Origin of the sequence: Neobacillus drentensis, assembly GCF_036965245.1 — a bacterium.
Taxonomy (GTDB): Bacteria; Bacillota; Bacilli; order Bacillales; family Cytobacillaceae; genus Neobacillus; species Neobacillus drentensis_G.
The window spans coordinates 19,466-64,707 of record NZ_JBALPG010000051.1 but is presented as its reverse complement, the minus strand read 5'-3'; the positions used below and the strand labels follow the sequence as shown (position 1 = coordinate 64,707).

54 protein-coding genes are annotated in these 45,242 nt (G+C 37.7%); 13 read left to right on the top strand and 41 right to left on the bottom strand.

The genetic code is table 11. The features are described from left to right. The 4 genes from V7150_RS13180 to V7150_RS13165 all read right to left on the bottom strand — a co-directional run. A partial coding sequence (locus V7150_RS13180) for a 4Fe-4S binding protein (RefSeq protein WP_335518757.1) occupies nt 1-615 on the bottom strand: 615 nt, incomplete at its 3' end. A gap of 60 nt (nt 616-675) precedes the next feature. Then, on the bottom strand, nt 676-1,263 hold the full coding sequence (locus V7150_RS13175; RefSeq protein ID WP_335518755.1) for a DMSO/selenate family reductase complex B subunit: 588 nt from the start codon (nt 1,261-1,263) through the stop codon (nt 676-678). Nucleotides 1,264-1,268: 5 nt separating this feature from the next. Continuing rightward, complete coding sequence (locus V7150_RS13170; RefSeq protein WP_335518752.1) at nt 1,269-3,668, bottom strand: DMSO/selenate family reductase complex A subunit; 2,400 nt, start codon at nt 3,666-3,668, stop codon at nt 1,269-1,271. Continuing rightward, nucleotides 3,661-4,236 (bottom strand): TorD/DmsD family molecular chaperone, encoded by a 576-nt coding sequence (locus V7150_RS13165; RefSeq protein ID WP_335518750.1) that lies wholly within the window; start codon nt 4,234-4,236, stop codon nt 3,661-3,663. The genes V7150_RS13170 and V7150_RS13165 overlap by 8 nt, the downstream gene beginning before the upstream one ends. Nucleotides 4,237-4,662: 426 nt before the next feature. Between V7150_RS13165 and V7150_RS13160 the strand changes: the two genes are divergently transcribed. After that, entirely contained in the window at nt 4,663-4,956 is a 294-nt protein-coding gene (locus V7150_RS13160; protein ID WP_335518748.1) for a DUF6509 family protein, read from the top strand. A 43-nt stretch (nt 4,957-4,999) separates the two neighbouring features. On the opposite strand, the gene V7150_RS13155 is transcribed toward V7150_RS13160, so the two are convergent. The 3 genes from V7150_RS13155 to V7150_RS13145 form a co-directional block, all read right to left on the bottom strand. After that, on the bottom strand, nt 5,000-5,209 hold the full coding sequence (locus V7150_RS13155; protein ID WP_335518745.1) for a cold-shock protein: 210 nt from the start codon (nt 5,207-5,209) through the stop codon (nt 5,000-5,002). Between the two features lie 245 nt (nt 5,210-5,454). Further along, nucleotides 5,455-6,417 (bottom strand): nucleoside hydrolase, encoded by a 963-nt coding sequence (locus tag V7150_RS13150; RefSeq protein WP_335518742.1) that lies wholly within the window; start codon nt 6,415-6,417, stop codon nt 5,455-5,457. Nucleotides 6,418-6,538: 121 nt separating this feature from the next. Further along, nucleotides 6,539-7,366, bottom strand: a complete 828-nt coding sequence (locus tag V7150_RS13145; RefSeq protein ID WP_335518739.1) for a Ku protein — start codon at nt 7,364-7,366, stop codon at nt 6,539-6,541. A gap of 129 nt (nt 7,367-7,495) precedes the next feature. Between V7150_RS13145 and V7150_RS13140 the strand changes: the two genes are divergently transcribed. Beyond that, nucleotides 7,496-9,334 carry a DNA ligase D gene (locus tag V7150_RS13140; RefSeq protein ID WP_335518736.1) on the top strand — a complete coding sequence of 613 codons (1,839 nt, stop codon included), beginning with the start codon at nt 7,496-7,498 and terminating at the stop codon, nt 9,332-9,334. A gap of 8 nt (nt 9,335-9,342) precedes the next feature. On the opposite strand, the gene dapF is transcribed toward V7150_RS13140, so the two are convergent. The 7 genes from dapF to V7150_RS13105 form a co-directional block, all read right to left on the bottom strand. After that, nucleotides 9,343-10,326 (bottom strand): diaminopimelate epimerase, encoded by a 984-nt coding sequence (dapF, locus tag V7150_RS13135; protein ID WP_335518733.1) that lies wholly within the window; start codon nt 10,324-10,326, stop codon nt 9,343-9,345. Nucleotides 10,327-10,399: 73 nt separating this feature from the next. Next, nucleotides 10,400-11,185 (bottom strand): hypothetical protein, encoded by a 786-nt coding sequence (locus V7150_RS13130; RefSeq protein ID WP_335518730.1) that lies wholly within the window; start codon nt 11,183-11,185, stop codon nt 10,400-10,402. A 117-nt stretch (nt 11,186-11,302) separates the two neighbouring features. Next, complete coding sequence (locus V7150_RS13125) at nt 11,303-12,157, bottom strand: patatin-like phospholipase family protein (protein WP_335518727.1); 855 nt, start codon at nt 12,155-12,157, stop codon at nt 11,303-11,305. Between the two features lie 183 nt (nt 12,158-12,340). Continuing rightward, nucleotides 12,341-13,120: an ABC transporter permease gene (locus V7150_RS13120; protein ID WP_335518724.1), complete on the bottom strand. Its 780-nt coding sequence runs from the start codon at nt 13,118-13,120 to the stop codon at nt 12,341-12,343. Next, on the bottom strand, nt 13,117-14,025 hold the full coding sequence (locus tag V7150_RS13115; protein WP_335518721.1) for an ABC transporter ATP-binding protein: 909 nt from the start codon (nt 14,023-14,025) through the stop codon (nt 13,117-13,119). The genes V7150_RS13120 and V7150_RS13115 overlap by 4 nt, the downstream gene beginning before the upstream one ends. Beyond that, nucleotides 14,025-14,222, bottom strand: coding sequence for a PLD nuclease N-terminal domain-containing protein (locus V7150_RS13110; protein ID WP_335518717.1), 198 nt, complete (start codon nt 14,220-14,222; stop codon nt 14,025-14,027). Before V7150_RS13110 ends, V7150_RS13115 begins: the two co-directional genes overlap by 1 nt. Before the next feature lie 103 nt (nt 14,223-14,325). Continuing rightward, the gene (locus tag V7150_RS13105) at nt 14,326-14,649 is read right to left on the bottom strand and encodes a DUF4870 domain-containing protein (RefSeq protein ID WP_335518714.1); all 324 of its coding nucleotides are present in this window, start codon (nt 14,647-14,649) and stop codon (nt 14,326-14,328) included. A 191-nt stretch (nt 14,650-14,840) separates the two neighbouring features. Here V7150_RS13105 and V7150_RS13100 point away from each other — a divergent pair, with 191 nt between their 5' ends. Both V7150_RS13100 and V7150_RS13095 read left to right on the top strand, forming a co-directional pair. Next, nucleotides 14,841-15,968 (top strand): amidohydrolase, encoded by a 1,128-nt coding sequence (locus tag V7150_RS13100; RefSeq protein WP_335518712.1) that lies wholly within the window; start codon nt 14,841-14,843, stop codon nt 15,966-15,968. 399 nt (nt 15,969-16,367) lie between these two features. After that, nucleotides 16,368-16,928 carry a GNAT family N-acetyltransferase gene (locus V7150_RS13095; protein ID WP_335518709.1) on the top strand — a complete coding sequence of 187 codons (561 nt, stop codon included), beginning with the start codon at nt 16,368-16,370 and terminating at the stop codon, nt 16,926-16,928. Between the two features lie 54 nt (nt 16,929-16,982). Here V7150_RS13095 and V7150_RS13090 read toward each other — a convergent pair whose 3' ends face one another. The 3 genes from V7150_RS13090 to V7150_RS13080 form a co-directional block, all read right to left on the bottom strand. After that, nucleotides 16,983-17,141 carry a hypothetical protein gene (locus V7150_RS13090; RefSeq protein ID WP_335518707.1) on the bottom strand — a complete coding sequence of 53 codons (159 nt, stop codon included), beginning with the start codon at nt 17,139-17,141 and terminating at the stop codon, nt 16,983-16,985. 97 nt (nt 17,142-17,238) lie between these two features. Then, a complete protein-coding gene (locus V7150_RS13085; protein WP_283919032.1) occupies nt 17,239-17,385 on the bottom strand; it encodes a DUF2639 domain-containing protein in 147 nt (48 codons plus the stop codon). A gap of 74 nt (nt 17,386-17,459) precedes the next feature. Further along, on the bottom strand, nt 17,460-18,233 hold the full coding sequence (locus tag V7150_RS13080; RefSeq protein WP_335518703.1) for an SDR family oxidoreductase: 774 nt from the start codon (nt 18,231-18,233) through the stop codon (nt 17,460-17,462). A gap of 183 nt (nt 18,234-18,416) precedes the next feature. Here V7150_RS13080 and V7150_RS13075 point away from each other — a divergent pair, with 183 nt between their 5' ends. The 5 genes from V7150_RS13075 (at nt 18,417) to V7150_RS13055 (ending at nt 20,334) form a co-directional block, all read left to right on the top strand. Continuing rightward, nucleotides 18,417-18,659 (top strand): spore germination protein, encoded by a 243-nt coding sequence (locus tag V7150_RS13075; RefSeq protein WP_335518700.1) that lies wholly within the window; start codon nt 18,417-18,419, stop codon nt 18,657-18,659. Nucleotides 18,660-18,673: 14 nt separating this feature from the next. Beyond that, the gene (locus V7150_RS13070) at nt 18,674-18,916 is read left to right on the top strand and encodes a spore germination protein (RefSeq protein WP_283919035.1); all 243 of its coding nucleotides are present in this window, start codon (nt 18,674-18,676) and stop codon (nt 18,914-18,916) included. A gap of 56 nt (nt 18,917-18,972) precedes the next feature. Next, a complete protein-coding gene (locus V7150_RS13065) occupies nt 18,973-19,410 on the top strand; it encodes an Hsp20/alpha crystallin family protein (RefSeq protein WP_335518694.1) in 438 nt (145 codons plus the stop codon). Between the two features lie 72 nt (nt 19,411-19,482). Then, nucleotides 19,483-19,947 (top strand): Hsp20/alpha crystallin family protein, encoded by a 465-nt coding sequence (locus V7150_RS13060; RefSeq protein ID WP_335518691.1) that lies wholly within the window; start codon nt 19,483-19,485, stop codon nt 19,945-19,947. A 69-nt stretch (nt 19,948-20,016) separates the two neighbouring features. Next, nucleotides 20,017-20,334 carry a hypothetical protein gene (locus V7150_RS13055; protein WP_335518689.1) on the top strand — a complete coding sequence of 106 codons (318 nt, stop codon included), beginning with the start codon at nt 20,017-20,019 and terminating at the stop codon, nt 20,332-20,334. A 36-nt stretch (nt 20,335-20,370) separates the two neighbouring features. Here V7150_RS13055 and V7150_RS13050 read toward each other — a convergent pair whose 3' ends face one another. Both V7150_RS13050 and V7150_RS13045 read right to left on the bottom strand, forming a co-directional pair. Beyond that, the gene (locus V7150_RS13050; RefSeq protein ID WP_335518686.1) at nt 20,371-20,856 is read right to left on the bottom strand and encodes a FixH family protein; all 486 of its coding nucleotides are present in this window, start codon (nt 20,854-20,856) and stop codon (nt 20,371-20,373) included. A gap of 6 nt (nt 20,857-20,862) precedes the next feature. Then, nucleotides 20,863-21,141: a hypothetical protein gene (locus V7150_RS13045; RefSeq protein ID WP_335518683.1), complete on the bottom strand. Its 279-nt coding sequence runs from the start codon at nt 21,139-21,141 to the stop codon at nt 20,863-20,865. Nucleotides 21,142-21,238: 97 nt separating this feature from the next. Between V7150_RS13045 and V7150_RS13040 the strand changes: the two genes are divergently transcribed. Then, nucleotides 21,239-21,481, top strand: a complete 243-nt coding sequence (locus tag V7150_RS13040) for a DNA alkylation repair protein (RefSeq protein ID WP_335518680.1) — start codon at nt 21,239-21,241, stop codon at nt 21,479-21,481. A 58-nt stretch (nt 21,482-21,539) separates the two neighbouring features. Here V7150_RS13040 and V7150_RS13035 read toward each other — a convergent pair whose 3' ends face one another. The 5 genes from V7150_RS13035 to deoD form a co-directional block, all read right to left on the bottom strand. Beyond that, nucleotides 21,540-22,361: a hypothetical protein gene (locus V7150_RS13035; protein ID WP_335518677.1), complete on the bottom strand. Its 822-nt coding sequence runs from the start codon at nt 22,359-22,361 to the stop codon at nt 21,540-21,542. A 64-nt stretch (nt 22,362-22,425) separates the two neighbouring features. Next, entirely contained in the window at nt 22,426-23,349 is a 924-nt protein-coding gene (locus V7150_RS13030; RefSeq protein WP_335518674.1) for a CobW family GTP-binding protein, read from the bottom strand. A gap of 69 nt (nt 23,350-23,418) precedes the next feature. Continuing rightward, entirely contained in the window at nt 23,419-24,897 is a 1,479-nt protein-coding gene (locus V7150_RS13025; RefSeq protein ID WP_335518671.1) for a S41 family peptidase, read from the bottom strand. A 280-nt stretch (nt 24,898-25,177) separates the two neighbouring features. Next, nucleotides 25,178-27,370 carry a heavy metal translocating P-type ATPase gene (locus tag V7150_RS13020; protein ID WP_335518669.1) on the bottom strand — a complete coding sequence of 731 codons (2,193 nt, stop codon included), beginning with the start codon at nt 27,368-27,370 and terminating at the stop codon, nt 25,178-25,180. A gap of 132 nt (nt 27,371-27,502) precedes the next feature. Next, nucleotides 27,503-28,207 (bottom strand): purine-nucleoside phosphorylase, encoded by a 705-nt coding sequence (deoD, locus tag V7150_RS13015; RefSeq protein ID WP_335518666.1) that lies wholly within the window; start codon nt 28,205-28,207, stop codon nt 27,503-27,505. A 152-nt stretch (nt 28,208-28,359) separates the two neighbouring features. Between deoD and V7150_RS13010 the strand changes: the two genes are divergently transcribed. Then, on the top strand, nt 28,360-28,488 hold the full coding sequence (locus V7150_RS13010; RefSeq protein ID WP_335518663.1) for a hypothetical protein: 129 nt from the start codon (nt 28,360-28,362) through the stop codon (nt 28,486-28,488). 55 nt (nt 28,489-28,543) lie between these two features. On the opposite strand, the gene V7150_RS13005 is transcribed toward V7150_RS13010, so the two are convergent. The 13 genes from V7150_RS13005 to V7150_RS12945 all read right to left on the bottom strand — a co-directional run bounded on the left by V7150_RS13005 (nt 28,544) and on the right by V7150_RS12945 (nt 40,006). Then, nucleotides 28,544-28,855, bottom strand: a complete 312-nt coding sequence (locus V7150_RS13005) for a YodL domain-containing protein (RefSeq protein ID WP_335518659.1) — start codon at nt 28,853-28,855, stop codon at nt 28,544-28,546. Between the two features lie 102 nt (nt 28,856-28,957). Continuing rightward, nucleotides 28,958-29,728, bottom strand: coding sequence for a sporulation protein (locus tag V7150_RS13000; protein ID WP_335518657.1), 771 nt, complete (start codon nt 29,726-29,728; stop codon nt 28,958-28,960). A 191-nt stretch (nt 29,729-29,919) separates the two neighbouring features. Further along, nucleotides 29,920-30,093, bottom strand: a complete 174-nt coding sequence (locus V7150_RS12995) for a YozD family protein (protein WP_283919090.1) — start codon at nt 30,091-30,093, stop codon at nt 29,920-29,922. A gap of 359 nt (nt 30,094-30,452) precedes the next feature. Then, complete coding sequence (locus tag V7150_RS12990; protein ID WP_335518652.1) at nt 30,453-31,148, bottom strand: hypothetical protein; 696 nt, start codon at nt 31,146-31,148, stop codon at nt 30,453-30,455. Between the two features lie 136 nt (nt 31,149-31,284). Then, entirely contained in the window at nt 31,285-31,506 is a 222-nt protein-coding gene (locus V7150_RS12985; protein WP_335518649.1) for a YozE family protein, read from the bottom strand. A 107-nt stretch (nt 31,507-31,613) separates the two neighbouring features. Then, nucleotides 31,614-31,898, bottom strand: coding sequence for a YokU family protein (locus V7150_RS12980; RefSeq protein WP_335518646.1), 285 nt, complete (start codon nt 31,896-31,898; stop codon nt 31,614-31,616). Between the two features lie 13 nt (nt 31,899-31,911). Next, nucleotides 31,912-33,351: a lysine 2,3-aminomutase gene (ablA, locus tag V7150_RS12975; RefSeq protein WP_335518642.1), complete on the bottom strand. Its 1,440-nt coding sequence runs from the start codon at nt 33,349-33,351 to the stop codon at nt 31,912-31,914. A gap of 143 nt (nt 33,352-33,494) precedes the next feature. Beyond that, nucleotides 33,495-34,889 (bottom strand): sigma-54 interaction domain-containing protein, encoded by a 1,395-nt coding sequence (locus tag V7150_RS12970; RefSeq protein ID WP_335518639.1) that lies wholly within the window; start codon nt 34,887-34,889, stop codon nt 33,495-33,497. A 64-nt stretch (nt 34,890-34,953) separates the two neighbouring features. After that, nucleotides 34,954-35,808: a putative beta-lysine N-acetyltransferase gene (gene ablB, locus V7150_RS12965; RefSeq protein WP_335518636.1), complete on the bottom strand. Its 855-nt coding sequence runs from the start codon at nt 35,806-35,808 to the stop codon at nt 34,954-34,956. 127 nt (nt 35,809-35,935) lie between these two features. After that, a complete protein-coding gene (locus V7150_RS12960; RefSeq protein ID WP_335518633.1) occupies nt 35,936-37,204 on the bottom strand; it encodes a peptidase in 1,269 nt (422 codons plus the stop codon). A 103-nt stretch (nt 37,205-37,307) separates the two neighbouring features. Continuing rightward, entirely contained in the window at nt 37,308-37,973 is a 666-nt protein-coding gene (locus V7150_RS12955) for a 3-oxoacid CoA-transferase subunit B (RefSeq protein WP_335518631.1), read from the bottom strand. Further along, the gene (locus V7150_RS12950) at nt 37,958-38,650 is read right to left on the bottom strand and encodes a CoA transferase subunit A (RefSeq protein WP_335518628.1); all 693 of its coding nucleotides are present in this window, start codon (nt 38,648-38,650) and stop codon (nt 37,958-37,960) included. Before V7150_RS12950 ends, V7150_RS12955 begins: the two co-directional genes overlap by 16 nt. Continuing rightward, a complete protein-coding gene (locus V7150_RS12945; RefSeq protein WP_335518624.1) occupies nt 38,651-40,006 on the bottom strand; it encodes an aspartate aminotransferase family protein in 1,356 nt (451 codons plus the stop codon). Between the two features lie 186 nt (nt 40,007-40,192). On the opposite strand from V7150_RS12945, the gene V7150_RS12940 reads away from it, so the two are divergent. After that, nucleotides 40,193-41,554: a TrkH family potassium uptake protein gene (locus V7150_RS12940; RefSeq protein WP_335518621.1), complete on the top strand. Its 1,362-nt coding sequence runs from the start codon at nt 40,193-40,195 to the stop codon at nt 41,552-41,554. 153 nt (nt 41,555-41,707) lie between these two features. Here V7150_RS12940 and V7150_RS26610 read toward each other — a convergent pair whose 3' ends face one another. Further along, nucleotides 41,708-41,893 (bottom strand): YjcZ family sporulation protein, encoded by a 186-nt coding sequence (locus V7150_RS26610; protein WP_420490284.1) that lies wholly within the window; start codon nt 41,891-41,893, stop codon nt 41,708-41,710. 118 nt (nt 41,894-42,011) lie between these two features. Between V7150_RS26610 and V7150_RS12930 the strand changes: the two genes are divergently transcribed. Then, on the top strand, nt 42,012-42,608 hold the full coding sequence (locus V7150_RS12930) for a DUF502 domain-containing protein (protein ID WP_335518618.1): 597 nt from the start codon (nt 42,012-42,014) through the stop codon (nt 42,606-42,608). A gap of 23 nt (nt 42,609-42,631) precedes the next feature. Here V7150_RS12930 and msrB read toward each other — a convergent pair whose 3' ends face one another. From msrB to rsgA, 3 genes are all read right to left on the bottom strand, one after another. Then, nucleotides 42,632-43,063 carry a peptide-methionine (R)-S-oxide reductase MsrB gene (msrB, locus tag V7150_RS12925; RefSeq protein WP_335518615.1) on the bottom strand — a complete coding sequence of 144 codons (432 nt, stop codon included), beginning with the start codon at nt 43,061-43,063 and terminating at the stop codon, nt 42,632-42,634. Then, the gene (gene msrA / locus V7150_RS12920) at nt 43,053-43,613 is read right to left on the bottom strand and encodes a peptide-methionine (S)-S-oxide reductase MsrA (RefSeq protein ID WP_420490286.1); all 561 of its coding nucleotides are present in this window, start codon (nt 43,611-43,613) and stop codon (nt 43,053-43,055) included. The genes msrB and msrA overlap by 11 nt, the downstream gene beginning before the upstream one ends. A gap of 96 nt (nt 43,614-43,709) precedes the next feature. Continuing rightward, a complete protein-coding gene (gene rsgA, locus V7150_RS12915) occupies nt 43,710-44,777 on the bottom strand; it encodes a ribosome small subunit-dependent GTPase A (RefSeq protein WP_335518609.1) in 1,068 nt (355 codons plus the stop codon). Nucleotides 44,778-45,242: the final 465 nt, after the last annotated feature.

The window sequence follows — 45,242 nt, the reverse complement described above, 5'->3', positions numbered from 1 at the left end:
AAATACTTTTTCCAAGCAAAATGAAGAACAAGCCTGGCAAAGTGTACATTTGTTTTGATCAATCTCCACTGTATAAAATTGATATTCCGGATAATAGTTTACTAGTTTCCACTCATTTTCATCTTTAATCCATGAAGCAGGTGCCATACTTATTGCTAATTGTTTTCCTCCTTTTTGGATGGAGGTAAAAAAATCTCTTCTAGAAAATGTCTTCTCATTAACTTTTTGTATAACTTTAATTGGATTATGACCTATGATCTTTAATTTACGATTAGCTTGATTAAGAACGATTTCCCACTTTTGATTAAGAGAGTTCCCAGCAATTTTTATCGAGTGTAATCCTCTTTTTTTATAAATTAGCAGTTCTTTTACAGAAGGTGTGTAACCCTCATCATAAATCAGACACCCCTTCTCAAATTCCCTTGAAGAAGTCATTCCTTCAATGGCAGACAGGGGGCAGGATATCATGCAATCCCCGCAGGAAGTGCATCTTTCTAAAATTATCTCAATCTTTTGTTGATTAATGGTTAAAGCTTTATAATTACATCCATCAAAACAAATACTGCAGGTTGAACGTAGATTCCTCTTTCTTGAACATCTGTTCGTAATATTCAAATCGACTTGCAAGCTTTCAAGCCAGTTGACAAACATAGACATATTACCACCTACAATTTTTTAACTACCGGACAATTTTGCATCCTTATGTGGTGTTATCACAATGTTAGGATGTGTAATCGAATCGCTTGGCATCCCTTTAATTTGGCTTACATTTCCATACTTTTTCCGTAGCTCTTTTATTGGGCCGAATTCAATTGCTCTCATTGGACATGTTGAAACACACACAGGTTTCTCGCCCTTTGCTTGAAGATCGATACAAAAATCACATTTATCAGATTTAAATACCTTTTTATTATATTGAGGAGCTCCATAAGGACACGCCTTGACGCATAATTGTGCACCTTGACAAACCTCTTGATCAATCGTAACAACACCATTTTCTTTATTTTTACTTATCGCCCCTACCGGGCAGCTAGATGTACATTTCGGCTGTGTACAATGATTACAAGCAATGGAAAAGTAAAAAGCTTTAAGGTTATGGACAATGCCGCCTGATGGCTGTTGAACGTAGGTGCCATCCTCATAGGTGTACACCCTGCGGAAATTTATACCTACGTCAAGATTATTTTTATCCTTACAAGAAACGGTACAGGCTTTACAACCGATACAAAGACTTTGATTAATATAAAATCCTAACTGGGCCAACTTCCTCACTCCTCAAACTTTTTTACTTCAACAAGGTTTGTTAATTGCGGATTTGCCTTGGCAAGTGGTGTTGGCCGCTGTGATGTTAGAACATTTACTGATCCCCGTTGATCTAGCCCTTCTTTATCAGGTGTGTACCAAGCACCTTGAGGAATCCCTACAACTCCAGGAATAATACGCGGTGTTACTTTTACATCGATATAGAGAGAACCGCGCTCATTATTGACCTGGACACGGTCGCCATTGTTAATACCACGTTTTTCTGCATCCTTTGGATTCATCCACATTTCTTGTTTTGCTGCTTCTTCAAGCCATGGCTGATTATCATAGGTTGAGTGACATCTCCGCTTATAATGCCAACTGATTAACTGTAATGGGAACTTTTCTTTTAATGGGTCTTCCGGTCCTTCCCATGCAGGAATATATTTCGCTATCGCAGGAATTTCATCGCGGTTATTCATATCCCATAAGGTCTTTGAAAACAATTCGATTTGTCCGGTTGGAGTTTCAAACGGGTGATTTTCAAGATCATCAATTTGCTCCTTAAAACCGACTAGTGGTGCATCATATATAAAATGATGTACCCCCTTCCTGCGAAATTCATCATAGGATGGGAAGCTTGGATCGAGCTCTTTTTTCGTCCTTTCTACACTTTCCTTAACCAAGTCAAGAGTTGTCTTTCCCTCAGTGAATTTTTCCTTTAATCCTAATTTCTCAGCCACATCAGCAAACACATCATATTCATCACGGCATTCATAAAGTGGGTCAATTGTTTTATCTCCAAATACAACATAATCTCCAAAACACCATGGGACACCGACATCATATCGTTCAAAGAACGTTGTACCAGGTAATAAAATATCCGCAAATTTGGCACTCGGTGTCATAAAGAGATCGCTTACAACAATAAATTCTACTTTGCTTTCATCCTCAAGCAGCTTTACCGTTTTATTGATATCAGAATGCTGATTTATCAGCATGTTCCCAGCCATATTAAAAATTAATTTAATATTTGCTGATAATTTTTCCGTTCCTTCTAAACCATCTGCTGCTGTCATTTCTGTCCCTTTCTCCACCGCCTTAGTCCAGAGAAAACAAGGGATCGAGGCCTTGACCGGATTTTCATATGAAAATGGATAAACTATATCTGAACGGCTCCAATAACCTGTTCCTGCTGCCCAGCCGCCAATCTTCCCAACATTTCCTGTCAAACATGCAAGCTGTGCACCACCGCGCATGAATTGCTCCCCATATGCCTGTCGTTGTGCAGACCAGCCTTGGATAAGTGCTGCAGGTTTCGTTTTGGCATACTCACGGGCTATTTCACGTATTTTATCAGCTGGAATATGACAAATTTTTTCTGCCCATTCTGGAGTTTTTGCTACCCCATCCTTTTCACCAAGCAAATAACTTTTTAACGACTCTTCCTTTGGAACCCCATCAGGCATATGGTCACCGTCAAATCCAATACAGTATTTATCAAGAAATGCTTGATCATGTAATTTCTCCGTGATGATCACATACCCCATAGCATCCATCAAAGCGTTATCCGTTGTCGGCAAGATAGGAATCCACTCGTCTGCAAAAGTAATTACAGTATCCGTATAACGAGGGTCAATTACAATGATTTTTGCACCATTTTTCTTAGCCTGCATTAAATATTCGCGGTATGGAGTCGAAAAAATCATTTCTGACGGATTTTGCCCCCACAAAATAATATATTTTGAGTGTAAGAGAGTATCAAAGCTGCTTCCGGAATTATTCGTACCGTACGTATAGGGAGTAGCTACATTTCCTGCCCCGGAACTGTAATCATTTCTATAATTTAAAAAGCCTCCTGTAAGTGATAATAGTTTCCTTGCTGCATTTTTACCCCCATGTAACCCCCAGCTTTGTCCTGAAGCATAGTTAACATATCTTGACTCTGGACCGTATTGATCCCCAATTCGTTTTACTTCAGATGCAATAGTTTCGATTGCCTCCTCCCATGAGATTCGTTTAAATTTTCCTTCGCCTCGTTTTCCTACTCGTTTCATCGGGTATTTAAGGCGGTCAGGGTGATAGAGCATACTTCGATAGTTTCTGCCTCTGACACACGCTCTTAGTGGCGGTGTAGATAAGTCACCACTTTCCTTTGTATCTGTACTGACCCTGACAACGACGCCATCTTTCACATGTGCTTTGATTACACAGCGTCCCCCACAATTATTAATGCTGCAGGTTGAAATGATTTTTTCCTTTTCTTTTGCATTCAATACCGTTGGTTCTTCTTTACTGTCAACAAGCATCTTAGTGCCAATTCCTCCAGCTATAACAGGAATCCCAATCGCTCCGGACCATTTTAAAAAGGTTCGCCGCTGCATTTTATTAGTTAATAAGTTCTTTAAATGGTTCTTTTCAGACATCAGTTAGTGCCTCCCCTAACTCCAATAAAGATGTTAAATCAAAGCTTAAAAAGTCTTCGAGCAGCATCGCTGCCCCCAAATATAATTTACTATTGGTATTCTCAATTACTTTTTCGCAAAAAAACGGAATCCAAATGGTTAAATGTTTTTCAAGAAAGTTAACTTGGCTTACGATTAATTCTAAAATTCTTTCAGGCCTTACTTCTTGCATGCTTTTATCCGCAAGAAAGATCATAAATTCCAATTCAAGTAATAAGTGGTCATCTGGTTCTTTATTTTCTTTTATAAATTGAAGACCGAATTGATGATATTGCTCTCTGATTTGATACGTCCACTCCTCAAAAAGCAGCTTCTCCTTACTCCTATAATAAGATTCCCACGGTGGTGCAGCTAATGGTCCCGGTCCTATGAACAGACGTTGATATTCTTCTTTTTCCTTATTGATTTGTTCATTTGATAAGTGTCCAAAAAAGTGCTGAAGGATCTTCCCCCCCTCATGAACCTCTTCTAAACCATGGAAATTAGCACTATTCCGAATTTCTGCCAAGACCTTATTATTTGGTGGCAAAAATAATAGATGCAGCAGCTGATAAAATTTTTTCCTTGATAAAAAAAACTGCTGTAATTGATTATGTAAAGATTCAGTTGTTGTAGTTATTTCTTCTCACCCCTTATTTGTGATTTTTTTCACATGTTTATGTGGTTTTTCTACTGACTTTCCTTTCTGCAAGGGTATATTTTTCTATTTTTATCATACCTCAATCTGCCAAAGATGAAATCAGTTTGTTCAATTATTCACATTAAATTCAAAATCCTTAGGATGAGTATGAAGCAAATGATTTTTTCTCTCTTTTAGAGAAAATGTGTATAATAAGAAGGTTAAAGAAAACTCGCAGATTAGCGAGCCCGTTAGGGTGAAGCCAAAGGCGCAGTTCCGCTTATGCGTTCAGAATTTATGGTAATAAATTCTGATTAGCCTAATAAACAGCAAAGGATGATCCACTTGAATATTACTGGCCACGAAGTTGAAAAACTAGAAGACCCATTTGGTTTATTATCAGGTGACCGCTATGAATTTTTTCTAGAACTTGATGTTGACGTAGAGGATGAACTTTATTCTGATAAAGGTGTTGGCTTAAAAGTGATTTTCGTCAGTGATAATGGCGGTAACAAAATTTCCAGTTATTATTTTTATGAACGGGGAAGCGAGAAGGTCCTTGACTTTGCCCTCGAAGAGGACGAGGAGGAACTAGTTCTTACTTATTGCCGGCAACATCGAGAAGAATAATGAAAAAGCAGGGAGTTTGGATTCTCCCTGCTGACATGTTTCATTACATAAAGTTTTTACTATGATTATGAATAACCTGAAGTTCTTTTGTTGTTTGACTCATTTCACTTTTGCAAATGGGACAATGGGGCACATCATTGCTTTTAAAATTATCACGAACCCAGCACTTACAATTCTCTGAATTACAGACCCAAATTTTAGTCTCTTCTAATTTGATTTCTTCATCATTTTTTCTTCCAAACGCCAAAACCATCACTCCCTTTAATTAGATATGACTGTTTTTGAACACTTTATTTATAAGTTCTGATTCTCCTAATCTGGTAATCATTATATAGAAAAAGGTGATGCCTTCATCTACGCATCACCTTTTATTTAACGACTACTTAATCTAATAAATATAACGAACAATAAAGCCTAACTTTATATTATCGTAATTTTCTAATTTAGTCAATTCAATTTTAATACATAGGAAATACTGAGAATATTTCGCATTATATGTCATACTTTGTGACATTCGCCTTGCAGAAAGATTTCCATAAAATTAACGATGAATTTTTGTATATCCGCTTCCATGCCAATATAATCAATACTTTCTGGTCGTTCTTTATCGGGTTTTGGACGGAAATCAGCAATACTTTTTCCTTTGGAATTTCCAAATTCCTCTACCCTAACACGTCGGGGTACATATTTAACTAGTTCAGGATTGGTTAAGGCCATTAGCGGAACAACATCATGAAGTGGTGCACCTTTAATTCCCGGTACATTTTTTTGATAAGCCTTATAATAATAATCGAAAGCTGGTTTTAATAACGGTTTAAATGGGGTTGAGCTGTTTTCATCAAGATAGTTTATGATTTCAGGTGTAATGATGGCTTTATTCGTTATATTTAACGGATATAAATAAATATTATGTGCTTTTTCCATTACGGTATTTGCTGCAATAGGGTCTACATAGAAGTTCGCCTCCGCTTCGGCTGTAATATTCCCAGGCACCAAAAATGCCCCTCCCATGATAAAAAAAGCTGTTACATCCTTTAAGGCATTATTCCCATATAGGATAAACATCAATGCTAACTCTGTTAATCTCCCAACAGAAACTATCACCAAATTCCCTTTATATTGTTTAACAATTTCTATAATTTTGTTTATATCATAAACATTTACATTTTTTAATATATCCGGCGGCTTAAGTGGACCTAAACCTTCCTTACCATGAATTTCTGGATAATACAGGATGGGTTCGCCTGATAGGGGGCCTGCAGTACCCGCAATAATTGGAATATCCTGTCTATTCCCTAAATATAACAAATAAGCTGTATTTTTAATCGATTGCTCTTTTGGCGTATTTCCATAGCCACTTACAATACCAACTAAATTTATTTTCGGATTAAGTAATGCAAACATAATTGCAAACGAATCATCGATACCTGGGTCCGCTATCATGAGTACATTATAAGCCATTTCCTATCCTCCATTATTATTATAATGTCCTTGTTTAAATTATGATTAAAACATAAATGAAAGAACAGGGACGACAAGGAAAAACCGATTCAAGTGCAATTCGAATCGGTAATGAGCTTTTTTATGCTTCCTTTTTTATTTTTGGAGCTCCCTTTTTTCTTGGTGCTGCTTTTTTTGGTTTGGTACGATCAATCGATGCCTGCAAGGCAGCCATTAAATCAGTGACATTAGATGCAATCTCCTTCGTCTCGGCTGTTACTATTTCTTTTCCGCTACGTTTCGATTCGACGAGTTCAAGGAGTGCGGTCCGGTATTCATCCGTATATTTTTCAGGCTCGAAAACTGAGGTTAATTGATCGATAAGCAAGATTGCCGTATCTAATTCTTTTTTTGTTATCTTGTCCTCGGAAGGGATATTTGGGACATCTCCAGCTTTACGAACCTCGTCAGGATAATGAATGGTTTCCATTACCAATGTATTTTCATACACACGGATGACAGCCATTTGTTCCTTTGAACGGATGATAATTTTGGCTAGGCCAACCTTCTGTGATTCCTGTAACGCCCTGCGTAACAGCGAATAAGCTTTCCCGCCTCCTTCATTAGGAGACATATAATAACTTCGATCAAAGTAAATCGGATCGATTTCCTCTATTTTTACAAAATCAATGATCTCTACAGCCTTTTCTTCATTTTCCTTTCGCAGCTTTTCTAAATCTTCATGATCAAGGACAACAAATTTTCCCTTTGTATATTCGTACGCCTTCACGATATCTTCTGGTTTTACCTCTTCTTCACAAACAGAACAAATTTTTTCATACTTAATTGGCGCATTACACTTGTTATGTAAGGTCCGAAGTTTAATATCTTTGTCTTCTGTAGCAGTGTGGAGCTTGATAGGGATGTTAACAAGTCCGAAACTAATACTTCCTTTCCACATCGTATGCATAGGAATTTCTCCATTCTTTTTGTTTTTATTTTGTGTCTCCACATTCAAGTACATTCCTCAAAACAAATGGAAAAGGATGAACTCGTCTTCCATGAAGCAAAATAAAGAAAAAAGGAAGGAATATAAATAATGAAGCCAATGCTGCCAAGTTTAACCTTTGATTTGCCGGTCCGGCCCAACTGGCTATACGAGGTTAAATATGATGGATTTAGGGCCATATTGGAGTGGAATTCCAGAGGAATTACGTTAACAAGCAGAAATGGAAAAGAGCTTTTTCCACAGTTTCCTGAGATAAAGGATTTTTTATTAAAACATGAAAAACAATTCAAACCCTTTTTGCCGTTACAACTAGATGGAGAGCTTGTATCCCTTGAAAACATATACAAAGCTAATTTCTCCTCCATCCAGGTGAGAGGCCGGTTAAAGTCTGAAAAAAAAATTATTGAGCAGGCAACCCGCTCCCCATGCCGTTTGATGGTTTTTGATTTATTGATGTTAAAAGGGAAACCGCTCCATTCTCTCGTATTTCATAAACGAAAAACCGAACTGTACAAATTATTTCAAACCATTGGATTTAATTTTTCCCCTGACCCTTATGATAACCAGTTGGTTCAATATGTAACAGCACAGGAGGATTTTACTAACATATGGGAAAAAGTGGTTTTATATGATGGTGAAGGCATTATTGCTAAATCGAAAAATAGTCTTTGGGAGGAAGGTAAACGGTCATTACAATGGCTAAAGTATAAAAATTGGAAATATGTCAGTTGCTTTATCATTTCCTTTGAGAAAACGAATGGCTATTTTTACGTTGGGGTTTATAAAGAAAAGGGTATTTTTTCTATTGGTCAGGTTCTATTCGGCTTTAAACCTGAAGAAAAGAATGCACTAAAGCAAACGATTAAACAAAATATGGTGAGTGAGGATGCCCAATTTATTTATGTCAATCCTGCAATCTGCCTCGAAGTGAAATATTTGGAGCTATATGATAACCAGCTGCGTGAGCCCCATTTTGACCGCTTCCGTTTTGATTTGGAGCCAGCAGAATGTACATATGACCGCTTTATATTTGCACAGAAAAACCTGCCCACAGATTTGGAAATTACCCATCCTGACAAACCGTTATGGAAAAAGTTTTCCATACAGAAAGCGGATTATATACTGTACTTACGAGAAACTTCACCGTATATGCTCCCTTTTTTAACGAATCGTTTGTTAACCGTCATTCGTTATCCACATGGAATGTTTGGCGAAGCATTTTATCAAAAAAACTGTCCCGATTATGCACCAGAATTTGTTCAGACACATCTAGCTGACGGGATTGATTATATTATTTGCAATAATTTGAAAACGCTTGTTTGGCTGGGAAATCAACTGGCGATTGAATTTCATGTTCCCTTTCAAACCATTAACAGCAAAGGACCAAGCGAGATTGTTTTTGACTTAGACCCTCCCTCAAGGGATGCATTCCCATTGGCGATTAACGCTGCACTTTTAATAAAAGAAGTTCTTGACCAATTAAATTTAATCGGGTTCATAAAAACTTCCGGCAATAAAGGCTTGCAAATTTATTTACCTCTACCGGAAAATAGTTACTCTTATGATGATACAAGAATTTTTACAAGCTTTATTGCGGAATATTTAATATCCAAGGATCCTGAATCTTATACGATTGAACGAATGAAAAAAAATCGCGGGAACAGGTTATACGTTGATTACGTACAACACAGTGAAGGAAAAACGATTGTTGCCCCTTACTCAATGCGGGGAAATGAATACGCTGGTGTTGCAACGCCGCTTTATTGGGATGAGGTGGATGAAAAATTGGAGCTCGTTTCGTTTAATATGGAAAATGCCCTCAAACGAATTCGCGGGCAGGGAGATCCATTTAGGAATTATTTTCAAACAAAACAAGTCCAACCGTTTGGACCTGTCCTAGAAATTTTAAAAAAAGGTAAAAAAGGATAAGGCACGCCTTATCCTTTTATCGCATTTTCAATTATTTGCTGTGACTCTGACTGAAGCCGTTCATATATTTGCTGTTCGGAAAAATCGTTTCTAGATTCTAGTCTAAATGAAAACTCATCAAGGTTTACCATGATAGAAGCTTTGTATAGGTAGGTAGCATTTCCAATTAGATCAATTGAGTATGTCCCCTCACATTTATGTACAACACATTGAACTCTTCCGCCATTATTATAAACATCAATAACCTTTTCAAATTCATTGAGTCCTGTTAAACAAGTAACAAGTGAAGAAGCTGACATAGCTGTACCACATGCATTTGTAAAACCAACACCACGTTCATAGGTTCTAACATAGATAGAACCAGCCTTTAGTGGTTTTACAAAGCTTACATTTACACCGTCCGGGAATAACTCATTAGGTCTATTTACTTTTTCACTAAGTCGTTGTTGAAGATCGATTTGAAGCTGATCGGTTTCTACCATCGCAATTAAATGCGGATTTGGCACCGCTAGCGCGGTAAACCTTAATTCTTCTGACAGTTTTACAATTCTTTCATTGAATAGTGTTGGTTTATTTAAATTTAATGGTAACGCCTTTAATTCAAACAGTACTGGGGAAATTTCCACTTGATAAGTATGGACATCTTGGAAGATGTCTTGCTGCTTACTAATTTGGAGATTTGCTTTCATTGTTTCAATTACAGCTTTATTTAATCCATGATGTTCACAAACATATCTCGCCACAAGGCGGAGTCCATTTCCACACATTGAAGCCTCTGACCCGTCAGCATTAAATACACGCATTCTTCCATCGGCATGATCGCTCTTCATTACAAAAAGAATCCCGTCCGCACCTAAATCAGAATACCGATTACATAACAACCGGGCAAGATCTGCTCGATCGCTATCAGAAAAAGAATAATCATTCTTTAATTCATCAATGATCAGAAAATCATTTCCTGAACCATGACCTTTAATTAAGTCGATTTGCACAGTAAAACCCCCACAATATCGTTTTACTTATCATCATATCAAACATTAGTATTGAGGGAAACTATACAGATCGCTATCTTTCGATAAAATATTCGTTAATGAGAAATGACATTCGGAGGAGCTTGTCCTCTTCAGATAAAATCTCTCTAAAGGATAGTACAGGCGTATTTGGTTCTGGAAACAGTTGATTCCACTCCAACGGCATCCATCCCCTGCGAAGCCGTCCTACATGCTGATGACATTGATCCAATACTTTCTCATCCATAAAGACTGAGGATCCTTCTATAGCACCAACGTACCTTCCGAAACCATCGAACAATTCCTTTTGCGATTTCCGCAAGCCTAGATTCTTTTTTTCAAGTCTGCCCAAAAGATGGTTATTACGATTGTATACCTCAATCATAATCGATTTTCTACCTTTTACTTTAAAGAATCCAAGTACTTCATTATCAAAATTGTAAAGAGCATATGTTTTTGAAAGCATTAATGGTTTCCAGCTCTTTTCACGGAATTTTTTTATAATACCTGCCAAATGACCGTCCGAAAAATAAAGATGCAACCGTGAAGATTGAGTATTCATATACATCACCAAAAGATGCCGTGCTTCAAATAAAGACTGATTGATCCTCTCTGATTTAGCGATATTTTTGCTAATCGCTATCGATTGTCTCAATCTATAAAGGTAGATTTGAAAACTAACCAAGCTATACATTAGAAATGGAATGGTATATAACATGATTTCCCTATGCTTAACAATAGAAAAATTTATCACAATAATCATGATTGTCGGAACTAATGCTGCAATACTACCATTCAAGTTTATATTAGCTGTATCCCGGTAATATTCATTTATTTTCATCCATAAAACTCCTTATCAATTCCTCTACTATCAGTTTATTTACTAGTAATCAAAAAAATGATAATAGAAGTTTTATTAGTTCAAAAGAAAAGAGAAGATGCAAATTAAGCTCTTCTCTTAAGTGTTGATATAGTTTAAGATGGACGACATTGAATTTTTTGCATCCTTATAGCCTTGATTGTACAGGTCTTCCAACCTTTTTGGGTTTCTTTCCATTCTTCCAACCTTTAATGGCTGTGTCGGTCGAATAATAAGAGCATTTCCGGCTTTTTCTTCGTCTTCCAAGTATGCAACCGTGTCATTATAAATTTGGTATCGTTTCCTTAATGAATGCTGCAAACCTTTATATTCCGGATATTTCCGGTTAACAAGAAAATGAAATTTTGAAGATTTTTTCAAATATCCTTTATTCCTAGTTAAAATAACGATATTTTTCTTAAAACCATCTTTTTGCGCTTTTTTGATTGGAATTGGATCACTTATACCTCCATCAAGTAAAATCTTGTCTTTAAAAAGGATTTCCGGAGCAATAAACGGCAATGAGCTAGATGCTCGTAGAATGGTTAGAAGATCCTTTTCATAATCTTGTTTTTTTAAATAAACGGGCTCTCCAGTTAGACAATCTGTCGTCCCGACGACAAATTCTGAAGGATTATTATAAAACACGTCATAATGGTATGGAACATACTTATTGGGAATTTCATCAAAAATAAAGTCCATTCCAAAAAACTGCCGATTTTTAAAATAGTTTTTCCAGGATATATATCTTGGGTCAGATGCATATTCAATGGTGACAGTTTTATTTCTACCTTTTTGCTTCGACAAATAGGATGCAGCGTTACAAGCACCTGCAGAAACACCAATTACATAGGGGAAATATAAGTCTCGTTCTAAAAAATATTCAAGGATTCCTGCAGTATAAACACCGCGCATTCCGCCGCCTTCCAATACTAAACCGACTTGATCTATCACACTGCCTCGTCCCTTCTATCTAAACCTTTGCAAAATTTCATAATAATCATTATAAAATACCATCCAAAATTTGCAAAACGAAAAGACTTTTTGAGGATCAGTATTTCATTCGTTGAACTTTGATAACTGTCTAGCATTAGCACATAGCAACTAGTGGACTTCCCTCAAAGGGAGCATGCTTTTCTATGACGCTAGCTCTTTTTTCTTAAAAATTATCACACTTAAAGATAGTAATATTACTATGCAGCCCGCTGCTATTAAACTAGCCGGCAGAGTATCATCAGGAATACCCTTATCTAAAAGTATTTCACTTGCATAGCTAGTTAACTGTGACGGGCTCCATTCAAGCAGATTGGAAAGTATACCGCTTACTAGACTAACAACCATAACAACCGCTAGTGAAATAAAGCCAGCTACTCCCGGTGATAAAAGTGACGCACTTAAAAACAAGGTAATCGTTAAAATTACGGTAAGCCATAAACCATAAAAAAAGAACGACTGGAAAAAGTTCTCAACCGGAATCCAATCAAATAAAACACCTGTGTAATACCAAGTCGCAAGATAGCCGATCAAGAAGGAAAACCACATTAACAACAGAGCCCCTGCCCATTTGGCGGTTACAAAGGAACGATAGGATACAGGTTTCACTAAAATCATCGCGGCCACACCGCTTTTTCTTTCTGAAGCTATTATGCCCATGGTTGATAAGACAATAATTAAAACACCTAAAGTAGTATATTGGCCAAGGCCTTGAATCAACACTTCTCCAGCTGTTGGTGTTGGGATATTGATAACCGCTCCTTCAGGCAATCCTCCAGCTAAATCGAGTATTTGCGGCATGTAATACGTTGTAATTGGCTGCTGAACACCAATTAATATAAAGGTAATCGGAACCCAAATCCATTTAAAATTTCTCCACATTTCTACTATCTCTTTTTGCAGCAATGTCATCCATTGGCTCATTTCCCCACCACCTTCATAAACACATCTTCAAGGGTCATACTGCAAATTTCAAATTTCTCAAGCGGCAAGTTTTGTTCGGAAATCCACATTAAGAATGACTGTCTTGCCTTGGCTATATCCTTAACAAAAATACTAATCCGATTTCCTTCATTCCTTAAAGAATGTGTTAACACATGGGATGAGAAGAATGAAATATAGTCATCGGTTTTTCCTCTAAAGTACAAATCAATTTTGGCTTGCTGGTGCCGTTCACGGAGATCAGTCATTGTCCCTGATTCAACAATTTCCCCGTTATGTAGAAACAGAATTTCGTCACATACTTCCTCAGCATCATTTAAGATATGTGTTGAGAATAGAATGGTTGTTTCTTTCTTTAACCCTTCAAGAAGATCTAAAACTTCCCTTCTGCCAATTGGATCCAAGGCAGAAACGGGCTCATCGAGCATTAATAGCTGAGGGCTATGTATAAGGGCTTGGGCAATTCCTAACCTTTGTTTCATCCCACCGGAATATTTACCAACCTTCCTATTTTTTGCCTCTAAAATTCCAACAAGCTGCAGCAGTTCTAGTGATCGTTCTTTTGCTTCCTTAGTAGGTAATCCCGCTAATCTTCCAACATATGTTAAAAATTCAAGACCCGACATCCATTCGTAAAACACAGGAAATTGTGGAAGGTAACCGATTAATTCCCGGATATCCTCACCTTTTTTAGCTTCTGTAAAGATTATCCTTCCACTCGTCGGATTCATTAGTCCAGAGAGCATCCTAAGGGTGGTCGTTTTACCCGAACCATTCGGACCTAATAAAGCAATACATCTTCCTTTTTCTAATGTAAAATCAAGTCCTTTAATTACTTCCGTCCCTTGAAAACTCTTTTTTAAACCTTTTATTTGAATAAGGGACATCAGTTACTTCTCCTTCCAATGACAAAATAAAGGATTGGCCCAATAATATTAATGAATAGAATAATCAGTGCCCATAACCACTTAGGACCATTCGTTCTTTCTATTTTGACGAGATCAATGATTGAAACAATTAATAATATTAGCTGGATAATAAGAATTGGCGCGATAATTGGTAAAAATCTTACTAAAGTATCCATGCTGTTTCCCCCTTTGTATTGTTATTCAATCATATGACGTTTAAACTGAAAAAACGTTCAAAAACCCGACAAATATTTTTGCCGGGTTCCAAAAAGATATATTTTATTTAATTAGCCTAAAAATCCATGGGAATTGATATTCTTTACCCTCGTACGCTCTAACGGCTGCGATAATACTAAAAATAAGTGCTGCAATCCCAATTGCCCACAATAGGAAAATTCCAACTATTACAAGGGTTAAAATCCCCGCGACGATTGAATACACGAAATAAGAAATAAAGAAATTAAAATATTCTTTCCCATGATAATCAATAAAAGATGACTCATCCTTCTTTAATAACCAAATAATTAGTGGAGCTATTATTGGAAAAAACAAGCTTAACACATATATACCAGCCGCCATTAACCTTTCTTCACTTTTTATCATTTTCATTTCCCCCATTGGAAAAAATTCTTTCCTTACCTTACTATTTATGTATTGTCCCCTAAAAAGTTTCATAAATTACCTAAAATTCCGCAAAGAAATTAGAAAAGGAATCAGATTTCCACCTTTTCCTTTAACACATATGTTGTTAAAATAGATAAAATATAATTAACATCAAATAGAAAGGCTTTATCATGACAAAAATACTTTTAAAAAATGCTTTTATTTATCCCGTTACTTTCAATCCGATAAAAAATGCCGATGTTCTTATTGAAAATGGAAAAATAAAAAAAATAGGAAGGAATCTCACGACCGATTTAACCGTTAAAATCATCGATTGCTGGGGATTATATCTATTTCCTGGCTTTATTGATGTTCATACCCATTTAGGTCTATATGATGAAGGCACTGGTTGGGCAGGGAATGATGCCAATGAAACTGCAGAAGCACTCACACCCCACATTCGAGCCATCGACGGGGTTTATCCATTGGATCCGGCCTTCACTGACACAATAAAAAGCGGTATAACAACCGTTCACATTATGCCAGGAAGTGCTAATGTGATTGGGGGAACCACTTCTGTTATCAAAACTACTGGAAAAAATATAAAAAAAATGATTGTCCAAGAAATTGCCGGATTAAAAATAGCCTTAGGGGAAAATCCAAAAAGAATCCACAGCAATGGTAATAGTGATTCAATTACAAGGATGGGGATTATGGGAATGCTCAGGGAAGCCTTTTACCAGGCCATTCATGCTGATAACCCTGAAGAACTTAGAATTGCCCCGATTGTGATGGCACTAAAAAGAGAAATTCCGGTAAGAATTCATGCACACCGTGCAGATGATATAATAACCGCACTAAGGTTCGCAGAAGAGTTTAATCTGGATTTACGGATTGAGCACTGCACCGAAGGACATTTAATTGCCAGTGAGTTAGCTGGTATTGATTTAAAAGTTTCCGTTGGCCCAACATTGACCAGAAGATCCAAAGTCGAATTAAAAAATAAGACATGGAAAACGTATGAGGAACTGACAAATCATGGTGTCGAAGTGTCGATTACGACAGATCATCCATATATACCCATTCAATATTTAAATATTTGTGCAAGTTTAGCTGTTCGTGAAGGATTACCGGAGCAAAAAGCTCTTGAAGGAATTACCATCCTACCGGCTAGAAATTTAAAAATAGACCAAAAGGTTGGAAGTATCGAAGAAGGAAAAGATGCTGATTTAGTGCTCTGGAGCCACCATCCATTCCATTACTTAGCAAAGCCTAAATGGACTATGATTGGCGGCGAAATCGTCTACAACGAAGCGTAGAATTTTGTTGAAATTTGGCAAAAAAAATAATTGAAAATCCAACAAAAAAACTATTTATTTTTTTCATTTTTTCTTGTATCATACTCTAAGTAAAACTATTTTAGACCTGAAAATTTTGGGGGTTTATAAACATAATCCGTTAACAAAAAAATGATATAGGGAAGGCAAATGGTGCGCCACCAGTTTTTTCTGGTTCTAGTGGGTTCGATTCCCACCCCGAAATTTTTTAGCAACTTTATAAAGCAAACTCGTCGACTGTCGAGCCTCAGAGGGCGAAGACAGAGGCGTAATTGCACTTATGCCTGATAGGTAAGTTTTACTTTCCTATCGGCTAAAAAATTTCGAGGGTGGGCCGCTTCTTTTGACATGGGATCGGTATGCCCTAATGGAGGGTAATTCATGCTAAAGAAACGTGATCTTCATGACAGCCACACATTGTACGAATTAATGACGCATCCTGCTGTCTTCCCTTTTGTACGTCATAAAACTGATTCTTATGATGAATTCTTATTTATAACAAAACAAACCATTGAAGCAGAAGAGCGCGGTGAATTAATTTCACGGACGATTCTCGATGAATGGGGTACCCCAATCGGTACGATTAATTTGTTTGATATTGAAGATAATGCAGGATTTTTAGGAACGTGGCTTGGAAAACCCTATCATGGTAAAGGGTATAACAGCCCTGCTAAAGATGCCTTTTTTCAGGAGCTATTTTACGAAGCTGGGATAGAAACAGTATTTATGCGGATTCGTAAAGTTAATATCCGCTCAATCAAAGCTGCTGAAAAGCTTCCATATGTTGTTAAAGCAAATGAAACGAGAATTTCTATCTATCAGCAATTAAACGCAAATGGTGAAGTTTATGATTTATACGAGATTCCAAAAGACCTATACACTTTCCATCTGTTACGAAATGGCTCACTTCAAATAGATTCTTCTAAATTATTGGAAGCCTAAAAAAGCAATCACCAAGGCGATTGCTTTTTTTTATTATTTTAATAATAATTCCTGTTATTCCAATACATTTTGTTCAATGGTTTCATTTACATCACTAAGACCCATTTGGAGCAAAAAATCTTCTAATTCCTCGGTTGTTAACGTTTCAAAGCGGCCATCATGAAAAAAAACTTGGGTTTGATTTGGATTGATTCTGTTCATGTTAAAACTCATTTTCTTTGCTCCTTTCATAGATGATTACTTTCTATTATCCACAAAAGGAACGGATTTCATTCCTGAAAATCAACTTGCTAGAAAAATTATGAAACCATTACTTGTTTACCACTTTTTCCATGTATAATTTTCTAACTATAAATGTTTTATAGAGCTCTAATTTTTTGTGTTCAATGGGATGTTTGGTAATCCCGATATTTTTTAATTGTTTTACGTACCATCCTTTAGACCCTTGATAAGCCATTTATTTATCCCCCTTCAAAATTGCTTGTCCCTACAATCTATGAAAGGTCGATGGCCTTCATGCCACTTTATAAACTAAATTTTCAATGCTTTCCCAAGTACATCTGCTCCGCCTGTTATCGGAATAATACTTCCTGTAATAAAGTCTGATTTCTCGTCTGTAAGAAAGGCGATCACTCGGGCAATGTCCTCCCCTGTCCCCTGCCTCCCAAATGAATGATTTCCGTGGCTTGCCGCGATAGACGCATCAATATTTTTTTCCTTCCACTCATTAGTTATATCGCCAGGACAGACCATATTAGCCGTTATCCCATGTTGTGCTTCTTCCATTGCAATAGTTCGGGTTAGTGAAGCGAGTCCAGTCTTTGCTGCTGCAAAGGCAGAACGATTGATCCATCCAGGAGCAGTTTCGACCCTGTCATATCCCAGTGTAATAATTCTGCCCCAATTTTGTTTTCGCATCTCAGGAATGATTAGCTTTGACAAATAAAATACTGCCGATAAATTCCCTTGGATTAAATAATTCCATTCTTCAAATGAGTAGTCAGTTAACTTTTTTCTTTCATGTATGTAAGGTCCGGCATTATGAACTAAAACATCCACACTCGAATAGGTCTTAAAGGTCTCTTTTACAATTCGGGTACAATCTTCCTCGTGCGCCACATCCCCTTGAACGGTGATATTTTTCGTTCCAAAACAATCATTCAAATGCTTTGCTAAGAAAACCGCTTCTGATTCACTATTTCGATAGTTGATCACAAGCTGATACCCATTTTCTGCAAGCTGTATTGCGGTTTTTTTGCCAATACCTGTAGCTCCACCTGTAATCAAAGCCGTTTTCCTATTCACAATTTATTACCTCTCACTTTTTTATTTCTCCCTTTACTATATGTTAAAAAGATTCGTTTAGATATGCAAATAATTTATTCCCAACCATTAGATTCTTAGTCATTTTACAGTATTGATAAGAATTAATAACGGATGGGCATTCAATTGCATAGTATGAGGTAAATAATTAAAGGATGTGACAGGATGCAGACTGTAATCAATATTTTCAGCCTGAAAATTAACAGCGTATCTAACAACGGGTCTGTCAACATCGGGGAATCCCTTCATAATGCTCATACGGCCAACTCAAAATCTCAAGGTCAAAATGCATCCTACGGTGATTTAGCACCACCTACTGCCGCAATGGAAAACGTATTTATTGATCCAGACGTCAATGATATGGGAGATATCGCAAATCCGTCGAACGCCTTTAGTAATTCGAGATAAAGGACTGAAGAAAAATGCCTTTTCAGATAAATGTTTTTAACATTAAAACAAATTCCATTAGTAATAATGCAAATATTTCTTTAGGACCTGCCGTCCAAAACAGCCATACAGCAAACCATAAATTGGTAGGAATAAATATTGCATTAGGTGATTTATCCCCTGCGAGCTCGTGTTCTTTGAATGGCTTCGTTGATCCTGATATTAGTGATCAAGATCAAATTGCTAACCCTTCCCTGCCAATTTCGAACCAATATTAGATATAGAGAGGTTGAATAAAATGTTTCCTTGGAATATGTTCCCTTTTACAAAGGATATGAAAGAATCAATACAAAAAATGAAACCAGAGGAGATAAACAATTATGTCCAGGATCTAATAGGAAAAATGATGCCAAACATGCGAGATATGATGAATCCTCAAGATACTTTCAATGGCTTTCAAACATCAGTCTCAAAGCAGCACTCTGCCACAGGTGTATTAAAATCCACATCCTTTGAGACACATGATTATGTTTTTGTTAGAATTCCAATTCAAAATGAAGACTGGATCAAACAACTTCGCCTTTATCATACTTCAAATCAGCTAATCGTTGAGCACATTCCACAGAATGAGGATACAAACACTATCACCCTTCCTGCTATTGTTAAAAAGAAAGGCGCTACAGCAAACTATAAGGATGGCATCCTGGAAGTAAAAATCCCGAAAAATATTGATATGCAATACTCACAAATCGATGTGACGGAAATATTTTAATCGTCACTTTTTGCATGTTTTTTTTAATAATTAATAAGATGAATTAAAGGGTCATTAGGAAGGAGTGAAGTTTTGGAGATCGATAAATTAAAAAAATGGATGGATGCCGCCCAACAATTCCAATCAGAAAATTTTTGGAATAATATATTCGATAACCAGAATCAGAAAGCACCCTCCTTATCTCATTTTTCAACTGTTGCAGAATTTATTCCAAAATGTGATCTATACGAATCAAATAAAGAACTTGTGATCGAAGCAGAGATTCCCGGAGTGGCAAAAGAAGATCTTCATATTTCAATCCAACAACAGCTTTTAACCATTATTGGGGAATTTAAAGCATTAAATCAGAATCGTAAATATTATCTAAAAGAACGTGCTAATCGCCATTTTAAAAAGGAAATAACGCTTCCCTATCCTATTCTGATTAATAAAGTCAAAACAGAAATTCGTCAAGGTGTTTTATACATTGTCATGCCATTTGATCAAGATGATATAGAAAATATCCCCATTTCCTTTGAACAAACCAATTCTGAATAGAGGGTTTTTATGCGATTTTTCTTTCGCTTGTTCGCTTCGAGTAAAACCTTAACGAAGAAAATATCAGATTTGGAGAAGAAGGTTTCAGATTTAGAAGCCAATATCAGTGAAGTGAAAGCGGGCACAAAGGCCGCATTAAACATTCCCCCAAAGGAAATAGAAAGCTCTCCCACTATTCAAATTGAGCATCTACAGGTAGATAAAATCGTAATTGAACGTTTGGATTACGCCAATAATTTTGGTCAATTAGGGATAAAAGAATTATCAGGAAAATTAAATATTGGCTCAACCTATGAAGGCGATATATCTGAATTAATTAATGAGAAAGTCAAAGAAAAAATTAGTAACGAAGCAAAAGTTAATTTTAGAGCAAAAAAAGAGTCGTAAAAAAAGACAGCCGAGGCTGTCTTTTATTAAGGGCTTTTACTGACCTTCAGTTGATTGATCATGGTCATCCATATTCATTCCATCCATCGAGTCTTTTGCTTTCGGATCTTCAGATTCACTTGGTGTCCCGACGATAAATTCCTTTTTCGGCATATTATGCATATCTCTTGCCGTTACATGAGAAATGATATAATACGTTCCTTCCTGCTGGAAAGTCTTTTCGAGTCGGTAAACCCCTTTTTCCGCATGTTTAATTTCTACCTTTTCTTGTTTTTCGTCATTTGCGCGCCAAATCTCGAAGATCACACTATCAGCATCATTTACTTCTTCATTTCCCTGTGTGACCTTTGCTTCAAAGGTAATTGGCTTATTTAATTCTCCAGTCGCAGGTTTAATTGACAAGTCTACATTTACCATTTCAGGTAGTTGTCCTGCCTTTTCTTTTTGCTGCTGCCCACAGGAAACGACAAGGCTAAGAAATAGAACTGTTAATAAAATAGATAAAAGCTTCTTCACGATCATTCTCCCCTAACTTATTTCTTCCATGATTTCAATATGCATTTTTATTAATTGTACCTTAGTATCAATAGCGATTGGTGAATCTATAACCCTTTTTACTGCCGAATAATATTTTTCAAACTTGTTTTTTCTTATTCTTGGATGAGAGTTTTCATCTAAAAGTTCCCGTTTTATCGCCTCGGTTAACGTCTCTTCACTTGTTTTATTGTCTGCTGCTAATATTCGGTTGTTCCAAATCGAACGGTATTCCTCTAATAAATGATCATAATTCATATTTATCCTCGCCAAACAGATCCTCCCCTTTACACTCACACATGCATTGTTACATATTTACTAACATTATTGCAAAAAATAGATTTTAGCAATACTACGAAAGGAGAAACGTATGTCTACTCCATATAAATGTCCAAATTGCAAAACAAATCGCAGCCGGTTTAATATCATTCAACAAGTTACACAGTCTGTGAAGCTTGACCCACAATCAGGAGTAGTTGTCAGGGAATATGGTGAAAATGAGTTAGAACCCTTTCACCTTCCTTACAATGGGCCGGATTATCGGGTACAATGCGGTGCCTGCGGCTTAATTGAGGATGAATTGACCTTTATCAAGTTCGGGGAACAGATTTAAATTACAAAAAAAAAACACCTTTATTCATGGGGGGTCCTCATATAAAGGTGTTTTTTTCTTATTGAAGATTATTTTCTTTTAAAAAATTCAGCGAGTCCACTTTCCAAGCATCCACAGGTGAAAATCTTACCATATGAATATTTCCTTTAAATGTGTGGCTGCCCTTGTCTTTAATGTACCAATCAACCACAGCAGGAACTTCCAAACTAATTTCTTCAGTTAAATCCTCAGGAGGCAAAAGCTCTAATCGCGATATTTTAATATTTTCAACCTTCCCTAAAATAGGCTTCCATTTAATATTTTGTAACGAGATTTGGGAAGTAATTACTGGATCCTGCTGCTTTAGGCCCGCTACATAAGCGTTAATCACTTCATATGGATTCGCTTTGCCTAGATAATCATCTAATTTACCAGATGCCTTCATAACCATGAGCATATGGGAGAGATCCATTGAATTAGTGCGATGGGTCGTGCTCCCATAGAAATGTATACAAAAATGACCTGGAAAATTATTCTTTAGTGCTCCTGCTCCATGGGGCATACCGTGCATCGATGCTGCAATCCAAAGGTCTTTATGAATAACAATTATGGCTCGGCGTTTCCAGCTCCACTTTCCGCTGTATATTTTTTTCATCACTTTCGTGTCTTTTGGAGTTAACGGCTGAACATCAGCATGATGACTTCCTGCACGTCTTTGAACTTTAAAGCGTTTTCCTGTCTCCACATCCAAAACCGCAAATTTTGTATATTTAGGTAATAAATGATTTACCTCTTTCCAGTTCAGCATTTCAATTTTATAGCTAATATCAGATGCTGCCTGAACCCCTTGTCCATTAAGGAGGAAATAAATTATAACAATTAAACAAGCTGACTTCTTCATCAAAGACCCCCTTTTAATGGATTTTAGCTACATTAAAAGAGTTACCTGAAGATGAAATTATCATTCATTCATGGCTAATTTTATCTTGTTTTTCGAGGTTGGCAAGTTTTTCTTGCATCACATTCCAATCAATATTCTCGCCGATAAATACAAGGTTTAAAGGCATATTCATATCTTCCTTCATGTATAAAGGCATTCCATAGGAAAATTGAAATAAAAATGGCTGCTCTGAATAATCAAACTTCACATATCCTTTAATTCGGTATATCGTATCAGGCAATTCTTTTAAAAATTCTTCAAAACTCTTATGGTTAATAGCTTTTTTAAATTGGTAAACAAAGGTTGACAAGTTCAAATCTACGTGCATTGATTCCTTTTCAAATGATACCGACAGATTTCTGAGCTGGGCAATAGAAACCTGTGAATAATTTGTCAGCAGGCACCTAGCCTTGGGATTGATTGATTGAATTTCAAAGGTAATACTAGCTTGTTCCATCTCTTTTAAGTCATTCATCTTGTTAATAATAATAAAGTCAGCATGTCTTACCTGTTCTAGGATCAACTGTTGCAGCTGCGGGCTTAGTGTTTTTCGGTTTTTCCATCTTGTTCCATCTACCGTCGTTATAATACCTTTAATCACTAGTTTATCTGCAAACAACGGGGAAAGGATAGCATCCAACACCTCAACGGGATGTGCCGCTCCAGTGGTTTCAATATAAATTACGTCTGGCATTACATCCATTAATAAACCTTGAAGCTGTGCTTCAAGCTTGTCCGATATCGAGCAGCAAATACAGCCGCCTAAAAGCTCTTTTAAAGCTACATCATCATTTATCGAATCAGAATCAATCGATACCTTTCCTAATTCATTCATCATGACTGCTACTTTTCTTCCTGCACTACGTTCATCCTCAAGTAATCGTTTTAATAAAGTTGTTTTTCCACTGCCTAAAAATCCTGATAATATATAAACTTCCGCTTTTTTCATTATAATTCCCTTCTTTTTATGGATAGTTAAAAAAATTGACCCGACTCCTAACGGAATCGGGTTCATTGACTATTTCATTTTTCCTTTTAAAACCTCAACTGCTTTTTGTAATTGAGTATCATTTGTTTTGATTTTTTCTCGTAAAAGATCCATGAGCTTCATTGTTGAATCACCTTTTAATACCCCATCAGCAGGGAGACCTTGTGCTGTTTGGAAGGCGATAACAGCTTCTTTTGTGTTTTCATCAAAAAATCCGTCTTCACGTCCTGGGTCATAACCTACAGCTTTTAACATCTTCTGTGCTGTTTGAACATCAGTTGATGAGGTAGATAATGCTAGTTCCTTATCCGGATTAATAATTGGTAATGTTGCATATTCTGGAAGGGCAACCTCCACATCTGGCATGATTCCTTTTTTATGAATCCAATTCCCATTTGGTGTCAACCATTTTGCGATCGTATATTTAAGGTTTGAGCCGTCTTTAAAATCTGCTGCGGTTTGTACCGTTCCTTTTCCAAAAGACTTCTCGCCGACAAGTGGTACACCAGCCGATTCCTTTACAGCAGCTGCGAAAATTTCTGATGCGCTTGCACTTCCTTTATCAATTAAAACAACTAAAGGATAATCAGTATTCCCATCATTTTGTGAAGGAATTTCCTTAATCTTTCCGTTTCGGTCTTCTTCTTTCACAATGATTTTTCCTTTAGGAACAAACATGCTTGTAATACTGATTGCTTGGTCTAATAATCCCCCTGGATTTTGACGCAAGTCTAACACCAGACCCTTCATGCCCTTTTTCTGCAAATCATTCAAAGTAGTCACAAGTTCTTTTGATGTATTAGTTGAAAAGCTTGTTATTTGGACTTTAGCAATGGTGTCATCTATCATTTCACCATAAACGGTTTCAATCGGAATTGTATCACGAATAATCGGTACAGTCATCGGCGCATCTGTCCCAGGTCGTTGAATTGATAATTCGACTTTTGTTCCCTTTTTCCCTCTAATTAACGTAACAGCTTGAGTTGAATTCATTCCCTGCAAGCTTTTTCCATCCACAGATATGATCATATCATTTGGTTTTAAGCCAGCTTTTTCAGCAGGTGATCCTTTAATCGGAGAAACAATTATGATATGGCCTTCTTTTTCCTGAATTTCTGCACCAATTCCTTCAAAGGAAGAAGAAATACTACTGTGAAAGCTTTTGGCTTCTTCATTGCTCATATAGTCGGAATATGGGTCATCTAGTGATGAAACCATACCATCAATCGCACCATTAATGAGCTTTTGTTGGTTCACATCCTTGTAGTATCCGTTATTCAATGTATCAAATGCTTCATATAATTTATTGAATTCTGTTCTTTCCGGCGCTACCGAGACTACTTTTTCCTTTCCAAATGCCAAAGCAAATGTAGTAATCCCAGCCGATAGAAAAACAAGCAAAAATAACAGCATAATAAAATGAAACTTTTTCAAGTGAATATAACCGGATTTGTTTTCTGTCACTTGCTCTTGTTCTACTTTAACTTCATCAACTTTCTTTTGTTCCATATTCTTTTCATCCAAAGCTTTCACCACTTTCATTCACCATAAAAATATGTACTGTACAATCACTGTAACGTTCAAAACAGCCAGATTGTTGTTAACATTATCAAAAGTTATTTTTAGATCCTCTAAAAAGTAAACCCTTAGTGATTAGAATAACATTTTTTTTATAAAATTAACAAAGAAAAGTTAATAAAAATAATAAGAAACGAATTAAAATCCCTTTTTAAAGATAATGGGAATTAGTCTAAAAAGGTAAGTGAAGTTCAAATTTTACTCTTCGTTTTTATATTTTTACCCGCTTCAACCGAAGGGAGTTTGTAACAACTGATACAGAACTAAAGGCCATGGCAGCGCCTGCCACCCATGGAGCCAACAATCCTAGGGCAGCAATTGGAATCCCTCCGGAATTGTAAATAAGCGCCCAAAAAAGGTTTTGGCGAATGTTTTGCATTGTTTTTTTACTTAAAACGATTGCCTTTGGAATCAATGTCAGTTCCCCGCCAAGTATCGTAACGTCGGCCGCTTCAATTGCCACATCTGTTCCAGTGCCAATGGCAATGCCGATGTCTGCAACAGCTAGTGCAGGTGCATCATTGATCCCATCCCCGACCATTGCTACTTTCATCCCTTTTAGCTGAAGTTCTTTCACATAATTGACCTTCTCTTCTGGGAGGACTTCCGCAATCACTTTTTGAATACCAACCTCCGCAGCAATTGCTTTTGCAGTACGTTCATTATCTCCAGTAAGCATATACACCTCAATACCTAATTCGTTTAATTGTTGCACTGCTGGCTTTGCCGTTTCTTTTACGGTGTCAGCCACAGCCACCAATCCCATGATGATAGAATTAATCGCTATATACATAGCCGTCTTCCCCTCGGTTTCAAAGCGAAGCACATCCTTTTCAATCTCGGTGTATACAATGCTTTTTAAATACATCAGCTTACGAGTCCCAACATATATTTCCTCATTCCCAATTTTTGCTTCAATCCCGTATCCCGGTATTGCCTTAAACCGTTTTACTGGCAGCGTACTCGATCTTTTTTCAATCCCATACTTTACAATGGCTTCTGCAAGGGGATGTTCCGATGACTTTTCAGCTGAAATAAGGTATTGTAAAACTTTTTTCTCATCCTGATAGGCAACAAAATCAGTAACAATGGGTTTTCCTTTTGTAATCGTTCCAGTCTTATCGAGAACGATTGCATTAATTTTATGGGCTGTTTCCAAATGCTCCCCGCCTTTAAAAAGAATGCCCATTTCTGCTCCCTTCCCGGTACCGACCATAATGGATGTTGGTGTAGCAAGTCCAAGGGAACAAGGGCAGGCAATCACAAGAACTGAAATCGCCGTCTCTAATGCTACAGGAAAATCCCCTGGATTTACAAAAAGATACCAAATAAAGAATGTCAACAAAGATATGGCGACAACGACTGGGACAAAGTAACCAGATATGGTATCCGCGAGCCGTTGGATTGGCGCTTTACTGCCCTGTGCTTCTTCGACAATCTTGATAATACCAGCGAGTGCAGTTTCTTTCCCAACCTTTGTCGCTTTCATTGTCAGGGTTCCATTCTTATTAATCGTGGAACCAATTAAGGTGTTACCAACAGATTTTTCTACTGGTATGGACTCTCCAGTAATCATCGATTCATCCACAGAAGATTGTCCTAATAAGATTATGCCGTCAACAGGAATTTTTTCTCCTGGCTTCACTAGTATTCGATCTTCTACCTTTACATCTTCAATTGGGATATGAATTTCTTTTCCTTCTCTTATTACTGTCGCTTCCTTTGCTTGAAGGTTTAACAGCTTAGAAATTGCAATCGTCGTTCTTCCTTTTGCCGTAGTTTCAAATAATTTTCCTAAAAGGATTAAGGTAATAAGAACTGCACTCGTTTCAAAATAAAGATGCGGCATATAAAAAGGGTTTCCAATTGTTTTAACTCCTTCGGCAATGCTATAGAAATAAGCAGAAGAAGTTCCTAATACAACAAGGACATCCATATTTGCGCTTTTATTTTTAAGGGCTTTATAGGCACCAAGGTAAAACTGGCCGCCAATATAAAACTGTACAGGGGTAGCTAAGAGCAATTGAAACCATGGGTTCATTAGAATCTGAGGCATTGGTAAGCCAATATCAATGGGCAAATGTGCAATCATGGAATACAATAGCGGAAGGGACAATAATACTGAGAGAAAAAATTTCTGCTTTTTTTGGTTAATTTCTTGCTCCTTTAATTGCTGCTTAGTTTCCCTTTTTACTTTCTCTTTGGCACCATAACCGAGCGTCTCAATTTTCGTTAAAATATCGCTGCTAGAAACTAATTCGTTATCATAGGAAATAGCCGCAATTTCCATTGCTAAATTGACGCTTGCTTCAACGCCGTCCATTTTATTCAGAACTTTTTCAATTCTAGTCGAACAGGCAGCACAGGTCATTCCCGTAATATCCAATTTGAGCTGCTCCTTCATTATTCACCTCTCGCTCCTTTACTCACACATCTAAGTAATTGTCTTTAATAATTCTCCATTATGTACTGTAGTTCCTTTATCTATCTTTTCAAAATAAAAACCCCTTCCTTTATGGAAGAGGCTTGAACGTCATTATTCCTTGATTGCAGCTTCTAATGCTACTTCAATCATATCGTTAAAGGTTAATTGCCGTTCTTCAGCTGTGGTTTCTTCTCCTGTTAGGATGTGGTCGCTAACAGTTAAAACTGAAAGTGCTTTCCGGCCAAATTTCGCTGCCAACGTATAAAGAGCAGCTGTTTCCATTTCAATTGCGAGAATCTGATATTTAGCCCATTTTTCAAGTTCAGCATTATCGTTATAGAAAGAATCTGCAGTGAAGACATTGCCTACTTTTAAATTAAGGCCTTTAGCGACCCCTGCATCATATGCCTTTCTGAGTAAATCAAAGTTGGCAGCAGGTGCAAAATCAACGTGTCCAAATGTAAGACGGTTCATGTTTGAGTCTGTAGAGCTGGTCATCGCCAAAATCACATCACGGACTTTTACATCCTTTTGGATTGCCCCACAGGTTCCGACGCGAATCAAATTTTGAACATTATAACTTTGCATTAATTCATTCACATAAATCGAAATAGATGGAACTCCCATTCCTGTCCCTTGGACAGAAATTCTTTTTCCTTTATATGTTCCAGTAAAACCAAACATGTTTCGAACTTCGTTATAACATTTTACATCCTCTAAAAATGTCTCTGCAATATATTTTGCTCGAAGTGGATCCCCAGGAAGCAATACCGTCTCCGCAATTTCATTTTCTTTTGCACCAATATGTACACTCATTAAATAGCCTCCAATCAAAAGTTAGCACAAAATGATAGTCTGTACCATAGTCACTATAACATAAACGATTTTTATTGAAAAACGTTTCTCAAATATGGACATTATTTTTTAAAATTGTGGGAAGCTATTTCTAAATAAAAGGAGGGGTATTGATGGGAAAAAAGCACCGAAGCCGGATTAATGGGAAAAAGAAAAATAATCATATTCCTGCAGAGGCCATTGTCGCAGAACATGAAGCACATGTACAAGATCATATTGCAACTGGCGGAAGAAAAAGATGATTGTGAAAAAGTGAAACATCAAACCGCGGGGGTTTTTTCAATCCCCCACGGTTTGTCAGAGAAGCATGATTCGGTTTATTGGGTACCAACCCCCGGGTTTTAATTGATAATAAAATTGACCCGAACGACCTTCGTCAATTAAAATAATGTCCCCTGTTGTGAGAAATCTTCCTTTATAATTTGCCGGAATTCTATCGGTCACATTAAAGCGGCTAAAGGTTTCCTTTAAACAATGTTGACGGTTATTCGCGGGAATAGTTGTTCGATAAACCTCTTTATAGCCCTTATATTCACGGTACTTTGGAGTTTGAAAGATCGTCACATCATATTGAATACATGCTCTTTTTGATAATACTTTGATCATCATATCCCTCCAATTATCAGAATTAATTTTCTATTCTAATAATTAGCGATGGACATTGTCGAATCCTCCATAGAAACCACACTATTTTTGTCGATTTTCAATTGTTTATGAATATCTTTGAATCACACTTTGAATTTTTTGCTGTAAATATGGGATATCAGCATTTGTGACAGATAATCTTACATTTGTTTCATCTGCCCCCAATGCCTCTGAGAACAATCCAGATAATCCTCTTGCACGCCGATCCACTTGGAACATAATATCGAGTGTGCCATTTCCTGCAGGGAAGAAAACAACTTCTAATTCATCTAATCTGCCGCGGAATGGACCTGATGTCGGTACAAACTCAAATTCTTGAACAAATGGCAGCCGTGCACGTAAGCGCCTTGGAGCTTCCTCACAATCAGCTTCGCGAATTCTAAAGCCTAGGCTGTCAACAGCATTGAACACAGCAGACATTAATGGATTAGGCACAACTTTTAGATAGTCTTTATCACTTGGATCCATACCGCCTTTAATATCTAAGCCAGTTGTAACCCAAACTTTGGAGCGGCCAATCGATAGCGGTGTATCAAATGGAAGTTGAAAAGAAAACGGAATTTCCTTTTTTTCATTTGCCCTTATGGTGAACGGAGTCGTTAAGCGAAAACGGTCGATGGCAGACGTTACGGTATACTTTCGATCATCTGACTCTCTTAAATACGTGGTATTTAAGGTAAGATAAATCTCGTCAACCTGCTGCTCTACCTTGCCGCCTTTTATTTCTACTACACCCTGAACGGTCTCACCAGGCATGTACGTATCCTTTTCGAGCTTAGTATCCACCGCAGCAGATCCGATTCCTACACTTGCAAATACTTTGTTAAAAAATGACATGTTTTCTCCTCCTCAATTGAACATTCTTATTGTTTCAAATTATATACGAAAAAAAAATATAAAGGTTTCGCTAGATTTATGTAAAAAAAATGAAAATTTTATCAAACAAAAAGCGAGCAGCAAATGCTCGTCTTTCGTGTTCATCTATAATAATTGGATGAGGGTTTTCTCCTCTCCTTATTTGATTATTATTATTCATCTTGTACCTCTTCATCGATAATGCTCTTTTCGATTAAATATTCGAAGGTTATGTCTGCGATTTCTTCCAATTCCTCTTCGCTAGGAACGTATCCCCTTTTTACAAGCTCATGAAAGAAAAATTCAGCAATTTCTTCTGTATCAATAAAAACTTCAATTTCTCTCATAGCATCGCCCCCTTTTTAGAGAATGTATGATGTACATGACTTTTTCATGCTATTTACTTTGATTTGCCACTTCCAATTGATTTATCCAGTATTAATGTACGATTTTAAAAGTGATTTTATCAAAAGCAAACATGTCTTTTTTTGATTGGACAAGCATAGGATGTAAATAAAGAAACCTATGAGGTGATCAAATGTCAAATGTACAATTGAAGTTAGAAGCATTTATAGAAGATGTTAACTGCGAGGATGGTTTCACCCTTGGATTATTTGCGAAAATTACTGACACAATGTTTTTTTTCATTAAATGGGCAGGAATTCCGTTTGTTCTATATTTATTTTTTCTAATTTTGAGGTGGTAGCTATACGTGACTTTTCCCATCATTACTTCCCAGACTTTCTAATTTTCTGAGAATCACCCGCATTACTTGATGGTATTCTTGATCTTGAAACATTTCATATAGAATACGGTAATCATTAAATATGTCCAATAGATTATCAATTAGTTCTTTTTTTTCTTTTTTTCGTTCAATTTCTTCATATTCTGATTTCCTATTCATGTTCTGAAAATTAGGCTTTTTTTCTGTTTTCTCTTGTTTGTTGACTAAGTATAGAAGACCTAGTTTTTGGATGAACGTATCAGCACTTTCAGCATCAGCAACTAGTGTCAATTCCTCCTCACCAGCTTCAAGCCATTCCCCATCACTTACTCGTGAAAGCTCATAAATGACATCTTCCCAGGCATCCTCTTTGTAGCGCCAAATTTCTGTTCGAAAGCCAACTACTTTAAATAAATCAGCACCATAACCACTAACTTGAACTAGATCTCCGAAAAAAAACTTATACTCGATATCAATCTGTTCTTGATCCATTACTGTGCCATCATATTCTGAAAGTAATTGCAGGGCTTCTTCAATGAATAACCCATCACTCTTATTTACTTCATAAACATACTTACCTTCTAGCCATTTTATATCGGTGACCTTGCCGACAGTTCCATAAATTGTAATCACGACCGTATCCCCGATCTGATACTTCGATTTTTTTCTTTTTGCCATGTCCTCCCATCCCCTCAATTGGATTAGTCTGAATATTATTTACAATAGTATATGCATGGCAATCGATATCGCTCACGAGATTTATAAAATGAAAAAATCGCCTCCCATTAGGAGACGATGACATTGTCTGCGATAATCAGCTTTCCGAAATAATATATTGCTGCCAGGCTTCATCAAATACAGTCATCGAATCTAAATAATGTCCATTTAGTTCCAGATATGAACTTAGTTCATGGTAATCCTCCGCTGTTTTCGGAAATCCATGATCCAAATAAGCATGGTTAGCAAACGAGCTTATCTCATCCTTTGGGGCTGGATGTCTGTATTTCATTAGAAAATGATAAAATGATTTTCTCATATTTAAATACCCTTCTAATTTCTTATATGAAATACTATAGCGGATTCTGTCGATATCGTCCAGAAATACAAAAGGATAAAACAACCCATGTTATCATGCTGCCATTTTTATGAGGAAAAATCAAAATAATTCTTTTTCAATAATCGAGGTATTTTCATTAATTCTTCAAAGGTAATCACTTTCCCGATTTGCTTGCAATCAATCAAAAATAAATGATTCTCGATTTCTTTTACAATGACTTCGGTTTGATAAACCATGTCACAATCAGGACAGCGATATGTGGGGGTTGCCGCGATTTCAATCGCCCTCGAGCCGTCCGGTAATTCCCAGAAAACAGAGTCTGAGGTTCGTTCCACATATGTGCTGTTGCACCATTCACATTCAATTTTCACGTGTCCTCGCCCCCTATTCCCTAATCGGCTCTGCTGTATTTCCGGCGACTTTCGTAATTTGATTATCCTTTTCCTTCTCAGTCAATGCTTTAAATTTCTTTTCCTTTAATTCATCTCGCTTACTCCGCTTATCTTTTAACGATGTATGTGTAGGGTCTTGATTGTAATCATTGCGGCGATCAAGTCTTGTAATGCCTTCCGGAACAAGATTAAAATGTTGATCATTCATTATTCCAGCAATACCGGCAAGCGACCTTTTCTCTTCCATATCAGGATAAATTTCTTGAAAGTAACCTTCTGCTCTGTCCGGTACATAGTTTTCAGGTTCCGGATAGGACGTTATAACTCCTTCAAAGTTACGGAGAACCACCTTTTCTGGGCTTTGGGAAATTAAGTAGTTCGGCTGCAAGGCAATTTTCCCGCCTCCGCCAGGAGCATCGACGACAAAGGTTGGCACAGCATACCCACTGGTATGTCCGCGAAGTCCCTCGATAATTTCGAGCCCTTTGGAGACCGGTGCCCGGAAATGACCAATTCCTTCCGAAAGATCGCATTGATAAATATAGTATGGGCGGACGCGTATTTTGACGAGATCATGCATAAGCCGTTTCATAATTGGGACACTGTCGTTAATTCCTGCTAGTATAACAGACTGATTACCAACCGGAACTCCAGCATTTGCTAGCATTTCACATGCCCTTTTTGAGTCTTCGGTAATTTCGATGGAAGTATTAAAATGAGTATTCAGCCACACAGGATGGTACTTTTTCAAAATATTGCAGAGGTTTTCTGTGATTCTCTGCGGGAACACAACAGGTGCCCTTGTCCCGATCCGAATGATTTCTACATGGTCAATTTCTCGTAAATTTTTTAAGATATATTCCAAAATATTATCGTTGATTAATAGCCCATCACCGCCGGAAATTAACACATCACGAACCTGCGGTGCTTGTTTGATGTAGGATATAGCAGCATCTAGTTGTTTCTTAGGCACACCCATCCCTATTTGCCCGGAGAAGCGTCTTCTTGTACAATAGCGGCAATACATCGAGCATTGATTAGTAACAAGGAACAGGACTCGGTCAGGATATCGATGCGTTAGCCCTGGTACAGGAGAATCCTCATCTTCATATAATGGGTCTTCAAGGTCATATTTCGTTTTATAAATTTCCTTTGAAATCGGAACAGATTGCATTCTGATTGGACACCTTGGATCATCAGGATTCATTAAAGAAGCATAGTATGGAGTAATATTTAATGGAATCGTTTTCGTTGAGACCCTTACCCCTTCTTCTTCATCTGGAGTTAAGTTAATGACCTTTTTTAGGTCATCTATGGTACGGATTGTATTGGTTAATTGCCAGAGCCAATCGTTCCACTGCTCTTCTGTAACATCTTTCCAAAGCTCTATATCCTTCCAATGCCTTTTAGGTTTATATAAAAATTGCTTCATGATCATTCCCCCTATGCTCACTTTACTAAAATAGTTATGCAAGAATCATGCCAACTCACAAAATGGCGTAATAATCATAATTAAATGAAAATTCATATTTTTCAGCCTTCAAAATATAAAAAAAGCGCCGAAAATTCGGCGGTTTACTCCATCATTTTTTTCATTTTATACTGTAATGTCTGCCTTGGAATCTCTAAAAGCTTTGCTGCTTGGTTAATATTCCCTGCGCTTTGGTCAAGAGCATTCATAATCAACTTCTTCTCAACTAATTCAAGATTTTTTCTTAATGATAGACCTTGAAGAGGAGTACTTTTTCCTTTTGACGTGGCAGGCTGCTGCCTAAGCATAATTGGCAAATCCTCATACCTCAACCATTTTTCCTCGCAAACATTCATCATATATTCAACCGTATGTTTAAGTTCCCGGACATTCCCCGGCCATTGATAGTCGATAAAGAAACTTTCAAGCTTCTTTTCTACACCTTGTATACTCTTTTTAAGTTTTCTATTAAAATCTTGAATAAAATAATCTGTTAAATACAAAATATCCTCAGTCTGTTTCCTTAATGGCAGGAGAGAAAACGTGAATACATTTAAGCGATAATAAAGGTCGGAGCGCAGCTTCTTTTCTTGAAGAGCAATGGCTGGGTGCACATTCATCGCGGCGATGACACGTACATCCACGGAACTATTATGCGAGCCTCCAACCCTCCTTACCATCCCATCCTCTAAAACCCTTAAAAGCTTCGCCTGCAGTTCAATCGGCATTGTATGTAGTTCATCAAGAAATAGGGTACCACCGTCGGCAAGTTCAAATAGCCCTTTGCGATCGACTGCCCCAGTATAGCTGCCTTTAGCGGTGCCAAAAAGGATACTTTCCAGCAAGGTTTCTGGTATGGCTGCACAGTTTTGGACAATAAATGCACCGCCTGAACGGAGTGATTCATGATGAATGCCTTGAACAAATAATTCCTTTCCCGTTCCAGACTCTCCATATACGAGAATAGGAGAATCTGATTTTGCCAGCTTCCGGGCTTCGTCTATCATACCAATAAATTCAGAGTTAACCGTCATTAAATCATTAAAAGTATAGTTTACTTGCTTCAAAACCTTTTTTTTTCTGCTTTTATTGATGCTTTTTTGTAAATCTAATAATCTTTCTGCCAGCAGTTTCATGCGCGAATAGTCTTTCGCAATTTCTACAGCACCGATTATTTTTTCTCCCAGAAAGATCGGCAGTGTGGTATTGATAGTATCAATTCTTGTCCCATGTACATTCAGGTACACCTGTGTTTGATTGTAAATAGGCTTCCCTGTATTAATTACCTTTAAAAGCGTACTGGACTCTTCTGTCAGGGAGGGGAATGCGTCAATTAAATGCTTTCCCTGCACTTCCTTCACATCCATACCATCATGCTTTGCTGCTACTTCATTATAAAAAATCGTTCTTCCTTCTGTATTTACCACATGGATTCCTTCATCAATACTCTTTAGAATGGCTGTAATAACTTCTTGCGTTAAAGCTGTTAATTGTACCATTTCATTCACCTGCCCTTCTGGCCGTAATGTAGGTGCCGAAAAATTGGCTTCTTAAGCCGAAATTTTAGCAGATTGCCAGATTCTTTACCCACATATTCATATTTTCGAGCTTGTCATAAATATAACAATTATTCATGAGCCTTCCCCGATACGAATAACCGAGTTGAAATAAAACGGCATTCATCCCGAAGGATAACGACCTCGCAATGGAATATGCACAAAAGATTCCATTTCGTTTCAATTCACGTTCAAGCTCTTGAAGAATGATCTTCATGAGTCCATATTTCCTATGTTCTGTTAATGTTGCACAATCCGTTAATTCGGCATTTTTATAAAAAGCATTAATTTCAGCAGAAGCTGCACTGACAATTTTCCCCTGATAAAAAAAGACATAATAGATCGTCCCCTCCTGTATCGTCTTTTTTACATATTCCGGATCATGCAATGGAGTAGGATAAATTTGAAATACGTGGCTATATAATGCTGAAAGCTCCTCGGCACAGCTCTCATCCGCCTTTTTTATTTGGTATTCCTTCGGTGGGAATGTTTTTTCCACTGTTTTGTCCAATTGATAAATGCTATGAATCATCCCGTCTTCGGTAATCCAATGATCATTCCGCTTTCGGTCTGGAGTATAGAATTTTGAAAAAAAGTGTGCATCTGAGCCAAGAAAATAACGGTCAACCACCGCTTCTAGCTGAAAGCCTTTTTCGAAAAAAAAGAGAAAATCTTCGCTCCGTCCTTTAATGATTAATTTTTCCGCATGATGCTGAAGAACGAGCTCCTCAGCTTTTTCTAATAGTACTCTTGTATTCCCACGATAATCATCAACCCGAATTCTTTTATTAAAAGGATCAAGATACACTTCGAGGAAATAACTGCTTTCCTGTAAGCAAATGGTGGATGCTGTTTTATTCATGTAGGTCACTCCTTATATACAATAATCTCACTCAAGGCTTTTTGAAAAAAGTCTGGCCTAGAATTAAGCCAGACGATTCCGCTGTAAATCTATCATCATATCTTACTGTTAAAAATAGTTAATTCTACTACTCATCAACTTCACACCATTTCAATAGTGTTAAGGCAATGATTTCACTTGCTGCAAACATATCTTCCAGATTGATATGCTCATTGGCATCATGAGCCGTTTCGGTAATACCAGGACCGAAAACAACAACAGGAGTATTTCCTACTGCGGAAAGTATTCCACCATCTGTTCCCCATGGACTTGCTTCAATAACAGGGTTCTCCCCCTTCACTTCTACAAAACTTTTAGTTAGTTCCTTTATCAATGGATGATCACTTTCAAGACTTCCTGGCAGCCACCTGCCGCCAAACCATTCAATCTTTAGAGGATTTTCACGAAGCCATTCATCTTGCTGATTTAATTCACACAGGCAATTTTCCATTTCACGCTGTGCCGATTGAATCGTTTCATCTGGCGACACTCCCATTCTTCCTTCGATGATGGCGTTGTCAGGCACCGAAGAAGGCCATTTGCCACTTGTAATCTTTCCAATGTTAATCGGAATGGGAATGGGGATTTTTTCAAAAAGGGGATCTGAAATCTTGGCATTTCTATTTTTCTCTAACTGCTGTAAGCCTTGAATCACTAGAAGAGATTTCTCGATGGCACTAATACCTTCATATCTAGTTCCACCGTGTGCCGCCTTACCAGTCACGGTGATGCGAAACCACATGGAGCCCTGTTGCTTTGGGAATAGTTTCAAATTTGTCGGCTCGGGAATGATAGCCCCGTCAGCATGATATCCCCTTAAAACAGCAGCAAGAGTCCCAGCCCCACCGCTTTCTTCTTCAATTACACTTTGAAAAATAACATCCCCTTTTAACTTAATTCCATTTTCAATCAACGATTCGATTGCCATGAGCAGTGCCACATTCCCGCCTTTCATATCGGTTGCACCTCTGCCGTACAGCTTGCCGCACTCAATCAATCCGCTAAACGGGTCATTGCTCCAGCTCGATTCTTCCCCAACTGGGACGACATCGATGTGGCCGTTTAAAATGATTGATTTTCCTCCGCCTGACCCTTTTAACACTGCTACTAAATTGGGATTCCCTTCGAAACTTTGACGGTCACAGCAATTAGCTGGATGTTTCTTTAATTCTTCACCATCAAGTTCCCAAATATCAAGTACTAACCCAAGCTGACGACATTTTTCAATTACAATCGCTTGTGTACTGCTTTCATTTCCTCTCGTGCTATTTTCTCGTACAAGGATTTGTAACAGTCTTGCCCCTCGAGCACGATTCTCCTTTAGCCAATGCTTAATTTTGCTTTCATTTTTGTTCAAATGATTCACTCCCCCAGGTAGATTTTTGCTTAGTACGGGATATTCCGAACAGTTTTACTTATATTTTTGTTCAAATGATTCACTCCCCCAGGTAGATTTTTGCTTAGTACGGGATATTCCGAACAGTTTTACTTATTTTAAATTCACACCCGGTTTTATTTACTACATACTCTAAATTGAATGGTGAAAACAGCTCTGTCAAAAGCAGGCCATCTTCGGATACCTTGAAAACAGCTAAGTCAGTGACAATAAGATCGACACAACGGGCTGATGTTAATGGTAATGTGCAGGATGGAACTATTTTCGGATTGCCATGTTTGTCACAATGGTTCATTACAACAATGACTTTTTTTGCTTTTTGCGCAAGCTCCATCGCACCTCCCATCCCCGGAACCTTTTTCCCCGGAACAATCCAATTTGCAAGGTCGCCATATTGACTGACCTGCAATGAACCTAAAATGGTGATATCAACTCTCCCTCTACGGATCATACCGAAAGCAATGGCGCTGTCACAATAAGAACCACCCATGTTGAGTGTGACAGGAAATCCACCGGCATTACATAAATTCTCATCTTCTTCCCCTTTTACAGGACTCGGCCCCATCCCGGTAATCCCGTTTTCAGCATGAAACATCACCATTGTTTCCTTTGACAAATGGTTCGGAACAAGTGAAGGAATACCGATACCAAGGTTGACCACCATTCCATTTTGAATTTCCTCCGCTGCCCTTTTCGCCATTTGGTTGCGAACGTCTATTCCCATGCCCATTTCCAATTCACCCCCTTAGAAGGAATCACATAATCAACGAACACTCCCGGAGTAATGATTTCATCAGGGTCCAGACAGCCCATTGGAACAATTTCTTCTACCTCCGCAATCGTTATTTCCCCTGCCATTGCAACAAGTGGATTGGTATTACGGGCACTTTTGTCAAATATTAAATTGCCGTATACATCTGCCTTTTTCGCAAAGACAATCGAAACTTCTGCTGTTAAGGCAGTTTCAACGAGATAATTTTTCCCATCGATAGCAAATAGCGGTTTATTTTTCGATACCATTTCGTTATCCATCCCGATATCGGATAAGATCGCTGGCAGACCCACACCCCCAGCACGTATCCTTTCCGCTAAAATTCCCTGTGGTGAAAACTCTACTTCAAGCCTTCCGTCATTCATGAGCTGTCCTGCAATCGGATTAGAGCCAATATGCGAGGCAATAACCTTCTTGGCTAGTCCCTGGCTGACTATTTTCCCGATGCCAATGTGAGGAAAACCTGTATCGTTTCCTATCAAGATCAGATCATGTACGCCTTTTTCCAAAATCCCATCAATTAATGTCGGGGGTGAACCGACCCCGCCAAATCCACCAAACATTAATGTCATGCCATCATGAAAAAATTCCATGACCGCTTCTAAGGTTGAAATTTTTCCGAATGAATTTTCCATTTAGATATCACCAACTGTTCCTATATTTATTTGGTTTGAAAAGGCAGCGAATGTTTCTTTTAATAATAATACAAGGTTCTCAATCTCTCTTTTTGTGATCGTTAATGGCGGAGAGACGATAATGGCATCACCATTGACCCCATCAATCCCGGCACCGGCAGGGTAAACGAGGAGTCCTTTTTCCTTGGCAAGCGCAATAACTTTTTGAGTAATCAAGGCCTCTCTTGGAAATGGCGTTTTCATTTCACGATCCTCGACAAATTCAATACCAAGGAGCAATCCCTTGCCTCGTACATCACCAATAAATGAAAATTGTCCTTTTAGTTTTTCAAGCTGATTTTTCAAATAAACTCCCTTACATTCTACCTCTTTAATAATCTCGTTTTTTTCTAAGTATTCGAGAACAGCTAATGACACCGCACATGATTGGGGATTCGCACTTAATGTATGCCCGCTCATCACTGACTTTGTTCCGGCCAAGATCGGTGCCATGACCTTTTCACTTGCAACCGCAGCAGCAATGGGCGCATATCCAGCTCCCATCCCTTTACCAAATGCCACAATATCCGGAATGACATCCCATTGCTCACATGCAAGTACCGTTCCAGTCCGGCCAAAACCAGTCATGACTTCATCGGCAATAAAGAGAATATCATTGTCCTCGCAGATTTTTTTTATGGTTTTGTAATAATCCTTTGGTGGTGCAATCGCACCGCCTGCAGCCCCGATAACAGGTTCAGCGATAAAGGCAGCGATTTGGTCGGCCCCCATCCTCTTGATTGCAGTTTTCAATTCATTGGCACACATGTAGCCGCAGGATGGTGCCTCCTGATTATACGGACACCTGTAGCAATAGGGCGGGTTGATAACTGGAAAATCCTCTAAGAGCGGAACAAACCTAGCCCTTCTTCCGGCATGGCCTGACATCGAAAGCGCTCCCAATGTTATTCCATGATAACTTACCCATCTTGATAACACCTTTGTCTTTGTAAGAATCCCTTGTTCCTGCCAATATTGAATCGCCATTTTCATCGCCGTCTCTGTCGCTTCTGAGCCGCTGTTCACAAAGAAACTCCAATTTAGTTCTCCAGGTGTCCAATCGGCAATTTTTTTCGCCAGCTTTTCAGCAGCTTCACTTGTAAATTGAGATCGATACACAAATGAGACTTTTTTAGCCTGTTCCTGCATCGCTTCAATGATTTCGGCTACGCCATGACCGATATTGGCTGTAACAGCGCCTGAAGCGGCATCAAGGTATTTTTTCCCTTCCAGATCAAATAAGTAGATCCCTTCACCATAATCAATGACCGGGTATATTTCATCGAGCACGGGTTTGATTAGAAACGATTTTTCCATAGGACACCACTTTCTTTTTCAAAATAAGTCGGTACATACTTCATTGTATGAATCAGTTTTTCATTCTATCATCTCATTTGAAAGGGTTATGACGAAGAATTAAATAACGGATTCTTATTAACCTCTCTTTTACTTTTAGGCATGGATATAATAGAATTACAGTAGATAACAGAAGGAAAAGGTCATATGAACACAATTAAAAAACTTAAATTAAAAACGAAACAACTATCGACTATACAATTAATCGTTATTTTTTATTTGTCTGCATTAATCGTTTCTACACTTTTATTAAAAATTCCTCTTGCACATCGAGAAAATGTTTCGTTAAGTTTTATTGATGCTATGTTTACCTCTGCCAGCGCCATTAGTGTAACAGGATTAAGCGTCATTTCGTTAAAAGATACATTCAGTAACTTTGGAATCTTTCTTTTATGCTTAATTCTGCAATTAGGCGGACTCGGGGTCATGTCTTTAAGTACTTTCCTCTGGATTATGCTAGGTAAAAAAGTGGGATTGAAAGAAAGACAGCTGATTATGATTGACCAAAATCAGTCCAATCTAGCGGGGTTGGTACAACTGGCAAAACGAATATTCATTATTTTTGTTTCCTTTGAATTAATAGGTGGAATAATTTTAGGTTTTTGGTTCATGAATTATTACGATAGTCCTTTAACTGCTTTTAAACATGGATTTTTCGCTTCCATTAGTGCAACAACTAATGCTGGTTTTGATATCACCGGAGAGTCCCTTAGTCCATTCAGCCATGACTACTTTGTTCAAACGATAGTAATTATTTTAATGATTGTTGGAGCAATTGGATTTCCAGTGATAGTGGAAATTTATGAATTCTTTTTATGTATGATCAAGAAGAAAAGATTTCATTTTACCTTGTTTACAAAATTAACAACATTAACGTTTGTTATCCTAACTGTAATAGGCGCACTATTTATATTTCTTCTTGACAGTAATAGCTTTTTTGTAAATAAGGCATGGCATGAATCATTTTTTTACTCCCTATTTCATTCAGCGACAACTAAAAGTGCTGGACTAGCAACAATGGATGTTAATGAGTTTACACCCAGTAACCAGCTGTTCCTGTCGATTTTAATGTTTATTGGCGGCTCACCTAGCAGTGCAAGCGGTGGAATAAGAACAACCACGTTTGCCATCGTTATTTTAGCGATTATTTTTTATGCACATGGAAAAAGCTCAATCAAAATATTTAGACGGGAACTTCATAAGGAAGACGTCCTAAAATCATTTATTGTGCTCACAACTGCAGCATTTCTTTGTTTAAGTTCGATTTTAGTTCTATCAATCACAGAGCAAGGGACATTAATTGAGGTCATTTTTGAAGTATCTTCTGCTTTCGGAACAAATGGATTATCGATGGGGTTAACACCTAGATTAACGACATTTGGCAAGATTCTTATCATCATTTTAATGTTTATCGGAAGGGTTGGTATTGTAACCTGCTTATTTATGTTACGCGGCAAAGGAAGTAAGGAGAAATTCAATTATCCAAAAGAAAAGGTAACAATCGGATAATATCATTATTGATATTGGGGACTTGGAAACAAGTTTTCCCCATTTTTTTTATTTTATCAAATTAACCAACTAGCTGTAAAAAATGAACACGCAACTTTAATAAGAAAAAAGGCTGAATCCCGGACGAATTCTCGAGAGTCAGCCTTTTTTTTATCAAAAGTTCCAACTTGCACCGATTATAATAAGCAAAATAAACAGGACAACGATTAACGCAAAGCCGCCAAAGCCAAAACCACAGCATCCTCCTACAGGGTGCGCCGGATAACAGCCTCCTCCTACAGGGTATGCCGGATAACCACAGCCGCCATCAAATCCATATCCTCCAAATCCTCCATACATACACAATCACTCCTCGATAATTTGTGTCTTTTCCATGTTACATTATGTACTAGATACTTGACCTGTATGTGCATTCGCCTATATTATGAGAGACAATGATAAATTTGTAGGTGATAAGATGAAATCAGTTTTCAAGAGTTTTATTAATGGCATTTTAACGATTGTGCCGATTATTCTTGTGATTTATGTTATTTATAAAACGTTTCTATTTTTGGACGGCTTGTTAGGCAACTCGCTGAAGCCTTACTTAAGAGAAGATTACATACCTGGAATCGGCTTATTGACGACCATTATTTTAATTACCCTTTTAGGCTGGCTGTCTACAAAATATGTAACGGGAAAAATGGTTAAACTAATTGATCGACTGCTTGAAAAAATTCCAGTGGTTAAAACGATTTATTCGGTTATTAAGGATACGGTTCAATCCTTCCTTGGCGATAAGAAATCATTTTCCAAGGTGGCATTGGTTGTGATTCCAGGAACTGAAATGCGCAGTATCGGTTTTATTACTTCGGAGCAATTGGAGGATTTTTATAGTCCTCTAAAGGATCATGTTGCTGTCTATATCCCACAAACATTCCAGGTAGCTGGATTTACGTTTTTAATCCCAAAGAATCAAGTGGAAATAATCGAGGTTAAGGCCGAGGATGCAATGAAATTTGTCCTTTCAGGGGGGATGACATCTACATCTAAACAGAAGGGGAAAAATACATAATAAAAAGCCGCGAATTGCGGCTTTTACTCTTTTTCAAACAACTTCGTAAATTCCCCATAACCTTTTTCTTCAAGCTCCTCATTCGGTATAAACCGTAACGCAGCGGAGTTGATACAATAACGTAAGCCTGTCGGTTCTGGGCCGTCATTAAATACATGACCCAAATGGGAATCCGCGGTTTTACTTCGAACCTCTGTCCGCACCATAAAATGACTATAATCTTCTTTTTCCAACACTTCATTGTCTTCAATTGGTTTCGTAAAGCTTGGCCAGCCACAGCCTGCATCAAATTTATCAAGCGAGCTAAATAACGGCTTCCCTGAAACGATATCCACATAAATACCGTCTCTCGCTTCATTCCAATATTCATTTCGAAACGGCTGCTCTGTCCCATTATTTTGCGTTACTTCATACTGGATTGGCGTTAATTCTTTTTTCAAATCCTTATTTTGCATGATTGTCTCCCCAATGCCTCTCTATAAAACCTGCTCTCCCTGACCCTATATGATAGGACTGATAGTGAGCCCGATTTTTCTTATAGTAGTACTGATGATAATCTTCAGCCGGATAAAATGTCTGCGCCGGCAAAATTGGTGTTACAATCGGTCTGTTAAACCGGCCGCTTTCTTGTAATGTTTTCTTTGATTCTTCGGCAAGCTTTTTTTGTGTTTCATCATGGTAGAAAATCGCAGTTTGATACGATTGACCTCGGTCATAAAATTGCCCGCCCGGATCGGTAGGGTCAATTTGTAGCCAATATAGCTCTAATAATTTTTCATACGGGAAAACGTCCGGATTATAAGTTATTTGTACGGCTTCATAATGTCCGGTAGTATCTGAGCAAACCTGTTGATAGGACGGGTTTTCTACTGTTCCCCCGGTATAACCTGACAGAACACTAATAATCCCCGGCAGTTCATCAAACGGCTTCACCATACACCAGAAACAGCCGCCGGCAAATGTTGCAAATTGATGTTTCTCTTCCACGATCCCACCCCTTTTCATCATAATAAAAGTATACAGAAGATTTACTTAAAAATAAAATCTAGCACTTAAAATAAAATAAGCCGAACCAGTCCCAGCTGGCTCGGCAATTTTATTTTATCGACTTTTCCGTTGCTTCATTTGTTTATTTATATTTTTCCAGTGTTTTCGTACCTCTGCCTGTGCACGTTTATCGGCTTTTCGTTCAATAAACGCCAGTTCCTTTTGCAGTTTGTTGTAGCTATTTAATCGTTCTAAAGCAACAAAACCCTCTTCAATCGCCTTTACCACCGCGCAGCCCGGCTCATCCTTATGCTGACAATCGCGGAAGCGGCACTGTGAAGCAAGTTCTTCAATTTCTGAAAAGGTTTCCGTTAAACCCTCTGAGCTTTCCCATAGCTGCAATTCCCTCATCCCAGGGGTATCAATTAAGATACTGCCATTGGGCAAGACAATCATCTCTCTGTGGGTTGTCGTATGTCTCCCCTTAGCATCATCCTCACGAATCTCTTGCACCAATTGCTTTTCTTCCCCTAATAATCGATTCGTTAAGGTTGATTTCCCTACCCCAGATGACCCAAGAAGGGCAATAGTTTTACCAGGCTGCAAAAAGGGTTCTAATTTTTCAAATCCATTCATGGTCTCCGAACTGATCGGAATAACAGGCACACCACCATAGGCAATTGCTTCCACTTCGGCCAACTTCACCGTTATATCGTGACAAAGGTCAGCTTTACTTAACACAATGACAGGGTTTGCACCGCTTTCCCATGTCAATAAAAGATAGCGTTCTATTCTTCTTAAATTTAAGTCCTCATTTAATGAGTTTACCAGAAAAACGGTATCGACGTTCGCGGCAACAATTTGCTCTTCAGCGGTGGCACCAGCTGATTTTCTTGAAAACTTACTATTACGCGGCAAGACAGCTAAAATGGTTCCCTTTCCTTCATTGAACCTTGGCTTCAAGCAGACCCAATCACCAACAGCAGGAAAATCCTCACGGGTGTGAGCCTGAAAACTAAATTTCCCCGAAACCTCAGATAACAATTCACCCTGTTCAGTCCAAACCCGATACAAACGCTTGTGCTCGAGGGCTACGCGGCCAATAATCAAATCTTCACTTGTTTTAACTTTATCAAAATCATTTTTAACTTTTTCAGTTAAGCCCATTGTTTCTAATTTCATCCTTATTCCTCCAGCGAACTTTATTTTTAAAAAAATAAAAAACCATAGGCACACACAGCCCATGGTTATATTCGCATCGTCAAATAAGGGTATAAAGCAGGTCCCTAAACGGAAAATATTTGGGCTGTGCAAACAATATTCAACTCACAGAATGTTCTCATCGTTTCAATTAACATTGCACGTCACCCACTTTCAAAGTTATTTATTAATAGTATATGCAATATTTATCCACTTGTAAACAAAAATTCCAATTTTCGCAAATCGAAAGATAGACACCTACCTAAATCAAATTGAATAAATTATGGTGTAATCCACTAGTAAGGAGTTGATAAAATGTCCGGGACAAGAAACCAAGCTGATTATCTTCAAAAAGCTGCCATGTATGATTTGTTAGCGCAATATTATAAATACACAAACCCAAACCTTCACATGCATTTTTATTTAAAACATTTTAAATACATGAAT

Coding starts and splice junctions, on each gene's coding strand:
- V7150_RS13170 (WP_335518752.1), bottom strand. CDS start 3,668: ATGTCTGAAAAGAACCATTTAAAGAACTTATTAACTAATAAAATGCAG.
- V7150_RS13160 (WP_335518748.1), top strand. CDS start 4,663: ATGATCCACTTGAATATTACTGGCCACGAAGTTGAAAAACTAGAAGAC.
- V7150_RS13155 (WP_335518745.1), bottom strand. CDS start 5,209: ATGGTTTTGGCGTTTGGAAGAAAAAATGATGAAGAAATCAAATTAGAA.
- V7150_RS13150 (WP_335518742.1), bottom strand. CDS start 6,417: ATGGCTTATAATGTACTCATGATAGCGGACCCAGGTATCGATGATTCG.
- V7150_RS13145 (WP_335518739.1), bottom strand. CDS start 7,366: ATGCATACGATGTGGAAAGGAAGTATTAGTTTCGGACTTGTTAACATC.
- V7150_RS13140 (WP_335518736.1), top strand. CDS start 7,496: ATGAAGCCAATGCTGCCAAGTTTAACCTTTGATTTGCCGGTCCGGCCC.
- V7150_RS13130 (WP_335518730.1), bottom strand. CDS start 11,185: ATGAAAATAAATGAATATTACCGGGATACAGCTAATATAAACTTGAAT.
- V7150_RS13120 (WP_335518724.1), bottom strand. CDS start 13,120: ATGAGCCAATGGATGACATTGCTGCAAAAAGAGATAGTAGAAATGTGG.
- V7150_RS13115 (WP_335518721.1), bottom strand. CDS start 14,025: ATGTCCCTTATTCAAATAAAAGGTTTAAAAAAGAGTTTTCAAGGGACG.
- V7150_RS13110 (WP_335518717.1), bottom strand. CDS start 14,222: ATGGATACTTTAGTAAGATTTTTACCAATTATCGCGCCAATTCTTATT.
- V7150_RS13105 (WP_335518714.1), bottom strand. CDS start 14,649: ATGATAAAAAGTGAAGAAAGGTTAATGGCGGCTGGTATATATGTGTTA.
- V7150_RS13100 (WP_335518712.1), top strand. CDS start 14,841: ATGACAAAAATACTTTTAAAAAATGCTTTTATTTATCCCGTTACTTTC.
- V7150_RS13095 (WP_335518709.1), top strand. CDS start 16,368: ATGCTAAAGAAACGTGATCTTCATGACAGCCACACATTGTACGAATTA.
- V7150_RS13090 (WP_335518707.1), bottom strand. CDS start 17,141: ATGAGTTTTAACATGAACAGAATCAATCCAAATCAAACCCAAGTTTTT.
- V7150_RS13085 (WP_283919032.1), bottom strand. CDS start 17,385: ATGGCTTATCAAGGGTCTAAAGGATGGTACGTAAAACAATTAAAAAAT.
- V7150_RS13075 (WP_335518700.1), top strand. CDS start 18,417: ATGCAGACTGTAATCAATATTTTCAGCCTGAAAATTAACAGCGTATCT.
- V7150_RS13070 (WP_283919035.1), top strand. CDS start 18,674: ATGCCTTTTCAGATAAATGTTTTTAACATTAAAACAAATTCCATTAGT.
- V7150_RS13065 (WP_335518694.1), top strand. CDS start 18,973: ATGAAAGAATCAATACAAAAAATGAAACCAGAGGAGATAAACAATTAT.
- V7150_RS13050 (WP_335518686.1), bottom strand. CDS start 20,856: ATGATCGTGAAGAAGCTTTTATCTATTTTATTAACAGTTCTATTTCTT.
- V7150_RS13040 (WP_335518680.1), top strand. CDS start 21,239: ATGTCTACTCCATATAAATGTCCAAATTGCAAAACAAATCGCAGCCGG.
- V7150_RS13035 (WP_335518677.1), bottom strand. CDS start 22,361: ATGAAGAAGTCAGCTTGTTTAATTGTTATAATTTATTTCCTCCTTAAT.
- V7150_RS13030 (WP_335518674.1), bottom strand. CDS start 23,349: ATGAAAAAAGCGGAAGTTTATATATTATCAGGATTTTTAGGCAGTGGA.
- V7150_RS13025 (WP_335518671.1), bottom strand. CDS start 24,897: ATGGAACAAAAGAAAGTTGATGAAGTTAAAGTAGAACAAGAGCAAGTG.
- V7150_RS13020 (WP_335518669.1), bottom strand. CDS start 27,370: ATGAAGGAGCAGCTCAAATTGGATATTACGGGAATGACCTGTGCTGCC.
- deoD (WP_335518666.1), bottom strand. CDS start 28,207: ATGAGTGTACATATTGGTGCAAAAGAAAATGAAATTGCGGAGACGGTA.
- V7150_RS13010 (WP_335518663.1), top strand. CDS start 28,360: ATGGGAAAAAAGCACCGAAGCCGGATTAATGGGAAAAAGAAAAATAAT.
- V7150_RS13005 (WP_335518659.1), bottom strand. CDS start 28,855: ATGATGATCAAAGTATTATCAAAAAGAGCATGTATTCAATATGATGTG.
- V7150_RS13000 (WP_335518657.1), bottom strand. CDS start 29,728: ATGTCATTTTTTAACAAAGTATTTGCAAGTGTAGGAATCGGATCTGCT.
- V7150_RS12995 (WP_283919090.1), bottom strand. CDS start 30,093: ATGAGAGAAATTGAAGTTTTTATTGATACAGAAGAAATTGCTGAATTT.
- V7150_RS12990 (WP_335518652.1), bottom strand. CDS start 31,148: ATGGCAAAAAGAAAAAAATCGAAGTATCAGATCGGGGATACGGTCGTG.
- V7150_RS12985 (WP_335518649.1), bottom strand. CDS start 31,506: ATGAGAAAATCATTTTATCATTTTCTAATGAAATACAGACATCCAGCC.
- ablA (WP_335518642.1), bottom strand. CDS start 33,351: ATGAAGCAATTTTTATATAAACCTAAAAGGCATTGGAAGGATATAGAG.
- V7150_RS12970 (WP_335518639.1), bottom strand. CDS start 34,889: ATGGTACAATTAACAGCTTTAACGCAAGAAGTTATTACAGCCATTCTA.
- ablB (WP_335518636.1), bottom strand. CDS start 35,808: ATGAATAAAACAGCATCCACCATTTGCTTACAGGAAAGCAGTTATTTC.
- V7150_RS12955 (WP_335518631.1), bottom strand. CDS start 37,973: ATGGGCATGGGAATAGACGTTCGCAACCAAATGGCGAAAAGGGCAGCG.
- V7150_RS12950 (WP_335518628.1), bottom strand. CDS start 38,650: ATGGAAAATTCATTCGGAAAAATTTCAACCTTAGAAGCGGTCATGGAA.
- V7150_RS12945 (WP_335518624.1), bottom strand. CDS start 40,006: ATGGAAAAATCGTTTCTAATCAAACCCGTGCTCGATGAAATATACCCG.
- V7150_RS12940 (WP_335518621.1), top strand. CDS start 40,193: ATGAACACAATTAAAAAACTTAAATTAAAAACGAAACAACTATCGACT.
- V7150_RS26610 (WP_420490284.1), bottom strand. CDS start 41,893: ATGTATGGAGGATTTGGAGGATATGGATTTGATGGCGGCTGTGGTTAT.
- V7150_RS12930 (WP_335518618.1), top strand. CDS start 42,012: ATGAAATCAGTTTTCAAGAGTTTTATTAATGGCATTTTAACGATTGTG.
- msrB (WP_335518615.1), bottom strand. CDS start 43,063: ATGCAAAATAAGGATTTGAAAAAAGAATTAACGCCAATCCAGTATGAA.
- msrA (WP_420490286.1), bottom strand. CDS start 43,613: ATGAAAAGGGGTGGGATCGTGGAAGAGAAACATCAATTTGCAACATTT.
- rsgA (WP_335518609.1), bottom strand. CDS start 44,777: ATGAAATTAGAAACAATGGGCTTAACTGAAAAAGTTAAAAATGATTTT.